54 protein-coding genes and 1 pseudogene (1 of these 55 running past the window's edge) are annotated in these 55,676 nt (G+C 70.8%); 28 read left to right on the forward strand and 27 right to left on the reverse strand.

Features of this window, described 5'->3' with window-relative positions:
• Positions 1–1,135: 1,135 nt before the first annotated feature.
• The 3 genes from ABD481_RS27750 to ABD481_RS27760 form a co-directional block, all read right to left on the reverse strand.
• Positions 1,136–1,732, reverse strand: a complete 597-nt coding sequence (locus ABD481_RS27750; protein ID WP_344668715.1) for a DUF6114 domain-containing protein — start codon at positions 1,730–1,732, stop codon at positions 1,136–1,138.
• A gap of 2 nt (positions 1,733–1,734) precedes the next feature.
• Positions 1,735–2,352 (reverse strand): DUF6230 family protein, encoded by a 618-nt coding sequence (locus ABD481_RS27755; RefSeq protein WP_344668716.1) that lies wholly within the window; start codon positions 2,350–2,352, stop codon positions 1,735–1,737.
• Between the two features lie 179 nt (positions 2,353–2,531).
• Entirely contained in the window at positions 2,532–3,407 is an 876-nt protein-coding gene (locus tag ABD481_RS27760) for a TetR/AcrR family transcriptional regulator (protein ID WP_344668717.1), read from the reverse strand.
• Between the two features lie 241 nt (positions 3,408–3,648).
• On the opposite strand from ABD481_RS27760, the gene ABD481_RS27765 reads away from it, so the two are divergent.
• Both ABD481_RS27765 and ABD481_RS27770 read left to right on the forward strand, forming a co-directional pair.
• A complete protein-coding gene (locus tag ABD481_RS27765; protein ID WP_344668718.1) occupies positions 3,649–4,581 on the forward strand; it encodes a hypothetical protein in 933 nt (310 codons plus the stop codon).
• Positions 4,582–4,592: 11 nt separating this feature from the next.
• Entirely contained in the window at positions 4,593–5,249 is a 657-nt protein-coding gene (locus tag ABD481_RS27770; protein WP_344668719.1) for a hypothetical protein, read from the forward strand.
• Between the two features lie 109 nt (positions 5,250–5,358).
• Here the strand turns inward: ABD481_RS27770 and ABD481_RS27775 are convergent, their stop codons facing one another.
• The gene (locus ABD481_RS27775; RefSeq protein WP_344668720.1) at positions 5,359–6,432 is read right to left on the reverse strand and encodes a phosphotransferase family protein; all 1,074 of its coding nucleotides are present in this window, start codon (positions 6,430–6,432) and stop codon (positions 5,359–5,361) included.
• A gap of 87 nt (positions 6,433–6,519) precedes the next feature.
• On the opposite strand from ABD481_RS27775, the gene ABD481_RS27780 reads away from it, so the two are divergent.
• Complete coding sequence (locus tag ABD481_RS27780; protein ID WP_344668721.1) at positions 6,520–7,296, forward strand: SDR family oxidoreductase; 777 nt, start codon at positions 6,520–6,522, stop codon at positions 7,294–7,296.
• 105 nt (positions 7,297–7,401) lie between these two features.
• Here the strand turns inward: ABD481_RS27780 and ABD481_RS27785 are convergent, their stop codons facing one another.
• The gene (locus tag ABD481_RS27785; protein WP_344668722.1) at positions 7,402–8,718 is read right to left on the reverse strand and encodes an adenosylmethionine--8-amino-7-oxononanoate transaminase; all 1,317 of its coding nucleotides are present in this window, start codon (positions 8,716–8,718) and stop codon (positions 7,402–7,404) included.
• A gap of 241 nt (positions 8,719–8,959) precedes the next feature.
• Between ABD481_RS27785 and ABD481_RS27790 the strand changes: the two genes are divergently transcribed.
• The 3 genes from ABD481_RS27790 to ABD481_RS27800 all read left to right on the forward strand — a co-directional run bounded on the left by ABD481_RS27790 (position 8,960) and on the right by ABD481_RS27800 (position 11,871).
• Positions 8,960–10,174, forward strand: coding sequence for a L,D-transpeptidase (locus ABD481_RS27790; protein ID WP_344668723.1), 1,215 nt, complete (start codon positions 8,960–8,962; stop codon positions 10,172–10,174).
• Between the two features lie 170 nt (positions 10,175–10,344).
• The gene (locus ABD481_RS27795; protein WP_344668818.1) at positions 10,345–11,427 is read left to right on the forward strand and encodes an aldo/keto reductase; all 1,083 of its coding nucleotides are present in this window, start codon (positions 10,345–10,347) and stop codon (positions 11,425–11,427) included.
• 147 nt (positions 11,428–11,574) lie between these two features.
• Positions 11,575–11,871 (forward strand): DUF2218 domain-containing protein, encoded by a 297-nt coding sequence (locus ABD481_RS27800; RefSeq protein WP_344668724.1) that lies wholly within the window; start codon positions 11,575–11,577, stop codon positions 11,869–11,871.
• A 22-nt stretch (positions 11,872–11,893) separates the two neighbouring features.
• On the opposite strand, the gene ABD481_RS27805 is transcribed toward ABD481_RS27800, so the two are convergent.
• Positions 11,894–12,838, reverse strand: coding sequence for an epimerase (locus ABD481_RS27805; RefSeq protein WP_344668725.1), 945 nt, complete (start codon positions 12,836–12,838; stop codon positions 11,894–11,896).
• A 63-nt stretch (positions 12,839–12,901) separates the two neighbouring features.
• Positions 12,902–13,780 carry an NAD(P)-dependent oxidoreductase gene (locus ABD481_RS27810; protein WP_344668726.1) on the reverse strand — a complete coding sequence of 293 codons (879 nt, stop codon included), beginning with the start codon at positions 13,778–13,780 and terminating at the stop codon, positions 12,902–12,904.
• Between the two features lie 58 nt (positions 13,781–13,838).
• Between ABD481_RS27810 and ABD481_RS27815 the strand changes: the two genes are divergently transcribed.
• The gene (locus ABD481_RS27815) at positions 13,839–14,204 is read left to right on the forward strand and encodes a MerR family transcriptional regulator (protein ID WP_344668727.1); all 366 of its coding nucleotides are present in this window, start codon (positions 13,839–13,841) and stop codon (positions 14,202–14,204) included.
• Positions 14,205–14,338: 134 nt separating this feature from the next.
• On the opposite strand, the gene ABD481_RS27820 is transcribed toward ABD481_RS27815, so the two are convergent.
• Positions 14,339–14,971 (reverse strand): TetR/AcrR family transcriptional regulator, encoded by a 633-nt coding sequence (locus tag ABD481_RS27820; RefSeq protein WP_344668728.1) that lies wholly within the window; start codon positions 14,969–14,971, stop codon positions 14,339–14,341.
• A 133-nt stretch (positions 14,972–15,104) separates the two neighbouring features.
• Between ABD481_RS27820 and ABD481_RS27825 the strand changes: the two genes are divergently transcribed.
• Positions 15,105–15,884 (forward strand): class II aldolase/adducin family protein, encoded by a 780-nt coding sequence (locus tag ABD481_RS27825; protein ID WP_344668819.1) that lies wholly within the window; start codon positions 15,105–15,107, stop codon positions 15,882–15,884.
• 58 nt (positions 15,885–15,942) lie between these two features.
• On the opposite strand, the gene ABD481_RS27830 is transcribed toward ABD481_RS27825, so the two are convergent.
• Positions 15,943–16,887 carry a ribokinase gene (locus tag ABD481_RS27830; RefSeq protein WP_344668729.1) on the reverse strand — a complete coding sequence of 315 codons (945 nt, stop codon included), beginning with the start codon at positions 16,885–16,887 and terminating at the stop codon, positions 15,943–15,945.
• A gap of 284 nt (positions 16,888–17,171) precedes the next feature.
• On the reverse strand, positions 17,172–19,310 hold the full coding sequence (locus ABD481_RS27835) for a fibronectin type III domain-containing protein (protein ID WP_425559305.1): 2,139 nt from the start codon (positions 19,308–19,310) through the stop codon (positions 17,172–17,174).
• A 268-nt stretch (positions 19,311–19,578) separates the two neighbouring features.
• Here ABD481_RS27835 and ABD481_RS27840 point away from each other — a divergent pair, with 268 nt between their 5' ends.
• Genes ABD481_RS27840 through ABD481_RS27850 form a run of 3 tightly spaced genes read left to right on the forward strand, consistent with a single transcriptional unit; the run spans position 19,579 to position 22,776 of the window.
• The gene (locus ABD481_RS27840) at positions 19,579–20,475 is read left to right on the forward strand and encodes a hypothetical protein (protein WP_344668731.1); all 897 of its coding nucleotides are present in this window, start codon (positions 19,579–19,581) and stop codon (positions 20,473–20,475) included.
• Positions 20,476–20,518: 43 nt separating this feature from the next.
• Positions 20,519–21,205: a response regulator transcription factor gene (locus ABD481_RS27845; RefSeq protein ID WP_344668732.1), complete on the forward strand. Its 687-nt coding sequence runs from the start codon at positions 20,519–20,521 to the stop codon at positions 21,203–21,205.
• The gene (locus ABD481_RS27850) at positions 21,202–22,776 is read left to right on the forward strand and encodes a HAMP domain-containing sensor histidine kinase (RefSeq protein WP_344668733.1); all 1,575 of its coding nucleotides are present in this window, start codon (positions 21,202–21,204) and stop codon (positions 22,774–22,776) included. The genes ABD481_RS27845 and ABD481_RS27850 overlap by 4 nt, the downstream gene beginning before the upstream one ends.
• Here the strand turns inward: ABD481_RS27850 and ABD481_RS27855 are convergent.
• From ABD481_RS27855 to ABD481_RS27875, 5 genes are all read right to left on the reverse strand, one after another.
• On the reverse strand, positions 22,748–23,173 hold the full coding sequence (locus tag ABD481_RS27855) for a barstar family protein (RefSeq protein WP_344668734.1): 426 nt from the start codon (positions 23,171–23,173) through the stop codon (positions 22,748–22,750). The genes ABD481_RS27850 and ABD481_RS27855 overlap by 29 nt on opposite strands.
• Positions 23,170–23,673, reverse strand: coding sequence for a guanyl-specific ribonuclease (locus ABD481_RS27860; RefSeq protein ID WP_344668735.1), 504 nt, complete (start codon positions 23,671–23,673; stop codon positions 23,170–23,172). Before ABD481_RS27860 ends, ABD481_RS27855 begins: the two co-directional genes overlap by 4 nt.
• An 89-nt stretch (positions 23,674–23,762) precedes the next feature.
• On the reverse strand, positions 23,763–24,398 hold the full coding sequence (gene thiE / locus ABD481_RS27865) for a thiamine phosphate synthase (protein ID WP_344668820.1): 636 nt from the start codon (positions 24,396–24,398) through the stop codon (positions 23,763–23,765).
• A 149-nt stretch (positions 24,399–24,547) separates the two neighbouring features.
• Complete coding sequence (locus ABD481_RS27870) at positions 24,548–24,961, reverse strand: Rv2175c family DNA-binding protein (RefSeq protein WP_344668736.1); 414 nt, start codon at positions 24,959–24,961, stop codon at positions 24,548–24,550.
• Between the two features lie 18 nt (positions 24,962–24,979).
• Positions 24,980–26,152: an NAD(P)/FAD-dependent oxidoreductase gene (locus tag ABD481_RS27875; protein ID WP_344668737.1), complete on the reverse strand. Its 1,173-nt coding sequence runs from the start codon at positions 26,150–26,152 to the stop codon at positions 24,980–24,982.
• Positions 26,153–26,202: 50 nt separating this feature from the next.
• On the opposite strand from ABD481_RS27875, the gene ABD481_RS27880 reads away from it, so the two are divergent.
• The 6 genes from ABD481_RS27880 to ABD481_RS27905 all read left to right on the forward strand — a co-directional run bounded on the left by ABD481_RS27880 (position 26,203) and on the right by ABD481_RS27905 (position 33,659).
• Entirely contained in the window at positions 26,203–27,432 is a 1,230-nt protein-coding gene (locus ABD481_RS27880) for a low temperature requirement protein A (RefSeq protein ID WP_344668738.1), read from the forward strand.
• A gap of 17 nt (positions 27,433–27,449) precedes the next feature.
• Positions 27,450–28,607: a glycine oxidase ThiO gene (gene thiO, locus ABD481_RS27885; protein WP_344668739.1), complete on the forward strand. Its 1,158-nt coding sequence runs from the start codon at positions 27,450–27,452 to the stop codon at positions 28,605–28,607.
• Between the two features lie 5 nt (positions 28,608–28,612).
• On the forward strand, positions 28,613–28,828 hold the full coding sequence (thiS, locus tag ABD481_RS27890) for a sulfur carrier protein ThiS (protein ID WP_344668821.1): 216 nt from the start codon (positions 28,613–28,615) through the stop codon (positions 28,826–28,828).
• A 6-nt stretch (positions 28,829–28,834) separates the two neighbouring features.
• A complete protein-coding gene (locus tag ABD481_RS27895) occupies positions 28,835–29,689 on the forward strand; it encodes a thiazole synthase (protein WP_344668740.1) in 855 nt (284 codons plus the stop codon).
• Positions 29,690–29,699: 10 nt separating this feature from the next.
• Positions 29,700–31,523 (forward strand): Stk1 family PASTA domain-containing Ser/Thr kinase, encoded by a 1,824-nt coding sequence (gene pknB, locus ABD481_RS27900; RefSeq protein ID WP_344668741.1) that lies wholly within the window; start codon positions 29,700–29,702, stop codon positions 31,521–31,523.
• Positions 31,524–31,802: 279 nt separating this feature from the next.
• Positions 31,803–33,659: an ATP-binding SpoIIE family protein phosphatase gene (locus tag ABD481_RS27905; protein ID WP_344668742.1), complete on the forward strand. Its 1,857-nt coding sequence runs from the start codon at positions 31,803–31,805 to the stop codon at positions 33,657–33,659.
• Here the strand turns inward: ABD481_RS27905 and ABD481_RS27910 are convergent.
• Together ABD481_RS27910 and ABD481_RS27915 are read right to left on the reverse strand one after the other, a co-directional pair.
• On the reverse strand, positions 33,656–34,477 hold the full coding sequence (locus tag ABD481_RS27910) for a class I SAM-dependent methyltransferase (RefSeq protein WP_344668743.1): 822 nt from the start codon (positions 34,475–34,477) through the stop codon (positions 33,656–33,658). The two genes, ABD481_RS27905 and ABD481_RS27910, sit on opposite strands and share 4 nt — an antisense overlap.
• 129 nt (positions 34,478–34,606) lie before the next feature.
• The gene (locus ABD481_RS27915; protein WP_344668744.1) at positions 34,607–35,413 is read right to left on the reverse strand and encodes a hypothetical protein; all 807 of its coding nucleotides are present in this window, start codon (positions 35,411–35,413) and stop codon (positions 34,607–34,609) included.
• 96 nt (positions 35,414–35,509) lie between these two features.
• Between ABD481_RS27915 and ABD481_RS27920 the strand changes: the two genes are divergently transcribed.
• Positions 35,510–36,463, forward strand: a complete 954-nt coding sequence (locus ABD481_RS27920; RefSeq protein WP_344668745.1) for a DMT family transporter — start codon at positions 35,510–35,512, stop codon at positions 36,461–36,463.
• A 158-nt stretch (positions 36,464–36,621) separates the two neighbouring features.
• On the forward strand, positions 36,622–37,212 hold the full coding sequence (locus ABD481_RS27925; RefSeq protein WP_344668746.1) for a hypothetical protein: 591 nt from the start codon (positions 36,622–36,624) through the stop codon (positions 37,210–37,212).
• 28 nt (positions 37,213–37,240) lie between these two features.
• Here the strand turns inward: ABD481_RS27925 and ABD481_RS27930 are convergent, their stop codons facing one another.
• Together ABD481_RS27930 and ABD481_RS27935 are read right to left on the reverse strand one after the other, a co-directional pair.
• Entirely contained in the window at positions 37,241–37,912 is a 672-nt protein-coding gene (locus ABD481_RS27930) for a type III secretion system chaperone family protein (protein ID WP_344668747.1), read from the reverse strand.
• 279 nt (positions 37,913–38,191) lie between these two features.
• The gene (locus tag ABD481_RS27935; RefSeq protein WP_344668748.1) at positions 38,192–38,722 is read right to left on the reverse strand and encodes a MarR family winged helix-turn-helix transcriptional regulator; all 531 of its coding nucleotides are present in this window, start codon (positions 38,720–38,722) and stop codon (positions 38,192–38,194) included.
• A 115-nt stretch (positions 38,723–38,837) separates the two neighbouring features.
• Here ABD481_RS27935 and ABD481_RS27940 point away from each other — a divergent pair, with 115 nt between their 5' ends.
• On the forward strand, positions 38,838–40,196 hold the full coding sequence (locus ABD481_RS27940; RefSeq protein ID WP_344668749.1) for an MFS transporter: 1,359 nt from the start codon (positions 38,838–38,840) through the stop codon (positions 40,194–40,196).
• 3 nt (positions 40,197–40,199) lie between these two features.
• On the opposite strand, the pseudogene ABD481_RS47450 reads toward ABD481_RS27940, so the two are convergent.
• From ABD481_RS47450 to ABD481_RS27950, 3 genes and pseudogenes are all read right to left on the reverse strand, one after another.
• Positions 40,200–40,523, reverse strand: a pseudogene (locus ABD481_RS47450) (class I SAM-dependent methyltransferase); the annotation flags it as partial.
• A 5-nt stretch (positions 40,524–40,528) separates the two neighbouring features.
• On the reverse strand, positions 40,529–41,341 hold the full coding sequence (locus tag ABD481_RS27945; protein WP_344668750.1) for a hypothetical protein: 813 nt from the start codon (positions 41,339–41,341) through the stop codon (positions 40,529–40,531).
• Entirely contained in the window at positions 41,338–41,919 is a 582-nt protein-coding gene (locus ABD481_RS27950) for a DUF4365 domain-containing protein (protein WP_344668751.1), read from the reverse strand. Before ABD481_RS27950 ends, ABD481_RS27945 begins: the two co-directional genes overlap by 4 nt.
• Positions 41,920–42,035: 116 nt before the next feature.
• Between ABD481_RS27950 and ABD481_RS27955 the strand changes: the two genes are divergently transcribed.
• Complete coding sequence (locus tag ABD481_RS27955) at positions 42,036–43,064, forward strand: phosphodiester glycosidase family protein (protein WP_344668752.1); 1,029 nt, start codon at positions 42,036–42,038, stop codon at positions 43,062–43,064.
• 11 nt (positions 43,065–43,075) lie between these two features.
• Here ABD481_RS27955 and ABD481_RS27960 read toward each other — a convergent pair whose 3' ends face one another.
• A complete protein-coding gene (locus tag ABD481_RS27960; protein WP_344668753.1) occupies positions 43,076–44,149 on the reverse strand; it encodes a winged helix DNA-binding domain-containing protein in 1,074 nt (357 codons plus the stop codon).
• A gap of 134 nt (positions 44,150–44,283) precedes the next feature.
• On the reverse strand, positions 44,284–45,081 hold the full coding sequence (locus tag ABD481_RS27965; RefSeq protein ID WP_344668754.1) for a DNA alkylation repair protein: 798 nt from the start codon (positions 45,079–45,081) through the stop codon (positions 44,284–44,286).
• Between the two features lie 97 nt (positions 45,082–45,178).
• Between ABD481_RS27965 and ABD481_RS27970 the strand changes: the two genes are divergently transcribed.
• From ABD481_RS27970 to ABD481_RS27990, 5 genes are all read left to right on the forward strand, one after another.
• Positions 45,179–45,982, forward strand: coding sequence for a hypothetical protein (locus tag ABD481_RS27970; RefSeq protein ID WP_344668755.1), 804 nt, complete (start codon positions 45,179–45,181; stop codon positions 45,980–45,982).
• Positions 45,983–46,001: 19 nt separating this feature from the next.
• Positions 46,002–46,343 (forward strand): hypothetical protein, encoded by a 342-nt coding sequence (locus ABD481_RS27975; RefSeq protein WP_344668756.1) that lies wholly within the window; start codon positions 46,002–46,004, stop codon positions 46,341–46,343.
• A 77-nt stretch (positions 46,344–46,420) separates the two neighbouring features.
• On the forward strand, positions 46,421–46,864 hold the full coding sequence (locus ABD481_RS27980; protein WP_344668757.1) for a MarR family winged helix-turn-helix transcriptional regulator: 444 nt from the start codon (positions 46,421–46,423) through the stop codon (positions 46,862–46,864).
• A 582-nt stretch (positions 46,865–47,446) separates the two neighbouring features.
• Positions 47,447–48,700, forward strand: coding sequence for an MFS transporter (locus ABD481_RS27985; RefSeq protein WP_344668758.1), 1,254 nt, complete (start codon positions 47,447–47,449; stop codon positions 48,698–48,700).
• 90 nt (positions 48,701–48,790) lie between these two features.
• Positions 48,791–49,828: an acetamidase/formamidase family protein gene (locus tag ABD481_RS27990; RefSeq protein WP_344668759.1), complete on the forward strand. Its 1,038-nt coding sequence runs from the start codon at positions 48,791–48,793 to the stop codon at positions 49,826–49,828.
• Positions 49,829–49,888: 60 nt separating this feature from the next.
• On the opposite strand, the gene ABD481_RS27995 is transcribed toward ABD481_RS27990, so the two are convergent.
• Positions 49,889–50,464 (reverse strand): hypothetical protein, encoded by a 576-nt coding sequence (locus tag ABD481_RS27995; protein WP_344668760.1) that lies wholly within the window; start codon positions 50,462–50,464, stop codon positions 49,889–49,891.
• 518 nt (positions 50,465–50,982) lie between these two features.
• Here ABD481_RS27995 and ABD481_RS47455 point away from each other — a divergent pair.
• Complete coding sequence (locus ABD481_RS47455) at positions 50,983–51,549, forward strand: ArsR/SmtB family transcription factor (RefSeq protein ID WP_425559306.1); 567 nt, start codon at positions 50,983–50,985, stop codon at positions 51,547–51,549.
• A 1,217-nt stretch (positions 51,550–52,766) separates the two neighbouring features.
• On the opposite strand, the gene ABD481_RS28000 is transcribed toward ABD481_RS47455, so the two are convergent.
• Both ABD481_RS28000 and ABD481_RS28005 read right to left on the reverse strand, forming a co-directional pair.
• Positions 52,767–54,281, reverse strand: a complete 1,515-nt coding sequence (locus ABD481_RS28000; protein ID WP_344668761.1) for a cobyric acid synthase — start codon at positions 54,279–54,281, stop codon at positions 52,767–52,769.
• Positions 54,278–55,174 (reverse strand): LysR family transcriptional regulator, encoded by an 897-nt coding sequence (locus ABD481_RS28005; protein ID WP_344668762.1) that lies wholly within the window; start codon positions 55,172–55,174, stop codon positions 54,278–54,280. Before ABD481_RS28005 ends, ABD481_RS28000 begins: the two co-directional genes overlap by 4 nt.
• Positions 55,175–55,264: 90 nt before the next feature.
• Here ABD481_RS28005 and ABD481_RS28010 point away from each other — a divergent pair, with 90 nt between their 5' ends.
• Positions 55,265–55,676: the 5' end (the start) of an EamA family transporter gene (locus ABD481_RS28010; protein ID WP_344668763.1), read on the forward strand. 509 nt of this gene lie beyond the right edge of the window; only the first 412 of its 921 coding nucleotides appear in the window; its start codon is at positions 55,265–55,267; its stop codon lies beyond the right edge, outside the window.

Here is a 55,676-nt window from a genome sequence, read left to right on the forward strand (position 1 = left end):
TCGTATGGCTTCGAGAACCTCGATCATCAGGGTCCGTGCCCGCTTTCATCAAGACTCTGCGAAAATCACACCGGCCACGCCCCAGGCCGACAAACTCGTACCACCAGACGAGAACGCAGAAGCCCTGTCGGCGGTACTGTAGGCAAAGCCCTGCCGACGTGACCGAGGAGAACAAACCAAAAACCCAGGCAGAGAGCTGCCAATCACGGGGTAGGGGGCTGGGCGCCTCGCTGACTACGGCCGCCGGGAAGGTTCAAAGCAAAGCAGGGGCCGAAGACCGCCAGCACCGGCGCCCCAAAGAACTGCCTCGCCGAGTGGCCGAAGACCTGCCCACCGGGTGGCCGAAGGTTTGCCTCGCCGGGTTGGCCGAAGGCATACCTCATCGGGTGGCCGAAGGTTTGCCTTACCGGCGGCCGGATGGCTGAAGTGGCCGCCCTCTGCCCCCGGATCCTTCAGTCCTCTCCCTGGGGTTTTGGTTTGTTCTCCTCGGTCACGTCGGCAGGGCTTTGCCTACAGTACCGCCGACCAGGTGTCAAGTTCATGCACACCCAACCGCAGCGCTAGAACAACAAGGTTCCGGCATGGACTTGATACCTGGGCGGCGGTGCTGTACCCGTAGGGCTGCCGACGTGAGCGAGGGGAACAAACCCCCACCCCACAAACCGCCAGCGCAGGGACTAGCAGGACCCCCCTATGGACTAGCGCCAGTTCTCCGAGGGATCAGAGGCCCTCGCCGGAGGCGCCTGCCTTACCCAGCTTTTGACTTTGATCTTGATCTTCAACCAACAACCTTCAACCGACCCAAGACAAACCCCTCACACATCCCCAGAACCAACCCCCAACGCAGCGCCCGCCCCAAGCCAACCTCCCCCCTACCCCACTCCCCACCTCACTCAGCTCCACACCACCCGGCGCGTGCCCCCAAGACTCAACCACCGCATCCACCTCTGCCTCTCCCCGCTCCGCCTCACTCCACCCCGCCTCACTCCACCCCCACCCGGCGGGTCGGCTCAGAGCCCGCTCGCTCTGAGCCGACCCAGTCCTGTGGGCGCGCGCGGAGCCACAGTCGGCGCGGAGACGCCCATGTCCAGGTGGCCCCTCCCTCAGGCGCGCGGAGTCGGGCACCGCGCCCAGGTCACACAAGCGGCAGGTGGCCGGTCATCGTGCCGTGGCCACCGGTATCTCCATTGTCTCCATTGTCTCCGTGGCCACCATGGTTGCCGTAGCCGCCGTACTCGCCATACCCGCCGTAGCCACCACGTCCGCCCCCGTCCCCCTCCCCCTCCCCCTCGTAGCGCCAAGCAGCAGGCTGCTCAGCCTCCGGGAGTTCGCTCCAGCCGAAGGCCAGGGAGGCGCCGACCATTGCGAGGATCATGCCGATCATGAAGCCGCCGAGGTTGGAGGTCATCCAGCTGGCTACTGAAAAGAGCAGTGACAGGATCGAGTAGAAGGTGCGGTGTGCGGGGTCGAAGATCAGGCTGAGGCCCAGGATGATCAGGAGGATCGGCACCAGGTAGCCGGAGATGCCGTACAGGCCCATGTGGAGGACCACTTTCCAGGGCACGTAGAACAGGGACAGCATCTCGCCGCCGCCGAGCAGGACCAGGAGGCCGCCCCAGAAGGGGCGGGTGCGGCGCCAGTGGCGGAAGGGCCGGCGCACCCCGCGCCGGCCGGGGCCCGCGGGGTACGCGGTCGCCGCGGCGCCGGGTGCGCCTTCTTCGTGCTCTGTCACGTTCAGCAGCCGTCGCTGGAGAAGGTCATGCTCAGGTTCGGCAGTTGGAACGTGGCGGCGGTGGCGGCCCAGTTGTGCTGGCGCACGTTGGTGATGTCGACGACGTCGGCCTCCTGGCCGAACACGCCGAGCGGACCGGCCAGCTTGGGTACCTGGTGCAGCTGGCTGGCGTCCTCGCCGATGTTGATGTTCTGGAAGTCGGCCTGGTCGCCGGTCAGCGAGTCCGAGTCCAGCACCAGGTTGGTGGCCTCGACCGGCTTGCTGCCGCCGCCGGCCTTGATCAGCAGGTTGGTGCCGACCAGGTTGACGCTCTGGCACAGGCTGTGGATCTCCGCCTTCCGGATGACCGACACGAACACCAGCTGCTGGCCGTTCTCGTCCTGCAGGTTCGGGCTGCCGTCAGCGGTCTGGTCCAGCCCGCCGTACTGCTGGAACCCCTCGCCGTGCAGGCTGGACGCGGTCACGTCGAACGGCATCCCGGAGATCGCGAACTGCACGCCGAGCGCGCCCTGTGCGGTGAGGAAGACCAGCGCGCCGGTGGTGCCCAGCGCGACCAGGCCCGGCACGGCGGCGCGCCGGAAGCGCACCTTGCCCTCGGCCCTTGCGGGTTTCGTCGCCATACGGCTCCTTTCGATCCTGTCACCAGGCGTTCTTCAACGCTCGGCGCCTTGGTCCACGACCGCTTCCGGCGCCGGGGCGTACGGATGGGTGGGTACTGTGAACTGGATCACACTGCATAAGGTGACCGACCGGTAACATACTCCCCGGGTTTTGAATGGGCAACTATTCGCCCCCTGATTCAGTCCTTGGCACCCGCCGCGCCGACACCGGCCTCGGCCTGCGCCGGGACACAGGGTGCGACAGAACGCTGATGATCTCCGGCCCCGGATCCGGCGGCCGCCTCGGCCGCGGCCCGGGCGGCGGCCCGCGGTCCGGCGAACGGCGCGACCACGAAGTAGACCAGCGCCGGCAGCAGCCCGGGCAGCTCGGCGATCCGGCCGTCGGCGATGTACCGGTAGAGCGTGCCGTAGGCCCCGGACACCACGCTGCCGACCAGTTCGTCCCGGTCCACCCCGGCCGGCGTGGCCGGGGCCACAGCGAAGAAGGCCTCGAAGTCGCGCAGCCGCTCGGCCCGCGCCCGCCGCCCCTCGGGGCCGACCGCGTCGATCTCCACGATCGCCGCCGTGGCGAAGGCCGGGACGCTGGCCAGCACGTCCAGCAGGACGGCCAGCACCGAGCGCGTGGCGCGGGTCCAGCCCCGCAGGCAGTCCCCCGACTCCAGGTCCCCGGCGCCGCAGCCGTCGGCTTCGCGATCCTCGACTTCGCAGCCCTCTGTCTCGCGTCCCGCGACTTCGCGCCCCTCGGCCACCGAAGCCGCGAAAGCGTTGCGCAGCATGGCGAACAGCACATCGGTCCCGTGCCGGTAGGCGGCCAGGAAGGCGCCCTGTTTGCTCTCGAAGTGCTCGTAGAACGCCGGCCGCGTCACGCCGGAGGCCCGGCAGATATCGCTGACCGAAGCGTTCGCGTAGCCGTGTTCGGCCACAGTTCGGACCAGACCGTCGTAGAGCCGGTCGCGTTGCGTCGCGGCCACCTGCTCGCGCGGCACCCGGCTCGGCCCGCGTTTGATGGCGCGCTGCGGATCACGGGCGTCACGTGCGCCGGGAAGCGTGGCCAAGGCGGTAATCAGACCAGTGACGTGCAATGTCTCCTCCATGGGTGGTGGTGGGAGACGGGCGGGCGGTACGGACATCTCCACCCCCTGAGGGTTGACTGACGAACCCTGCGGAGTTACAACTCCCACGAGTTTTGTTACCGGCCGGTATCGCTGCGTGATCACTACACCCGCACCATCACCGGCGTCCTCCTCGACGCCACCTTCGCACATCTGACATCCCCGTTGACGAGGGAGCGTGAACATGGCTGCTGCAAGCCTGTTCCACCGGCTCAAACACCGGGCCGCGGCTGCCGCCGCGGCGGCGTTCGCCCTGGTGGCGGTCGCCGCGTCGCCCGCGGCGGCGAGCACACCGCAACCATCGGGCCCGTACGCCGGCATGGGCACCTGCCCGGTCGCGAGCCCGCAGCTGCAGAACCCGAACAACGCCGTGGTGGGCTGCGTCGTGGCCACCATAGGTGGTGGAGGATTCACCGTGGGTAGCACCAAGGTGAATTTCTCCTCACCGATGACGGTGAAGTTCGGCATGTACTGGGCGGCCGACGGGCCGACGGTGACCTTCCCGGACGAGACCACCGCCGCGCTGTTCTCCACGGCGACCCCGACCGACGGCACCGAGCTGTCCGCCAGCCCGCTGAACGTGCCCATCCCGGGCCTGGCCAACTTCTGGCCCGGTGTCACCAGCGCCATCGTGCTGATCGAGCCCGCCGGGCCGGTCACCGCGTTCGCGCCGCTGTCCGCCGGCGAGAACTACCCGCTGTTCAAACTGCCGATCAAGCTGCACCTGCTCAACGCGTTCCTGGGGCTGAACTGCTACGTCGGCTCCACCAGCAGCCCGATCGTGCTCAGCCCGACGGCCGGCACCACCAGCCCGCCGCCGCCCAACCGGCCGGCCACCGGCGATCCCGGCAGCATCGCGATCACCGCCGACCCGAACGGGTACGGCGCCTCGGTCATCGACTTCGCCGGCGCGACCTTGGTCGACAACGCGCTGTCGGTACCGGGGGCGCACGGCTGCGGAATCCTGGACTCCGCCGACTGGATCGTGAACTCGCTGTTCGGCGTGCCCTCGGCACCCGGGCACAACACCGTGACGCTCACCGGCGTCGGCGCCGCCATCGCCGTCGACACCAGCGTCAGCGACCTGACCACCGCCATCAACGCCACACGGAAGTGAGTCCCGCCATCATGCGCAAGCGCACCCTCGCCGCCACCGCCGCCACCGCCGCCTGCGGCCTGGTCCTCACCGTCGCCGGGCAGGCCTCGGCCAGCACCGGCGGTGTCCTGACCGTCGGCGCCGCCGGCAGCGGCGCCACCAACGTCAACGTCGGCGACGTCCTCACCGGCCCGATCTCCAGCAACTTCGTGTTCACCACCAGCTCGGGCAAGATCACCTGCACCAGCGGGAAGTTCACCGCCACCGACTCCACCAACGGCGCGGTCGGCACCAGCGCCACCGAGAGCATCACCCAGCTGCACGCCGACGCCGCGAACTGCACCACCACCATCTCCGGCACCACCAGCGTGGTCAGCGTCGAGATCAACGGCACGGCCAACGGCAAGGTCACCGACGGCGCCAGCCCGACGCTGCACGTGACCAACCTGGACGAGAAGGTCACGATGAAGACCATCCTGCTCACCAACGTGGTCTGCGACTTCGGCGTCACCGGCACCAACGAGATCGACGGCGCGCTGTCCAACACCACCAACGGCGTCACCTTCACCTCGCAGGCCGTCTCCAAGATCAGCGGGTCCAGCCTGTGCCCGACGACCGGGACGTTCAGCGGCGGCATCGCCCCGATCACCGACACCACGCAGTCCTCCCTGAAGACGTTCGTCAACTGACGCCGGGAGAAGGTTCGGAAGCAGTAATCTGAACCGCCCCACTCCGGAGGGGCCCGGTCGGGCTCCGGGCTCCTCCGTTCCCCACAGCGTGGGGCGGTTCCCACCGCGCTCAGCGCGTCCGGTCCAGATACCGCCGCCCGCCCTCGACCAGGGCCGGGACCGCGGCTCCGGCCCGCTCGAACCCCTCCCCGAGGGTCAGCCCGTGCTCATGGCGGTAGTGGATGCCCTCCAGGACGACCGCCAGCTTGTAATGGCTGAAAGCGACATACCAGTCGAGGTCGTCGACGATCAGGCCGGTCGCGGCCTGGTACCGGTCGACGACCTCGCGGCCGGCCAGGAACCCCTCGTGGTTGGTCAGGCCGCCGCTGGCCGAAAGGATGCCCTTCGCCGGATGCCCCGGGTCCTCCCAGTACGTCAGCAGCAGCCCCAGATCGGCCAGCGGATCGCCGAGCGTGGACATCTCCCAGTCGAACACCGCGGCCACGCCGATCGCGTCCGCCCCGAACCGCATCATCACGTTGTCGAGCCGGAAGTCGCCGTGCAGGACCGCCGAGCGCTGCGTCACCGGCACCGCGGCCCGCAGGCCGTCGCCGAGCTCGAACAGCCCGCGGATCTCCCGGCTCTGGGACGCCGCGTACTGGCGGTCCCACCGATCGAGCTGCCGGTGCAGATACCCCTCGGGACGCCCGAAGTCCGCCAGCCCCACCGCCTCCGGGTCCACGCCGTGCAGCCCGGCCAGCACGTCCACCAGGCTCTCGCTCACCGCGCGCGCCTGCGCAGGCGTCAGCGCGGCGCACTGCGCCCGCGTCCGCAGCACCACCCCGTCGGCCTTCTCCATCAGGTAGAACGGCGCGCCGATCACGTCCGGGTCCTCGCACAGCAGGTAGGCGCGCGCCACCGGCACAGCCGTACCGGCGAGCGCCGAGACAACCCGGAACTCCCGCCGCATATCGTGCGCCGTCGGCAGCACATGCCCCAACGGCGGCCGCCGCAGAATCAGCGCCCGACCCTCGGCGTCGCGCAGTTCGTACGTCAGATTGGACAGGCCGCCGGCGATCAGCGTCGCCGACAGCGGTCCCCGCACCTTCAGGTCGGGCGCGTGATCGCCGAGGTGCACATCCAGGTACTCAGCGACCGCAATCAGGTCGAGGCCCACCAAAGCGGGAGCAGCAGGGTCTGTCACCCTTCGAAAGGTATGGCTTATCGTTCACTCGCGGAAGGGCGATTTTCCGCCGCTCCCCACCTTCCCCAGCCCCGAAGGAGCAAGGCAGTGGACATCCGACTGGACGGCAAGGTCGCCCTGGTCACCGGCGGCTCCCGGGGCATCGGGCAGGCGATCGCGGCGACCTACGCGGAGTGCGGGGCGCGGGTGGTGATCACGTCCCGGAAGATCGAGGGCCTGGAGCGGTCGGCGGAGGAGATCCGGAGCCGCGTGCCGGGGGCCGAGGTGGTGCCGTTCGCGGCGCACGCCGGGGACCCGCAGGCGGCGCGGGACGCGGTGGCGCTGGCCGTCGACACCTTCGGCACGCTGGACATCCTGGTGAACAACGCCGCGACGAACCCGCACTTCGGCAACGTCGTGGGCGTGGACGTGCCCCGGTTCGACAAGACCGTCGAGGTGAACCTGCGCGGCCCGCTGGTGTGGACGCAGGAGGCGTGGGGGCAGGCGATGGGGCCGGACACGGCGCACCCCGGCGGCTGCGTGATCAACCTGTCCTCGGTCAGCGGCCTCCAGTTCAACGACCCTCTGGGCGTGTACGGCATGACCAAGGCCGCGCTGATCCACCAGACCAAGCACCTGGCCGGGGAGCTGGCGCCGGCGGTGCGGGTCAACGCGATCGCGCCGGGCCTGGTCAAGACCGAGTTCGCGCGGTCGCTGTGGGAGGGCGCCGCTCCGGACGCGAAGTATCCGTGGGCCCTGGAGCGCCTCGGCGATCCGCAGGACATCGCCAACGCGGCGTTGTTCCTGGCCAGCGACCTGGCGTCGTGGATCACCGGCGAGGTGCTGGTGGTCGACGGCGGGGCGATGATCAAGGGCGGGATCTGAGGTTGGCCTGAGGTTGTTCCAGGGTTGATCCGACCCCGTTCCGGACCGTTCCGGATCGCTCCAGAACGCTCCGGACCGCTCCAGAACGCTCCGAGCCGACCCGGCCTACGGCCGCCCCGAGACCCGCGCCGCGGCGACCAACGCCTCGGCGATCCGCACGACGTCCTCCTCCGGAGTGATGTAGGGCGGCATGACGTACAGCAGCTTGCCGAAGGGCCGGATCCAGACACCGAGGTCCATGGCGGCCTTCGTGGCGGTGCGCATGTCGGTGGGCTCAGCCATCTCCACGACGCCGATGGCGCCCAGCACCCGGACGTCGGCGACGCCGGGCAGCTCCCGGGCCGGCTCCAGGTGCTCGGTGAGCAGCTTGGCGATCCCGGCGACGTTTTCCCGCCAGGCGCCGTCCAGCAGCAGGCCGGTGGAGGCATAGGCGACGGCGCAGGCCAGCGGGTTGGCCATGAACGTGGGCCCGTGCATCAGCACCGGGGCCTCGCCGCTGGAGATGCCGTGGGCGACCCGGGCCGTGCACAGCGCGGCGGCCAGGGTCAGGTAGCCGCCGGTCAGGGCTTTGCCGACGGTCATGATGTCGGGGCTGACACCGGCGTGCGCGGCGGCGAACAGCTCGCCGGTCCGGCCGAAGCCGGTGGCGATCTCGTCGAAGACCAGCAGCAGACCGTGCTCGTCGCAGACGGCGCGCAGCACCCGGAGCACTTCGGGGTCGTAGAACAGCATGCCGCCGGCGCCCTGCACCACCGGTTCGACGATCACCGCGGCCAGCGTGTCGGCATGCTCGGCGGCCAGGCGGCGCAGGTGGTCGGCGTACTCCTCGGTGCAGACGGCCGGCGGGCGGTCGGCGAACACGTGCCCGGGCAGGACGTCGGCCCACAGCTGGTGCATGCTGCCGGCCGGGTCGGTCACGGCCATCGCGCCGAAGGTGTCGCCGTGGTAGCCGCCGCGCACGGTGAGCAGGCGGGTCCGGCCGGAGTGGCCCTGCGAGCGCTGGTACTGGAGGCACATCTTGATCGCGACCTCGACCGAGACCGAGCCGGAGTCGGCGAAGAAGACATGCTCGATCCCCTCCGGCGCCATCGCGGCCAGCCGCCGCGCCAGCAGCACGCCGGGGGCGTGCGTGAGCCCGCCGAACATGACGTGCGCCATGGTGTCGAGCTGGTCGCGCACCGCCTGGTCGAGCACCGGGTTCCGGTAGCCGTGGATCGCCGACCACCACGAGGCCATGCCGTCGACGAGTTCGCGGCCGTCGGCCAGCCGGATCCGCACGCCGTCCGCCCCGACGACCGGGAACGGTTCGACCACCGAGGGCATCGGCGCGTAGGGATGCCACACGGTCTCCCGGTCGGCGGCGCTCAGATCCGGCGTCCAGGACAGGGCGCCGGGGATCGGTCCTCCCGCGAAATCACTCACCCCGGCATGAAATCACCTTCCCGCTGCCCGCCTCCAACCGGCCGCCGGACGGAGCCCGGTCCGGCCGGCGACCCGGCCGCCGATCCGCCTCCGGCCGAATCGCCGTTCAAACCAATGGGGGACAACTCAGCGCGCCTTCCATCGATCGGAGCATCGTTCCGCATATATACGGAGGAAGCAGCGCACATACACCACTATGCGACGCTCATCCGCCACCGCCACGAACCTGAGGAAGCCCAGAGTGCGCACCGGGACGCCCCCGCGCCAGCCCCGACAGTTCCGCCAACCCCGGCTGACGCTCGGCGCCGCCGCCGTCGTCACCCTGGTCGGCGGTTCCCTGACCGCGGCCGCGGGACCCGCCGGCCCGGCCCGGGCCGCCGTCGAGCCGGTGGCCACGCCGATCCCGCTGACCAGCGTGCCCAGCGACGGCTCCACCAACATCCGCACCGAGGTGCCGGTGAGCGTCACGGCGCAGTCCGGCGAGAAGCTGGCCGCCGTGCTGCTGGCCGGGCCGGACGGCGCGGCGGTGCCCGGGACGCTGAACCCCGAGGGCACCGAGTGGACCGCCGACTCGCACCTGAAGACCCGCACCCGCTACACCCTGACCGCCACCGGCGTGGCCGTCGACGGCAACCAGGTGTCGCGGACCTCCTCCTTCACCACCTTCGCGCCGACCGCCGACAAGCAGCTGAAGTTCGCCGCGACCGCGCCGCAGAACGGCGACCTGGTCGGCGTCGGCATGCCGATCCTGGTGCAGTTCACGCACCCGGTCACCGACCGCGCGGCGGTGGAGAAGTCCCTGCGCGTGGTCACCGACCCGCCGCAGCCCGGGCACTGGAGCTGGCTGTCGGACGCCCGCCTGGACTGGCGCCCGGAGAGCTACTGGAAGGCCGGCACCAAGGTCCGGGTGTCGCTGGAGCTCGACGGCGTGCCGGCCGGCGACGGCAAGTACGGCGGCGGCGACACCTCCTTCGGCTTCACCGTGGGCCGCAAGCAGCTCTCGCTGGTGGACCTGACCAAGCACCGGATGACCGTCTACCAGGACGACAAGCAGGTCAACTCCTTCCCGGTGACCGGCGGCAAGCCCGGCGCCGACACCTGGGGCGGCACCATGGCGGTGATCGACAAGGCCTCCTCGGTGCACATGCAGTCCTCCACCGTCGGCTTCGGCAACGAGTACGACATCCCCGACGTCCGCTACGCGATCCACCTGACGTATTCGGGCACGTACATCCACGCCGCCCCGTGGTCGGTGGGCTCGCAGGGCTACGCCAACGTCAGCCACGGCTGCGTCGGCCTGTCGATGGAGCGGGCCGCGTGGCTGTTCGGCAACACCCTGCCCGGCGACCTGGTGCAGGTGGTGAACTCGCCCAAGAGCGTGGCCCCGGGCAACGGCTACGGCGACTGGCAGGAGAGCTGGAACCAGTGGCTGGGCGGCAGCGCGGTCAAGTCCTGAACGCGGGCGCGCGCCGGGGTTCCGGCGCGCCGGCCCGAGGCTGACGGGGTCGGCGGGCTTGGCGGGTCGCCGAGGCTGACGCCTTGCCGAGGTCGACGACTTGCCGAGGTCGACGGTTCGCCGAGGTTGACCTGGAGTCGACTCCAGGTCGTACCGTCGCCGGTATGACGATGCACTACCGGGTTCTCGGTGCCACGGGCATCGAGGTCAGCACCTACGCACTGGGCACCATGATGTTCGGCAAGATCGGCAACCCCGACCACGCCGACAGCGAACGGATCATCCATGCCGCGCTCGACGCGGGTGTCAATTTCGTGGACACCGCCGACATGTACTCCACCGGCGAGTCCGAGGAGATCGTCGGCAAGGCGCTGAAGGGCCGGCGCGACGACATCGTGCTGGCCACTAAGGTGCACTTCGCCCTGGACGACAAACGCAACCACGGCGGCAACTCCCGCCGCTACATAGTCCGCGCGGTCGAGGACAGCCTCCGGCGCCTGCAGACCGACTGGATCGACCTCTACCAGATCCACCGCCCGGACCCGGCGACCGACATCGAGGAGACCCTCGGCGTCCTGACCGACCTGGTCCGCGCCGGCAAGATCCGCGCCTTCGGCTCCTCGACCTTCCCGGTCGAGGACGTGGTCGAGGCCTGGCACGTGGCCGAGCGCCGCGGCCTGATGAAGTTCCGCACCGAGCAGCCGCCCTATTCGATCCTGGCCCGCGGCATCGAGAAGTCGGTGCTGCCGACCGCCCAGCGGCTGAACATGGGCGTGCTGACCTGGAGCCCGCTGGCCTGGGGCTTCCTCAGCGGCAAGTTCCGCCGCGGACAGGAGGTCGACTTCTCCTCCGGCCGCGCGGCCCTGGCCCGCGAACGCTTCGACCCCGCGCTCCCCAAGCACGCCGCGAAGTACGACGCGGTGGAGGAGCTGGTGAAGCTCGCCGACGACCTGGGCGTCTCCTTGCCGCAGCTGGCCACGGCCTTCCCGCTGGCGCACCCGGCCGTGACGTCGGTGATCCTGGGCCCGCGCACCATGGACCAGCTGGAGTCCTCCCTGGCCGGCCAGGACCTGGTCCTGGACGACGCGGCGCTGGACCGCATCGACGAGATCGTGCCCCCGGGCACCGAGCTGGTGTGGGAGAACGGCGGCTGGACGCCGCCCGCGCTGAGCGACGTGACACGGCGCCGGCGCGCGGTCGACGACCGGGTGGCGGCGGCTCCCGAGGGGACGCCGGAGTCGACCGAGGAGTAGCAGGGAGCAGCGGGGAGTAGCAGGGAGCAGCGAGGAGCAGCGGGCGAGCAGCAAGGGGCAGCGGCGAGCTGCGCCAAGCAGCCACGGGTAGCGCAGACGGCTGACGCCACCAGAGCCGCGCGGCGGGACGGCCGGGATAATGGCACCATGATCGAGTCCATGGCGAACGTGAAGACCGACCGTCCCGAGCGCTATCTGAAACAGCTGGTCTCCCACCTCGGCCGCCAGGTCGACTCCGAGCAGTCCGCCGACGGCGCGTCCGGCTCGCTGACCTTCAGCTCCGGCCGCTGCGACCTGGCCACCGGGCCGGGCGTGCTGGTGCTGACGGTCCGGGCCGAGGACGAGGAGCGGCTGGCGGCGGTGCGGGACGTGGTGGCGCGGCACCTGGTGCGGTTCGCGACGCAGGACGAGCTGGTGGTGGAGTGGTCGTGGAGCGATCGGTGAGGTCCGGGGCCCGACCAGAACCTCAGGCCGCCTGAGACCTCCGCCTCGCCACCAGATCCCGCGCGGCACCGTCCCAGCCCGGGAAATCGAACCCGAACCCGGCCTCCGCCAGGCGTCCGGAAACCACTCTCCGGCTCTTGAGCAGCAGCTCGGTGTCGGACCTCAGCACGAGCGCCCCGATCGCGGCCATCCCCCGGGTCGCCGGCAACCCGAGCGGCATCCCCCACGCCCGCCGCAGTGTCCGCATGAACTCCCGCTGCGGCAGCGGTCCCGGAGCGGCGAGGTTGACCGCCCCCTCCAGATCCTCGTCGGCCGTCAAGAACTCCACGGCCCGGACGAAATCCCGGTCGTGGATCCACGAGACGTACTGCCGGCCCCCGGCCACCGGCCCGCCGAGCCCCAGCCGCGCCATCCACGCCAAGTAGTCGAAGACCCCGCCCCGGTCCGGACTCATCACCATCGCCGAGCGCATCGCGACCTTCCGCGTCCCCGGCGTCGACGCCTCGGCCTGCTCCCGCTCCCAGTTCCGGGCGATCTCGACGCTGTAGCCCCAGTAGTCGGGCACGCCGTCCTCAGTCCCGCCGATAACCCCGCGCTCGTCGTTCGCCGGGCCGTAGGTGTGGGCGTAGATGGTGGCCGTGCTCGCCTGGAGCCACACCCTCGGCGGCCGCGCAGCCGCCCCGATCGCCTGCCCGACCACCCTCGCGGACAGCACCCGCGAATCCATCATCTCCCGGAGGTTCTCCGGCGTGTACCGGCAGCTGACGCTGCGCCCCGCGAGGTTGACGACGACGTCACAGCCGTCGATCTCCTCGGCCCAGGCGCCGAGCGTGCGACCGTCCCAGGCCACCTCGCCCGGCAGCCTCGGCGTCCGGGTCAGAATCACGACCGAGTGCCCCGCAGCGCTGAAAGCGCGCCGTAGAATCGCGCCGACCTGACCGGAGCCTCCGGGGATGACGATCTTCACAGCTCTGCCCTCCGCACCGCGTTCAGCGAGTTCACCGAGTTCAGGGCCTATTTAAGCACTTGCTCAAACGGCTTCGTCCACCGGGTCGGCCCACAGCGTCGCCAGCCGCGCCAGCCCTTCCGCCCCGTGCCCCGCAGCGACCGCACGATCGATCACGCCGCGAGCCGCGTCGAGCATCCCGGTGTCCAGTCCGTGCGCCCGAGCCGTCGCCGCGACATGGCCGATGCTCGACGCCGCGGAGGCGATCGTCGAACGGTCGCCCGGGAACGAGCCGGCCTCGATCTGCGCCCCCATGCGGACAGCCATCTCCGGCAGCAGCGCACCGATGCCGCCGGCGAACGCCGCGAAGCTCGTCGGAGCGATGCCCTCGGCGGCGGCGAGCGCGAAGCCGTGCAGCAGTCCGTTGGTGGCGGTCGCGAAGATGTCGAGCAGCGCCATGTCGTAGGCGCCGGCAGTGCCAGGATCGTCGCCGAGGTGCAGGACACGGCCACCGAGCACAGCCAGCGTCGATGCCACCTGGGCATACACACTCGGGTCGCCGCTGAGCAGGACGGTCCCGGCCGGCGTACCGATCATCGGCGTCGGCGTCAGGATCGCGCCATCGAGGTAGGCGATGCCCCGCTCGGCGGCCCACGCCGCCATCTCCCGGGCCTGGCCCGGTGTGCCGCTCGTGAGGTTGACGAGCGCCTGCCGAGCACCGAACGGAACTTCGTCCAGCGTCCGCCGAACCACCTCGTTGTCGATCAGGCACGCCACCACGACGTCGGCCGCCGCCACAGCGGCACCGGGCGACCCGGCGACCGTCACGGCCAGCCCGGCAGCCTTCCCCGGCGTGCGGTTCCACACTGTGACTTCACGAGCCTCGGCCGCAAACGCCGCGGCGAGCGCCCGGCCCATGGGCCCAAGCCCCAGGACCGCAACGCGAGTTGTCTTCGCTTCCATGCCGCGAAGCTAAAGCCTCACGTTGACGTGAGGGTCAAGCCCGCGTTCTCCTGGAGCCATGAAGATCGGCGAACTCTCCCGCCGCACCGGCGCCTCGATCAGGGCTCTGCGCTACTACGAGGAACAGGGCCTGCTCTCCCCCGAGCGCCTTCCCAGCGGATATCGCGACTACGACGAACGCAGCGTGGCCACCGTGGCTAGGATCCGCGTACTGCTGTCCGCCGGCCTGAACAGCACGGCGATCGCCGAGATCCTGCCGAACGTCGTGGACGATTCCGTGGTGCTGACCGGACGCTGCCCCGAGCTGCGCGATGGGCTGGCTGTCGAGCGTGCTCGCATCACGGAACGGATCGAGGCCCTCGTGGCGGCCCGCGCCATCCTCGACTCGCTCATCGGACGCCCGCTGGTGATCGATCCCGCGTAGGCGGCGCGCGCAGCGGCGAATCAGTCCGCCTCGGGCTCGGTCACCGGCTCAACCGCGCTCGGCGGCTCCACCACCGGCTCAGCCGTGCTCGGGCTCCGCCACCGGTTCAGCCGTGCTCGGGCTCCGCCACCGGTTCAGCCGTGCTCGGGCTCCGCCACCGGCTCGGCCGCGACTTCCGTCACCGCACCCAGCAGCGCCGGCAAGAACTGGCGCTCCAATGTCCCTGGCGGCAGCGCCTCCGGCTCGACATAGCTCTGCGCCAGCGCCCCCTCCCGGATCGCGATCAGCATCCTGACCAGCGGCTCCAGCTCGACGCCCGGCCGCAGCCGGAGCCCGGCCCGGGCCAGCCGCTCCGCCAGCAACCGCATCGCCTCGCCGCGCAGCCGGGCGTCGTGTTCGGCCAGGCGGCGCGCCGCCTGCGGATCCCGGATCGCCGAGAGCGTGAACTCGGTCGTGACCAGGTACCAGGTGCGCTCGTCGTCGTCGAACTCGGCCAGTCCCGCCGCGAGGTCGGCGAGGGTCACCGCTCCCGGTCCCAACGCCGCCGCCTGCTTCTCGAACCGCTCCAGAACGCGTGCGGCATGCCGGTCGAACAGCGCGAAGAACAACTCTTCCTTGCTGGCGAAGTTGGAGTAGAACGCTCCGCGCGTGTACCCGGCGCGCTCGCACACGTCCTCGATCCGCGTTCCGCCGAAACCGTTGGCGGCGAAGGCCTCCAGGGCCGCGTCGAGGAGCCGTGCCAGCGTCTGCGGACGCCGCTTCGTCATGCCTTTGGGCACCGGCTCTTGACACCTCCTCCAGCGTGGGAAACGATCCGGGTACGTATCCGATACGTGAATGTATCCGATAACCGAAGGGCGTGCCATGACCACCACCGAACCCGGCGTCGAGCAGGTCGAAATGGCCGTCGGCAACGCGGCGCAGGAGCTGTACTTCCCCCTTCCGCCGACGTTCGACTCCGTCGAGGCCGAGCGGCAGTACCGCAAGGAGCAGCTGGCCGCCGGGTTCCGGATCTTCGGCAGGTTCGGCTTCTCCGAGGGCGTCGCCGGACACATCACCGTCCGCGACCCCGAGTTCCCGGACACCTTCTGGGTCAACGGCTTCGGCCAGTCCTTCAGCCAGATCAAGGCCTCGGACCTGATCCGCTGCGACCACGACGGCACGGTGCTGGAGGGCCGGTTCCACGTCAACCGCGCCGCCTTCGTCATCCACGCCGAGGTGCACCGGGCGCGCCCGGACGTGATCGCCGCCGCGCACTCGCACTCGCTGTACGGCAAGGCCTTCGCCGCCCTCGGCCTGCCGCTGGACCCGATCACCCAGGACGCCTGCGCCTTCTTCGAGGACCACGGCCTCTACGACGGCTACGGCGGCGTGGCCAGCGACGTCGAGGAGGGCAAGCGCATCGCCGCGGCGGTGGCCGGCCACAAGGCCGCGATCCTCCAGAACCACGGGCTGATCACGGTCGGCGAGTCGGTCGCCGAGGCGGTGTGGTGGTTCGTGACGATGGAGCGGTCCTGCCAGGCGCAGCTGCTGGCGATGGCGGCGGGCACGCCGAAGCTGATCGACCGCGAGACCGCCCTGATGGTGCGCGAGCAGATCGGCGGGCATTTCGCGGGCTGGTTCCAGGCCCGGCCGCTGTGGGACCAGATCGTGGTTTCCGACCCGGACCTGTTCGACTAGATTGACGCCCGACGGAGTCTGGACGGCGGCTGTGCCGCCGGTGCACCGTCGAGGTCGGTCAGCGGCTCAGGAGCTGATCGACCTCGGTCCGCGTGGGCAGCGCCGGTTGGGCGCCGGCCCGAGTCGTCGCCAAGGCCCCGGCAGCGCAGGCGCGGCGCAGCGCCGTCTCGATCCCGGCGCCGGAACCCAGGCCGACGGCCAACGCGGCGCAGAAGGCGTCGCCCGCGCCGACCGCGTCGACGACCTCGACCGCGAAGGCATCCGTCGACCAGGTTCCTTCGGCGGTCGCGGCGGTCGCGCCTCCCGCGCCGAGGGTCAGCACGGCGGTGCGGGGGCCGAGCGGGAGCAGCTCGCGGGGATCGCGAACCTCCCGGCCGAGCAGGGCGGCCGCCTCGGTCTCGTTCACGACGAGGACGTCCACGACCCGCAGCAGCTCGCTGATGTCCTGATCCGGAATCGGCGCGGCGTTGAGGACGCGCAGCGCCCGAGTACCGCGGGCCGCCGCGAGCACCGCCTCGAACGGCACCTCCAGGTTCATCAGCAGCACGTCGGCGGGATCGGCGGAATCTGAGAAGCCTGCGGAGTCGGCGGAATCAGCGGAACCGGCGGAACCACCGGAATCAGCGGTCCCGCCGACATCAGCGGCCGTCAGCACGGCGTTCGCCCCCGGCGAGAGCGTGATCGTGTTCTCCCCGTCCCCCTGCACGACGATCAGCGCCATCCCCGTCGTCGCCGTCGCGGCGGTCCCGACCCGGCCGACGTCGACCCCCTCCGCCTCCAGGTTCCGCCGCAGCTCCGCCCCGAAGGGATCGTCGCCCAGCATCCCGATCATCCGGGCCCGGCCCCCGAGCCGCGCCACCGCCACCGCCTGGTTCCCGCCCTTGCCCCCGGAGCCGCGGACGGCCTCGGCGCCGGTCACCGTCTCCCCCGGCGCGGGCAGCCGGGCGACCCGCACCGACAGGTCCATGTTGAGGCCGCCGATCACGGCGATGGTCGTTTCCACCCGGCCATCTTCGGCCCCTGACGGGCGTTCGGGCCACCGGCCGCGCCGCGCCGGCTCACGCTGCGCCGAGCCATGCCACGCCACGCCGAGCCGCCCTCCCCCGCACACGACGACGGGCGCCGGACCGAAGTCCGACGGCCGCCGCCAGAAGGCGGGTCGACGCTGGTGGCGGAGCCGGCACTGTCTCAGGACATCAGCGCCGACCGTCCGGGCGGTGGCCCCCGGACCCGTCCGCGCGCCGCCGCCCGATCAGGCGCCGACCCGCCGGCCGGTGTGGCCGTGCCTCACGGCATCGCCGCCAGGTGCGGGGCGATCGTGTTGACGAAGCCCCAGCCGTTGCTGGCGTCCCAGTTGATCGACCACGTCATCGCACCCCGGATGGCCGGGTAGGCGGTCGACGGCACGAAGGAGCCACAGCTGGTCTTGGCGGCCAGGCAGTCCAGCGCGTTGTTCACCAGCGACGGCGAGACGTAGCCGCCGCCGGCCGCGCCGCCCGAGGCCGGCAGGCCCAGGCCCACCTGGTCCGGGCGCAGGCCGCCCTGGAGCGCGATGCACGCCAGCGCGGTCATGAAGTTCTCCGAGCCCTCGGCGTAGACACCCTGGTCGCATCCGTTCATCGAACCCGAGTTGTAGTACTGGGTGTTGACGATGGTCAGGATGTCCTTGATGTTCAGCGCGAGCTGGAAGTACGCCATGCCCGTCGACTGCATGTCGATGGTCTGCGGCGCCATCGTGATGATCAGGCCGGAGCCCGCCTTCGACGACAGCGAGTGCAGCGCCTGCCCCATGTAGGTGGCGTTGACGCCGTTCTCCAGGTCGATGTCGACGCCGTCGAAGCCGTAGCTCTGCATCAGGCCGTAGACGCTGTTGGCGAAGTTGGTCGCGGCGCCGGAGCTGGAGACGCTGATCGCGCCGTTCTGCCCGCCGACCGAGATGATCACCTTCTGGCCGCGCGAGTGCAGGGTGCTGATGTCGGCCTTGAACTGCGCGTCGGTGTAGTTCAGCGTCGAGGCCAGCTGCGAGTCCAGGCTGAAGGTGACGCCGCCCTGGTTGGCCGGGTCGGCGTTGGCGAAGGCCACCGCGACCAGGTTGTAGCCGGCCGGGACCGCCGAGAGCTTCAGCGGGGTGGCGCTGTTCACGAAGTCCTGCCAGTAGCCGGTCAGCACGTGCTTCGGCAGCGAGCCGGTACCGCCGGTGCCGGCCGTGGTCGCGCTGACCGCGGCGGACTTCGCGGACTCGCCGGCCGAGTTGGTGGCCGACACCGCGTAGCTGTAGGTGGTGGAGGCCGTCAGACCGGAGTCGGTGTAGGAGGTGCCGGTCGCGGTGCCGACCTTGGTGCCGCCCCGGTAGACGTTGTACCCGGTCGCGCCGCTGGACGCGGTCCAGGACAGCGACACCGAGCTGGACGTGGTCCCGGTGACCGACAGGCCGGCCGGGGTCGGCGGGATGGTCGGGCCGGTGGAGCTGGTGGTGCCGGTGACCGACGCCGACTGCGCGGACTCACCGGCGCTGTTCGTCGCCGACACGGTGTAGCTGTAGCTCGTCGACGCGGTCAGGCCGGAGTCGGTGTACGAAGTGCCGGTCACGCTGGCGACCTTCGACCCGGCCCGGTAGACGTTGTACCCGGTCGCGCCGGTGGAGGCCGACCACGACAGCGCGATCGTGCTGGAGGTGGTCCCGGTCACCTTCAGCCCGGCCGGGGTCGGGGGCACGGTCGGGTTGCTGGAGCCCGTGGTGGCGGACACCGAGGCCGACTGGGCCGACTCGCCGGCGCTGTTCGTCGCCGACACGGTGTAGCTGTAGCTGGTCGACGCGGTCAGGCCGGTGTCCGTGTACGAAGTACCGGTCACGCTGGCCACCTTCGACCCGCCCCGGTAGACGTTGTACCCGGTCGCGCCGGTGGAGGCGCCCCAGGACAGCGACACCGAGCTGGACGTGGTCCCGGTGACGGACAGGCCGGTCGGGGCGGGTGGCACCTGAGCCGTGCCACCCGGCCCGACGAGCGAGACGTCGTCGGTGTAGTAGGTGCCCTGCGCGTACCAGCCGTGCACGTAGATCTGGACGCTGGTGACGCCGGCGCCGGTGGTGAAGCTGGTGGTCAGCTGCTGCCACGAGGCGGCACCCGGGGTCCAGGTGCTGCTGTAGCCGGTGGCGCCGAGGTAGACGTAGTTGCCCTCGACGTACGCCGACAGCGTGTACGCGGAGTTCGGCTGCACCGCGACGGTCTGGGTGCACTGCGCGTTGTCGGTGTTGCTCGCGGCGCCGGACAGCGCGTGCGTGCCGCTGTGCGCCGGGGTGGCGACGACGCTTCCGGTGCTGCCGGAACACGTCCAGGGGCTCAGGCTTCCGGTCTCGAAGCCGGGGTTCACCACCAGGTTGCTGTCGGCGCGGGCGTGGGTGGCGCCCGTCGCCAGCGAGACCATGGCGGCGATCAGCGTCGCGGCCAACAACGCCGCGAAAGCGCGGAGGCGCGTTCTTGCACAGGTCAAAGCACACCTCTCTCGGGGGGAGTTCGGCCAGTGGTCTAAACCACGGGGGCTGTGTTCAAAATGGTGTAGACCAGAAGGAGTGTCAAGAGTCTGAACCCGTGCCGATTGCTAAGGGAACGCAAAGGTTTCTCAGCGCTCGCCAAGAAGCCCGGGTGATTCGGTGATCCATGTCAGCACCGAACCGTTCCCGAAGGGACAACTCATGACACTCCGCAGAAGGGCACTGCCGGTCGCCGCGCTGGTGGTCGCGCTGGGCAGCTCCACCGCCGGGATGGCGCTCGCCGCCGACACCGGGGCCGGCGTCGCCGGGAAGCCCGGACCGACGGCCGGCAAGATCAAGGTCGTCGTGGTCAACGGCAAGGACACAGGGAAGGGGAACGACAAGAGCAAGGGGGGCGACAAGGGCCAGCCCACGAAGAAGCCGGTCGACTGGGCCAAGGTCGCCGCGAAGCTCGGCGTCACCGAGCAGCAGCTCCAGAACGCCTTGCGCGACACGAAGATCTGGATCGGCCAGACCGGCGTCGAGCCGACCCCCGAGGTCGTCATCAAGCACGTGGCCGCCCTGCTGCACAAGCCGGAGGCACTCGTGAAGGAGGCGCTGGCGCAGACCGGCATCCTGGACCCCGGCGGGGACAAGGGCAAGGGCGGCGACAAGGGGGGCCAGCCCGGGCAGAACGTGGACTGGGCCAAGGTCGCCGCGAAGCTCGGCGTCACCGAGCAGCAGCTCCAGAACGCCTTGCGCGACACCAAGGTCTGGATCGGCCAGACCGGCGTCGAGCCGACGCCCGAAGTCTTCATCAAGCATCTCGCCGCCCTGCTGCACAAGCCGGAGGCGCTGGTGAAGGACGCGCTGGGACCGACCGGGATCCTGGACCCGGGCGGGAGCAAGCCCGGGGACCCGAAGGGCGGGAGCCCCAAGCCCGGGGACCCGAAGCCGGGCGACCCCAAGCCGGGCGACCCGAAGGGCGGCGGCCCCAAGCCCGGCGACCCCAAGGGCGGGGACCCGAAGCCCGGCGACCCGAAGGGCGGGGACCCCAAGCCCGGGGACCCGCAGGGCGGCGGCACGGTGAAGACCCCGCCGGCGGCCCCCGGCAAGTGACGCTCTCAGCGCCGTCTCAGCAGTCGGCGTCACACTCCCAGCCATGCGCATCCTGGTAGTCGACGACGACCCGGCCGTCCGCCGCGCGCTCGAACACGCGTTGCGGCGCGACGGTTATCAGGTCTCGCAGGCCGCGTCCGGCACCGAGGCGCTCCAGGAGCACGCGCGCGCCGCTCCGGACGCGCTGGTGCTGGACGTCATGATGCCCGAGCCCAACGGGCTGGAGATCTGCCGGCGGCTGCGGGCCGCCGGCGACGGCACGCCGATCCTGCTGCTGACCGCCCGCGACCTGATCGACGACCGGGTCGCGGGCCTGGACTCCGGCGCGGACGACTATCTGGTGAAGCCGTTCGCCCTGGCCGAGCTGCGCGCCCGGCTGCGGGCGCTGCTGCGCCGGACCGGGGCCGGCGCCGGACCCGGCGGCCCGGAGACCCTGGTCTTCGCCGACATCGAACTCGACACGGCGGCCTGCCGCGCCACCCGGGCCGGCGCGGTCGTGCCGCTGACCCGGACGGAGCTGGCCCTGTTGGAGATGTTCCTGCGCAACCCGCGCCGCGTGCTGAGCCGCACGCAGATCTTCGAGACGGTCTGGGGCTACGACTTCGGCCCGGACTCCAACGCGCTGTGGGTGAGCATCAGCTGCCTGCGCTCCAAGCTGGAGGCCGGGGGCCGGCCGCGGCTGGTCCAGACCGTGCGCGGCCTGGGCTACGTGCTACGGGAGGAGCCGTGAACCTGCGGACCCGGGTCGCGGTCGGCAGCGCGGTGGCGGTGGTGGCCGCGCTGGCCGCGGTCGCCGCCGTCGTCTACCCGGCGCTGGACGCCCAGATGCGGCACAACATCGACAGCCAGCTGAGCTCGGACAGCTCCGGCCAGGACCTCAAGTACGCGCTGAAGGACCTGAGCGACGCCAAGGACGGCGGCGGCGGCGTCCCCTACCAGCCCACGATCGTCGTGCCGATCGGCAGCCGGCTGCTCGACGTGCTGCTGGAGCCGTCGGTCGGGGTCTTCGACAAGTTCGCCCCGATCACCGCCCACGACGTGGCGGTCGGCACCGGCCAGGCCCCGCCGTACTTCGAGGACCTGCGGGTGAACGACGAGCTGTACCGGGTCTACGTCGCGCCGATCCCGCTGTCGGACTACACCGGCGCGGTGATGCGGGTCGCGCAACCGGAGTCCGACCGCACCGAGGCCCTGCACCAGTTCGGATGGCTGCTGGCCGCGCTGATCCCGGCCGCCGGACTGGTGACGGCACTCGGCGCGCGCCTGCTGGCGGCCCGGGTGCTCAGCCCGGTGGCCCGCCTGACCTCGGCGGTCGAGCACGTGACCGTCACCGGCGACCTGACCAAACCGATCGCCGTGACCGGCCGCGACGAGGTGGCCCGCCTCGGGCTGGCGTTCAACGCGATGACCGGCGCCCTGGACGGCTCGGTCGGGGCGCAGCGGCGCCTGGTCGCGGACGCCTCGCACGAGCTGCGCACCCCGCTGACCTCGATGACGACCAACCTGGAGCTGCTGGCCGAGCGCCCGGACGACCCGCAGGCCCCGTGGCTGATCGACGAGGCGCTGCGCCAGGCCCGGGAACTGACGCTGCTCACCAACGGCCTGGTGGACCTGGCCCGGTACGGGGAGGCGCCGGCGCGGGACGAACTGGTGCCGGTGGACCAGATCTGCGCGGAACTGGCCGAGCGGCGGGGGGTGCAGCTGGTGGTCGAGGCAAGGCTGATACCGGTGCCGGTTTTGATGCCGGGACCGGTGTTCATGGCGGAGCCGGGGCCCGGATCACAGCCGGGGTCCGAGTCGGTGCCGGCGCTGATGGCGGAGCCGACAGTTGGCGGTCGAACCGGGGCGCAGTCCGGATCGGCGCCCGACTCCCTGTACCAATCAGCGCCCGCACCGCCCCTGCTGGTCCGCGGCGATCCGGCGGCCCTGGAGCGCGCGGTGGCGAACCTGGTCGACAACTCGCTGAAGTTCGGCACCGCGGCCTGCATCTCGGTGCGCGCCGGGTCCGGGCACGGGTTCGGGGCCGGGCCGGAGGCTCCGTTCGGCGCGGTGCCGCGGCCGGGCTCCGGGGTGGTGATCGTCGAGGTGCGCGACGACGGTCCCGGCATCCCCGCGGGCGACCTGCCCTACGTCTTCGACCGCTTCCACCGCTCCGAGGCCGCGCGGGCGCTGCCCGGCTCGGGCCTCGGGCTGGCCATCGTGAAGCAGATCGTGGAGGCGCACCACGGCCGGGTCGAGGCGGTGCCGCAGGCGGCCGGCGCGCTGCTGCGGATCACGCTCCCGGCCGCAGCAGCACCGTGAACGGCACGCCGATCCGGCGCCAGGCCTCGGCGGCCTCCTCCCAGACCTCCAGCGCGATGCCGTAGACGTCCGGGTCGGCGTCGGCGAAGGCGTTGGCGTGCTCGAAGACGGTCAGGATGCCGCCGCCGCTGCCGGCCGCGGGCGGCGGCAGCCATTGCAGGTCGGCGAGGCAGTCGGCGAGCGCGTCCCAGTTGTGGCCGAAGTAGGCGGGGAAGCGGTAGGCGCGTTCGCATTCGTTCAGGAAGGACCGTTTGTCCACCACCAGCGCGCCGTCCACGATCACGCACCGCCATCCGAGCTCGGCGGCCTCGGCGCGGATCGCCGCCGCCGACCGTTCCGAGTGCCAGGCGTGGACGCCGGGCCCGGCCTCGCCGAGGACGTGGGCCAGTGCTGTCATGTCGCATCACCTCGTACCACCCAGTAGAAGGACCGGTAGTGGTCCGGGGTGTAGTAGAGCTCGCCTTGTCGGCCCAGGATCAACCGCCGCGCACCCCGGTCCGGCGCTCCCGGGGTGGACACCGTGTACTCGCGGTAGTAGCCGCGCGGCTGCGCGGGCAGCAGGCCTTCGCGGTTCTCGAAGGTGACGCCGTCCTGCCGGTACTTGAACGGGCCACCGGCGTCGATGCGGCGGAGCACCTCGCGGGCCTCGGCGGGCAGTGCGGACACCGCGATCGTGGGCATGCCCGGCGGTTTGGCCGCCGGGTCGGCAGGGCGGACGCCGGCCGAGCTCTTGGCAGGGCTCTGGGCCGAGCTCGAACCCTGGGCCGAGCCCGGGGCCTTGGCCGAGGAGCCGCCGCAGCCGGCGAATCCGACCACGGCCACGGCCAGCACCGCGACCACCGCCACGACCAGCGCGACGATGGCCTTGGGGTTCCGCGTCGACGCCAGCGTGTTCACCTTCGAACCCTAACGCACAGTGATCATCTCAGTACGGGACGACCCGCGCCGACCCGCGCCGACCCGACCGGCCCCGCACTACCCTCGCACTACCCCCGCAGCAGCCCGGCCAGCTCGGCGGCCGCCGCCCCCGGGTCCTCGGCCTCGGTCACGGCCCGCACCACGACGACCCGCCGCGCCCCGGCCTCGACGACCTCGGGCAGGGTGCCCGCGTCGATCCCGCCGATCGCGAACCAGGGCCGGGAGCCCGGGGCGAACGGCGGTGCCAGCCGGGCGGCGTGGGCGACCAGGCCCAGGCCCGGGGCGAACCGTCCGGGCTTGGTCGGCGTCGGCCAGACCGGGCCGGTGCAGAAGTAGTCGACGCCGTCCGCCGCGGCGGCCTCGTCGACCTCGGCCTCGGCGTGGCAGGACCGGCCGACGACCGGGCCGGCGCCGACGATCGCCCTGGCCAGCGGCACCGGCAGGTCGTCCTGCCCGAGGTGCAGCACGTCCGAGGCGGCGCCGACCGCGATGTCCGCGCGGTCGTTCACGGCCAGCAGCGCGCCGTGTCGGCGGCAGGCGTCGTCGAAGACCTCCAGCGCCGCCAGCTCCTGCCGCGCCTCCATGCCCTTCTGCCGCAGCTGGACGATGTCCACGCCGTTGGCCAGCACCGCGTCCAGGAACTCCGGCAGGTCGCCCTGCCGCTCGCGGGCGTCGCAGCACAGGTAGAGCCGCGCCTCGGCCAGGCGGACCCGGGGGTCGCCGGGGCCGCCTCGGTCGACTCGCTCACCGCGTGCGCCGGAACTGCCGGAACCGCCAGCACCGCCGGAACCGCCGGAGCTGCCGGAACCGCCAAGGCCGCTGGAACCGCCGGAACCGCCCGAATCAGCAGGGCTCACAGCTCGGCCTGCGCGCGCCGCCGCACCTCGGTGCCGCGGTTCTCGCGCAGCGCGTCCACCGGGGTGCCGGGCAGCGTGTCGTCCGGCGTGAACAGCCAGCGCAGCGCTTCCTCGTCGGTGAACTTGGCGTCCCTGAGCAGGGTCAGGGTGCCGGTCAGGCCCTTGACCGTGTGGTCGCCCATGATGAAGCCGGCGGGGACGTGCAGGGCGTTGTTCTCGCCGCGCCGCACCGCGATCAGCTGGTTGTCGCGCAGCAGCTGCCGCACCCGGGTCACCTGCACGCCGAACCGCTCGGCGACGTCCGGCAGCGTGAGCCACTCCCCGACCAGAGCGTCGGTCGCGGCGTCGAGCGTTTCGCGCTGGACCTCAGTGGAGGTGTTCCCAGCAGCGGTGTTCTTATCAGTCACCATCCCAGCATGCCAGGAACCTCAGACCGCCGCCGACGTTAACGGCACCCCGACATCGGCCACCCGGTGGGCGTCCAGCACGGTCCCGGCGGCGACCAGCCGCCGGCCCTGGGCCAGGTCCCGGGGCCGGCCGACGGCCAGCACGGCGGTGGGCCGGTGCAGCGGGTCGAGCCACACCGCCGACCAGCTCGGGTCGCCCAGCGCGCCGCGCAGAACCATCCGGTCGTGGGCCGTGTGCCGGCCGACGTACTGCACCATCCGGCCGAACTGCTCGCTCCAGAAGTACGGCACCGGGTCGAACACCTCGGCGCCGACGCCTTCGAGCACGTTGGCGACCACGGTGTCCGGTCCGCGCAGGGCGTTGTCCCAGTGTTCGACGCGGACGTGCTCGCCGCCGTAGCGCAGGCTGCGGTAGGCGGCGACGTCGCCGACCGCGTAGACGCCGGGGACGTTGGTCTCCAGGTGTTCGGAGGCCAGCAGCGAGCCGTCGGAGGCGCGGTGGAACGCGGCGCCCAGCCACCGTGTGTCGGGGCGGGCGCCGACGGCCACCAGGACGTGGTCGGCATCGTCGGGGGCGCCGGTGACCGGGTCCGAGCACCGCAGCGCGACGCCGGCCTGCCGGTACCAGCCGGCCATGGCCTCGCCGATCGCGGCCGGGAACAGCGCGGCCAGCGGCCGCTCCCGGGCCTCGTGGACGGTGACCTGGCAGTCGGCGGCGCGGGCGGCGGTGGCGACCTCGGCCCCGATCCAGCCGGCGCCGACGATCGCCAGCCGCTTGCCGGCCCCGATGGTGTCCCGCAGCAGCAGCGCGTCCTCGTAGGTGCGCAGGGTGCCGCCGAAGCCGAGCGGGACCGGTTCGCTGCCGGTGGCCACGACGAGCGCGTCGTAGGGCAGCCGGTCGCCGCCGGAGGTGATGACGGTGCCGGGGGCCCAGCCCACGGCGCGCTCCCCGAAGCGCAGGGTGACGCCGGCGTCCTCGAAGTCGAAGGCGAAGGCCAGTTCGGCGACGTCGTCGACGGCGTCCTCGCCCCGGTACTTCAGCACCGCCTTGGACAGCGGCGGGCGGTCGTAGGGGGCGTGCGGCTCGGCGCCCAGAAAGGTGACGGTGCCCTGGAAGCCCTTCTCGCGGAGCAGGCGCACGGTGTGCAGGCCCGCCATTCCGCCGCCGACCACCAGAACACGTTCTAGTTTCATGGAACGTCACCGTATCCCGTGGAAAACCTGATTGCGTCATCATGGTCGCCGTGGCGACCCAGGAGTATGAGGACACCCCGATCGAGCCCGATCAAGACGACGGTACCCCGGACATCGAGGCCGACGCCGATCCGGCGCCGCGGTCGCCGCACGCCGTGCAGCGGGTGACCTGGGCCGAATTGTTCTTCGACCTGGTCTTCGTGTTCGCGGTGACGCAGGTGGCGCACGCGGTGTCGGTCGGGGACGGCTGGGCCGATCTGGGGCGTTCGCTGCTGCTGTTCGTGCCGTTCTGGTGGACCTGGGTGGGCTGCACGATCGTGTTCAACGGCCTGGTGGTCTCCGCGACGAAGCGGCACGTGCTGCTGCTGGCGGTGGCCGGGGCGGCGTTCGTGATGTCGATAGCGGTGCCGGACGCGTACGGCGACCGCGGGCTGCTGTTCGGTGCCGCGTATTGCGCCGCGCGGATCCTGCTCGGCTACGCGATGCACGTGCGCGGCGCGTTCCGGGCGCGGCTGAACCCCTACACCGTGGGTCTGGCCGCCGGTCCGGCGTGGCTGCTCGCGGGCCTGGCGCCGGAGGGGGCGCGGCAGTGGATCTGGCTGGCGCTGGCCGTGCTGGAGCTGTCGGTGCCGATCGTGCTCGGGCACCGGCTGGACTACATGCGGTTCGACGCCTCGCACCTGCCGGAGCGGTTCGGGCTGTTCGTGATCATCGCGCTGGGCGAGACCCTGGTCGGGATCGGGCAGGGCGGGACGCACGAGGCGCTGGACGGAGTGGAGGGGACAGCGTTGTTCGTCGCGTTCCTGCTGTCCTGCGGACTGTGGTGGACGTACTTCCAGTACGGCGCCTCGGCCACCGAGCACGCGCTGCGGACCGCGAGGATCCCGGCGGTGCTGGTCCGGTCCACGTTCTCCTACGGGCATCTGGCGTTCGTGATCGGCATCATCCTGGCGGCGGCCGGGATGTCGCAGGCGGTCGCCGATCCCAAGGCGCACCTGGAGGGTCTGCACGCGATGCTGCTCGGCAGCGGCGTTTCGCTCTATATCGCCACGTTTTGCTATACCCGCATCGTGATGTTCGGCGGCGCCTCCTACACGCGGGTCGTCGGCGCGCTTTTGGCGATCGTCGTCACAGTGTTCTCACCGGGCCTGCCCGCGCTGACGCCGCTGATCCTGCTGGCGGCGCTGGTCATCGCGCTGAACGCGTTCGAGCTCTACTGGGTGGACTCCGGGCGGCCGCTGCTGGTGATCAACATCGGTCAGGGCGCCGCCGGACGCTGACCGAGGGCGCATCTAGAATGATGACCATGCCAGCGCCCGCTCGTCCCGACGTCCTGATCATCGGTGGCGGGCTGATCGGGCTGGCCACCGCCTGGCGCACGGCCCGGCGCGGGCTGTCGGTCACGCTGTGCGACCCGGAGCCGGGCGCCAACGCCTCGTTCGCGGCCGCCGGGATGCTGACCCCGGTCACCGAGCTGCACTACGGCGAAGAACTATTACTCGGCCTGAACCTGGACTCCGCGCGGCGGTATCCGGACTTCGTCGCGGAGCTGCGCGAGGCCTCCGGCGGCGCCGACCCGGGCTACCGCGAGTCCGGGACCCTGGCCGTGGCCTTCGACGCCGACGACCGCGCGGTGCTGGCCGATCTGCACGAGTTCCAGCGCTCGCTGGGCCTGCGGGCCGAGTGGCTCAGCGGCGGCGAGGCCCGCCGGCTGGAGCCGATGCTGGCGCCGAGCGTGCGCGGCGGGCTGCTGGTCGAGGGCGACCACCAGGTCGACAACCGGATGCTGCTGGCCGCGCTGTTCGCGGCGCTGGAGCGGGAGCCGAGGGCGGAGCTGGTCCGGGCGCGGGCGGCCGAGCTGACGGTGGCCGGCGGGCGCGCGGTCGGCGTCGTGCTGGAGGACGGCACCGCGATCGCCGCCGGGCAGGTCGTGCTGGCCGCCGGGTGCTGGTCCGGGCAGCTGCGCGGGATCCCGCCGGAGGCGCTGCCGCCGGTGCGCCCGGTGAAGGGGCAGATCCTGCGGCTGGCGGTACCGGAGGTCTACAAGCCGTTCCTGACGCACACCGTGCGCGGCGTGGTGCGGAGCAATCACGCGTACCTCGTGCCGCGCGCGCACGGCGAACTCGTCCTCGGCGCCACCACCGAGGAGCAGGACTACGACACCTCGGTGACCGCCGGCGGCGTCTACGAACTGCTGCGCGACGCCCGCGCGCTGGTCCCGGGCATCACCGAGCTGCCGCTGCTGGAGACCCGCGCCGCGCTGCGGCCAGGTTCGCCGGACAACGCCCCGCTGATCGGCCCGACCGCGCTGCCGGGGCTGCTGGCCGCCACCGGGCACTATCGGCACGGCGTGCTGCTCACGCCGGCCACCGCCGAGGCGATGGCCGAGATCCTCGCCACCGGGTCGGTCCCCGACCTGGCGGAACCGTTCAGCCCACTGCGTTTCGGGAAATGAGCACCATGCATCTCTTTGTGAACGGCGAGCCCGCGCAGGCCGAGGACGGCTCGACGGTGGCGGACCTGGTCGGCGCGCGGGTCGCGCCGGCCCGCGACGGCGGCAGCGGCGGGATCGCCGTGGCCGTCAACGAGGCGGTGGTGCCGCGCGCCGCGTGGGACGCCACCGAGCTGGAGCCCGGGGACCGGGTCGAGATCCTGACCGCCGTGCAGGGAGGCTGAGCACCGATGACCAGCGAATCCGTTCCCGCTCCGGACGCCGACACCTTCGTCCTCGCCGGCCGGTCCTTCGGCTCCCGCCTGATCATGGGCACCGGCGGCGCGCCGTCGCTGGAGGTGCTGGGCCAGGCGCTGGCCGCCTCCGGCACCGAGCTGACCACCGTGGCGCTGCGCCGGATCTCGGCGGCCACCAGCGGCTCGATCCTGGACCTGCTCAAGGAGCACGGCATCAAGGTGCTGCCGAACACCGCCGGCTGCTTCACCGCCGGCGAGGCGGTGCTGACCGCCAAGCTGGCCCGCGAGGCGCTGGGCACCGACTGGGTGAAGCTGGAGGTGATCGCCGACGAGCACACCCTGCTGCCGGACCCGATCGAGCTGGTCGTCGCCGCCGAGACGCTGGTCGACGACGGCTTCACCGTGCTCCCCTACACCAACGACGACCCGATCCTGGCCCGCAAGCTGGAGCAGGCCGGCTGCGCGGCGGTGATGCCGCTGGGCGCGCCGATCGGCTCCGGCCTGGGCGTGCGCAACCCGCACAACATCGAGCTGATGGTGGACGCGGTCTCGGTGCCGGTGATCCTGGACGCCGGGATCGGCACCGCCTCGGACGCCGCGCTGGCCATGGAGCTGGGCTGCTCGGCCGTGCTGCTGGCGACCGCGATCACCCGCGCGCGCCAGCCGGTGGCGATGGCCGCGGCGATGCGGCACGCGGTGACCGCCGGCCGGCTGGCCCGGATCGCCGGCCGGATGCCCAAGCGCTACCACGCTCAGGCCTCTTCGACCATGGACGGACTCGCCCGCCTGCGGGAAAACGTGGCTGCTGTCGTCGAACATGAGCTGCCCGCGTTCGACCGGTCTGAATAGACTCAGGGCTGTGGACAAGACACTGGACGAATCGCTAGTCGGGCACGTGCTCGACGGGCGCTACCGGGTCGACTCCCTGATCGCTCGCGGGGGTATGGCAACGGTCTACCTGGCCACCGACCGACGGCTGGACCGGGTCGTGGCGCTGAAGGTCATGCATCCCGAGTTGGCGCGGCACGACGAGTTCGTCTCGCGCTTCATCCGGGAGGCGAAGACCGCCGCGAAGCTCACGCATCCGAACATCGTCGCGGTGTTCGACCAGTCCGCCGACGGCGGGCACGTGTATCTGGTCATGGAGTTCGTCGACGGCCAGACGCTGCGCGAGCTGCTGACCGACCGGGGACGGCTGACCCCGCGCGAGGCGCTGGAGATCCTGGGGCCGGTGCTGTCCGCCCTGGGCGCCGCGCACCGGGCCGGGATGGTGCACCGGGACGTGAAGCCGGAGAACGTGCTGATCGCCGGCTCGGGCAGCTACGCGCACGCGGTGAAGGTGGCCGATTTCGGGCTGGCCCGCTCGGCCGCTGCCGGGGCCACGGTGTCGCTGGCCGGGATGATCGTCGGCACCGCCTCGTACCTGGCGCCGGAGCAGGTGAAGTCCGGGGTCTGCGACGCCCGCTCGGACGTGTACTCGGCCGGCATCGTGCTCTACGAGCTGCTCACCGGCGACAAGCCGTTCGTCGCCGACTCCCCGATCCAGGTCGCCTACCGGCACGTGCACGACCAGGTGCCGGCGCCCTCGGCGAGCGTGCCGGGCCTGGACCCGGCGCTGGACGCGCTGGTGACCCGGGCCACCGCGAAGGACCCGGACGACCGCCCGGCCGACGCCAACCGGTTCCACGCCGAGCTGACCCGCGCCTTCGGGAACCTGCCGGACGCGGCGCTGGACTTCGGCGCGCTGCCGGAGGAGAGCGACCCGGACAACACCGCGACCGCGGAGTTCGGCGCCCTGACCGACCGGCGCACCACCAGCGCGACCCGGGTGATGCCGGTGCCGGAGGCCACGCGCGCGGTGCCGCCGCCCCCGCCGCTGCCGACCAACCCCACGCGGATCCAGCGTGCGACGATGCGCAGCGGGCCGCCGGTCAAGCAGGTCTTCAAGCCGCGCACATCGCCGAACCAGCCGCGCGAACTGGTCCCGGCCGACCAGCCGTGGCGCCCGCGCCGCGGCCACTACGCGCTGGCCGTGATCGTGGTGCTGTGCCTGATCCTGGGCGTGGCGGCCTGGTGGGTGACCAGCGGCCAGTTCCGCTCGATGCCGTCGGTGATCCGCCAGACCCAGGACGCCGCGCTGGCCGAGCTGAACCGCGACGGCCTGCACCCGGGCGTGGACCTGGCCTACGACGACACCGTCCCGGCCGGCATGGTGATCGGCTCCTCGCCGGACCCGGCGGGCAAGGTGCGCAAGGGCGGCTCGGTCCGGATCACGGTGTCCCGGGGCCCCAAGCCGGTCCCGGTCCCGGAGCAGGGCGGCCGGACGCCGGACGCCGCCACCACCGCGCTGCGGGCCGCCGGCTTCCAGGTGGCGATCGCCCCGGACCAGGTGTTCTCCGACACCGTCGAGACCGGCTCGGTGGTGTCGGTGTCGCCGCACGACGCCCAGCCCGGCGCGCTGGTGACGCTGACCCTGTCCAAGGGCCCGCAGACCTTCCCGGTACCGGACGTGACCGGACTTCCGGAGGACCAAGCGATCGCCGCGCTGGCGGCGCAGGGCTTCGACAACGTAAAAGTCAACAAGTGGTTCTTCGGCAACACCGTCCATTCGCAGCAGCCTGAGGCAGGGGCATATGCGCGGCACAAGGATCCCGTGTCGCTCGACGAGAGTCCGTTGTCCTGACCCGGCGCGGGCGGGCGCCGCGTGCGCCCCCCGCTTCTCCCCGCCGGAGGAAGAGTTCTGCGATCGCGCGCGGGGCGGGCCGCGTGGCACCCATACTCGGAGTGTCCGTTCGGTGACTGCCTGTCAGGAGGGTCCCGGACGGTCAGCTCGCACCGGGGGCGGGTATGGGGATGGGAAGACGGACGTCGAAGGGCCGCCGATGGGGACCGCGCGATGAAGGGGACCGCGCGGGAGGCGACCGCACGACGGCGACGGTCAGGCGAGAGGGCGGGAACAGCGGTGGAGCACACGGTGGCGGGGCAGGCCGTCACTTCCCTTTCCGGAACGCCGGACGCCCCGGAGGGGGCGGCCGCGAGCCCGGGCGGCGACAAACGGGCCCCGCGGCACGCCGCGCCGCCGCACGACTGGCACGACACCGCCGACTCCGTACGGCTGCGGCTGGCGCTGCTCAACCGGGCCAGCGAGGAGATCGGCACCACTCTGGACCTGGTCCGCACCGCCGAGGAGCTGGTCGGCATCGCCATCCCGGACTTCGCCGACACCACCTGGGTGCTGCTCCAGGAGCGGGTGGTGACGCACCACGAGATCCCGGCGCAGTCCAAGGACGGCGCCGCCCGGGTCCGCCGGCTGGCGCTGGGGGTGTCGGACAAGGACCCGCTGCCGGTCGAGTTCTGGCTGTCCACCCTGCCGATCGGCGAGACCGCGGTCTGCCCGCCGGCCTCGCCCTTCGCCCGCTGCATGGCCGAGCGCCGGTCGCTGTTCTTCCCGATCGTCCCGGACGAGCTGGCCCGCCGCACCGCCGAGGACTTCGGCCGCCCGGACTTCCTGCGCGCGATGGCCGGACGCTCGCTGCTCCTGAGCCCGCTGATGGCACGGGGACGGGTCCTGGGCGTCCTGGCGTTCAATAGGGATCCGGCCACCCGGGCCGAATTCTGCGGAAGGGATGTGGAACTCGCGGACAACCTGGCCCGCCGCACGGCACTGTGCATCGACAACGCCCGCCTCTACAACCTGGAGAAGTCGCAGGCGCTGACGCTTCAGAGTTCCCTGCTGCCCAAACGCGTCCAGCCGCCGCCCGGGATGGAGGTGGCGCACCGCTACGTGCCCGGCAGCGACGTCGCCGAGGTCGGCGGCGACTGGTTCGACGTGATCCCGCTGTCCGGCGGCCGGGTGGCGCTGGTGGTGGGCGACGTGATGGGGCACGGCATGCAGGCCGCGACCGTGATGGGCCAGCTGCGCACCGCGGTCCGCACCCTGGCGCGCCTGAACCTGCCGGTCACCGAGCTGATGGGGCACCTCGACGCGCTGGTGCCGGACATGGCCGACAGCTACCTGTTCGCCACCTGCATCATCGCCGTCCACGACCCGGAGGCCCGGACCTGCGAGATCGTCCGCGCCGGCCACGTGCCCCCGGTGATCGTGCACCCGGACCCGTCGGTGAAGCCGCGGATCGAGGACGTTCCCCCGAACCGCCCGCTGGGCCTGGGCTTCGTGTCCGGCCCGTTCGAGTCCTGGACGCTGGACCTGCCCGAGGGCAGCCTCCTGGTGCTGTGCACCGACGGCCTGGTGGAATCCAAGAACCGCGACATCGGAGACGGGCTGCATCTGTTGCTGGAGAACCTCTGCGACCCCGAGGCCGGCCTGGAAGAGATCTGCGACACCCTGACCAGCACCTTGGTCCTGGAGGGCGACCGCGACGACCTGGCCCTGCTGATCGCCCGCATCGGCCGCGCCCCGTCCCGCTCGGCGTCCTGGGAACTCCCGGCGGAGACCTACGCGGTCCGCGAAGCGCGCCACTTCGTCCGGCAGCAGGCGGGATCCTGGGGCCTGCCCGCGGACACCGTGGAGACGGCCGAGCTGCTGGTCAGCGAACTGGCGACGAACGCGGTCCGGCACGCCGCCGGACCCGGCCCGATAGAGATCCGCCTGTCCTACGACGACCGCCTGACCTGCGAAGTCGCCGACCAGGTGGGGGCCGAGCCGCGGCCGGCGGCGCTGCCGGACGAGCTGGAGGAGAGCGGCCGGGGCCTGTTCCTGGTCAGCGAACTGTCGGCGGAGTGGGGATCGCGGCGGACGTCGACGGGGAAGGTCGTGTGGTTCGCGCTGGAGGGGCTGGGAGTCGGGGTCGCGGCTTAGGGCTTGTGCTGCCGGTGTTCCAACGCCGAGCGTCGAGCGGTGTAGACAGCCGTCAGGCACGGGTCTTCGACCCGGCCGCCGAACTCGTCGACGAGCGAACCGAGGCGAGTGAGGAACTCTTCGCGGTCCGGTGGGGAGAGTTCTGCGATGTTCGGGAACGTGGACCACTGGTCCCGCGCGCTCTGCGCGGTCAGGATCTGATTCCATTCGATGATCTCGACGGAGACGTCGCCGAAGTAGCCGCCCGCGGTCAACTGCCCGCGCCACCGATCGGTGTCGAGGATGTGGGAGCGGCTGTCCCGATAGCCGGTCCCGCCGGGCAGCAGATCGTGGTAGACCTCATCGAGCCGGTCGCGGAAGAGAGTCGGCCGCTTGGGGTCGCCGAACTCGTTCCACCACGCCGCCAGCCAGCCGCCCGGACGCACCAGCCCGGCGATCTTCGCGGTCGACGTGGCCGGGTCGACCCAGTGCAGCGCTGTCGCCGCCACAGCCAGGTCGAACCCTCCTGGCAGATCCGCGGACTCGAAGTCGCTGACCAAGATCTCCAGCCGATCGCACGCGTGCTCGGCGGCGAGAATCGCGGCCAGGTTCTCGCCGGGCTCGACCGCGACCACGTGCGCCCCGGCCGCCAACAACGGCTCGGTCGCCAGGCCCGTTCCGGCACCGATCTCCAGCACCCGAGCACCGGGCCGTAGTCCGCATCGTTCTGCCAGCAACTCGAAGACCACGTCCGGGTAGCGCGGCCTGCCCCGTTGGTAGGTCAGCGCGTCGGCGTTGAACGACATCCGGCGAGCCGCACGCACTGTGTCAGACATCATGGATCCCGCAGCCACGGCGCCGTCCTGGACAGCGCCGGGGTCAGATTCTTGGTCGTGCACCCCGACAGTCTGCCCAACTCGGCCTTGCGAGGCCACAGGAATACTCGCCCTGTCGACGTGGCCGGGCGGTCACCGCGGGCTCCATGCGAAGTCCTCCCGCCACGCGACCTCGGAGGCCGACCATTCCAGCAGCGCGGCAACGACGTCCGCCAAGGACGGCGTGACAGTCACGAGGGGCTCGGCCGGCGCCCCGTCGCGGTATTCGATCTCGTAGTCGCCACCAGGACGCATCAGCACCTTCACATAGCAAGCTTCGTGCTCCACACACTCCAGCGCTCGGCGCACGCCCGGCTTCATGGCCGTGATCGAGGCCTCCAGCTTCGCCGGATCGAGCCAGCCGTCCGCCAGCGTGTGGTCCTCGCGGTCGGCCTCCGCCTTCGCCTCGGCCACGGGATCTCCGAGACCGGCCGCGCCAAGGAGCCTGAAGAAGACGCTCTCCATGAAGTAGTCGGGCTTGCCCGCCAAGACCGCGCCGATCCGATCGCGATCCGGTTCCAACCCCGCGGCAGTCGACCATGCGACGACGGCCTCGACAGCCTCCGCCCCAAAGAAATGCGGCTCCGCCTCACCAGTCCGCGGCTCCGCGGGCAACCGCACCGACCAAGCCTGCCCGCTCCCGGCCCCCAGCCCTCGCACCACGCATGAGCGCTCCGGCGAGACCGACGCGATCATCACCGGCCTGCGCGTCGCCTCGACCATGGCACGCAGCCAGTCGCGGCCGTCCGCCTCCGGCAGGCCGCCGTCCTCGACCGAGAGCACCTGCCAGCCCGCAGGCCGTCGCTCGCACATGCGCAGCGCGCCCTCTTCCACGTACTCCGCGATCCCCCGCACCAACGGCAGCGCGAACAGCGAAGTCCTCCGCCGCGCCACGATCAAGTCCCCCTCGAATCCCATAGCACCCACCCTGCGCTCGAAACCAGCTCGCTCGAATATAAATCCATCATTCAGCAAACTTATGAGACACTCGCTCCCGTGATCACCGAGGCCCCCGCTCCCGCCCCCGAATCGGCGCTCGCCGCGCCACCCCCGCCGCTCGCCCATCCTCACAGCACCACCCGCCGGACCGCACTCCTCCCCACCGCCGGCCTCGTCTTCACCACCGCGATATGGGGCTCCACCTTCGTCGTCGTCAAGGACGCGATCGCCTCGGTCCCCGTCCTCGACTTCCTGACGCTCCGCTTCGCGCTCGCCTTCGCGGTCCTGGTCGCCGCGCGTCCCCGGGCCCTCGCCTCCCTCAGCCGCGACGGCTGGCGCCACGGCCTCCTCCTCGGTCTGGTCCTGGCGGCCGGCTACGGGACGCAGACCTTCGACCTCCAGACCGCCTCGGCCTCGGTCTCCGGCTTCGTCACCGGCTTGTTCGTCGTCTTCACCCCGCTCATCGCGGCCGTGCTGCTCCGGCGCCGCGTCCCGTCCGCCGTCCGGGCGGCCGTGGTCCTCGCCACCGTCGGGCTCGGCCTGATCTCGCTGCACGGCATGTCCGTCGGCCGGGGCGAACTGCTGACCGTCGCCGGCGCGTTCTTCTTCGCGCTGCACATCGTCGGGCTCGGCGAGTGGTCGCACCGCAACGACGCCTACGCGCTGGCGGTCGTGCAGATCGGCACGGTCGCGGCCGTCTCCCTGGTCCTCGCCCTGGCCACCGGGCACAACCCCGGCATCGCCCTTCCCGGGAGCCCCTCCACCTGGGCCGCGGTGGCGGTGACGGCCCTGCTCGGCACGGCCGCCGGCTTCTATCTCCAGACCTGGTCCCAGGCCCGCATGCCGGCCACGCGCGCCGCCGTCGTCCTCACCATGGAGCCGGTCTTCGCCGGCGTCACCGGGGTCTTGTCCGGCGAGACCCTGGCGCTGCGCGGCTGGTTCGGCGCCGCGCTGGTGCTCGGGGCGATGTATCTCGTGGAACTGTCACCTCGCCGTCGCTGGAAAGGGTGACACTCAGCGGACCTGCACCGGACTTGTCGACTCAGAAGACCGCCGTCCGCCGATCCCCGGTGGCACGCTCACCCGAAATCCCTCTTCACCTCGGGAGAGCTCCAGTGGAAACCTGCCCCCTGACCTGGGTCTTGGCCTGCCATCCGCGCGGTTTCGGCATGCAGACGACGCTTTCCGTCGCGCTCGACCTCCTGGCCGCCGCCGCTGCCCCCGACGGCACCCGCCGCGCCTTCCACCTCGACACGATCGCGGTGTCGGCCACCGGCACCGCGCATCCGGGCAACGGCCCGCGCAGCCCCGAGAACGCGGCCGTCCCGCAGATCCTGGAACTGCTCAGCCACTGCCTCAGCCCGACGACGCCCGGGAGCGGGAGCCCGACGCTCGCCGCCGAACTCCCCCACCTCGTCACCGGCATGTTCCGCACCGTCTTCGAGTTCGCCTCGCCCGACTCCGACCAGCCGTATCCGACCGCCGCGCTGCTCTATGAACGCATCACCCGCGCCGGCGACCGCTCCCTCGAACCCGGCTGGCGCGCCCGCGCCAAGGAACGATTAGCCAAGGACGTGGAGCGGTGCCGCGGCGAAGCGCCGGCCCCGACAAAACGCCAGGCGATGCCGACTTCGGCATCGCCTGGCGCTCCAGCATCGTCCGCCCCGAGCCACCAAGACCCGAGCCGCTCCAGAGCGGTGTTCAAGAGCTCGTTCCGGCGCCGGTCCCGGATCGGGTGGTCCCGATCAGGACGCCCCTGATCCGGACGCCCTGCTCCCGACCTCGCGATCAGTCCAGGTCGTCGGTGCTGTCGAAGTCGGATTCGTCGCTGTCCACGTCGCCGCCCTTGGCGCCGCCCTTGCCCGCGTCACCCTTGCCCGCGTCGCCCTTGACGTCCTTGACGATCCCGCTGCCGCCGTCCAGGTCCTCGCCCGCATCCGGCCGGCCGTTCTGCCCCACCGACTGCACCTCGGCCTCCAGGCCCAGCCGCTCGGCCAGCCACCCGTGGAAGCCGACCGAGGCCTGCACCCAGTTCACGGTGGTGCCGACGAAGTAGTCGATGTTCACACCCTGCGGCACGACCATCTGGGCCTCGCCGACGAGCCGCAGCACACCGTCCTCGTTGGTGTGCGTGTACACCTTCGGCCACAGCGTGTCGCGGTTCCACTCGTCGATGACGTCGAGCAGCTCCTGCTTCTCCTCCAGCGGATACGCCCGCTCGTAGAACGACCGGATCGCGAACAGCTCCTTCTGGTCGCCGCGGAACATCGCGTAGACGCGGAAGCCCGGCCACGAGGCGACGATGTCGCCCTCCGGGTCGGTCGTGTGTTTGATCCCGAGCTGCTCGAACAGGTCGCCGACCAGGTTGTTGTCCGGCTTGATGATCGGCGGCGGACCCTGCGGCGGTTCCTGCGGCCCCTGCGGTCCGAAGTTCGGGATGGCTCCGGGGTCGATGGTCATACGGCGTCCTCAACTGAGCTCGGTGGCATATCGGGTCGATGGTTCTTCCATCCTGTCATCCCCCGGAGCCGGGACTGAACTCGCGTCCCGGGCAGCCCGCCGCCGAGAACGCGTCGGCGACCGTCGGAGCTTCGACGACGAACGGCGCTTCGGGCCCGGTTTTCCCGGGCGCCACCGTCCGTTCCGCGAACGTCGGCACAACGGCGACATCCGGGGGATCCGCACACCAGGGCGACCGCGACCCGCGGAGCCTGGAGGCTGGAACCTGGAACCTGGAACCTAGGCTCCGGCCTTCTCCCCCGCGCCCGGCTCCTCCTCGTCCGCACCCGACCCGGCGAATAAATGCTCCACCAGCTTCGCCAGCGCCGGCAGCGCCGCCGCCACCGCCTCCTGCTCCTGCGCCGACAGCCGCTCCAGCGCGGCCCCTATCCGCCGCTGGTGCGCCGCCTGCCAGTCGGCCAGCTGGCGGCGCCCGGCCGCGGTCAGCTCAACCACCGCGACGCGGCGGTCCTCCGCGTGCGTGCCCCGCACCACCAGGCCGGCGGTCATCAGCTGGCCGATCAGGCCGCTGACGGTGCTGGCGGACAGCCGCTGCCGGGCCGCGAGGTCGCCGACGCGCGCCGGGGACTGGTCGCTGAGCGCCTGCATCAGCTCGATCTGCGCCATCGGCAGCGCTTCCCACGGGTACTCGGTCCGGATCGAGGTGCGCAGCGCGCGCCGCAGCCGGGTCACGACGTCGGTCAGCTGGTGCGCGGTGGCTTCCGAGAGGTCGCCGGCAGCGGGCGTGGAGGAGGGGACGGGCGATGCCATGCCCAGACTTTATGAGACCGGACCCACGTTGCGTCCAGCCTTCCGCCGGGTTGAGATGGTATGTCGGCGGGCCGAATATTTCGGTGTCCGAAACTTTCGGCGTACGCTGGATCGCGTGAACGTCCTCCTGCGCGAGCGCCCCCGCCCGGACCGCGTCCGCGAACTGCCCGCGGCCTGGCGCCTGGCCGTGCTGACAGTCTGCTTCGGTGCCTTCATGGGCCAGCTCGACGCCTCGATCACGACCCTGGCCTATCCGGCCCTGCGCTCGGAGTTCCACGCCTCGCTGGCGGCCGTCTCCTGGGTGTCGCTGTCCTACCTGCTCACGCTGACCCTGCTGCTGGTCCCGGTCGGCCGGCTGTCCGACGCCCACGGCCGCAAGCTGTTCTACGTCTACGGCTTCGCCGTCTTCACCGCCGCCTCGGCCGCCTGCGCGCTGGCCCCCAGCCTGGAGACGCTGATCGCCTTCCGCGTGGCGCAGGCCGTCGGCGCCGCCATGCTCCAGGCGAACAGCATCGCGCTGATCTCCAACGCCGTCCCGCGCGCCAAGCTGCGCACCGGCCTGGGCGTCCAGGCCGCCGCCCAGGCACTGGGCCTGGGTCTGGGCCCGGCGGTCGGCGGGCTGCTGGTGGACACCCTGGGCTGGCGCTGGGTATTCGGCGTGAACGTCCCGGTCGGGATGGTCGCGCTGGCCGGCGGAATACTCCTGCTCCCCCGCACCCGCGAGCGCGATCCCGGCCTGCGCCCGGACCTGACGCCGCTGAAGCGGCCCGAGGTCCGGTGGGGGCTGCTCGGCGCGGCCGGCGGCTACCTGGTGCTGTTCGGCCCGCTGGTGCTGGTCCCGGTGCTGATGGTGGCGCGCGGCAGCAGCGCCCTGACCTCCGGGCTGGTGCTGACCACGCTGCCGGTCGGGTTCGCGGTCGGGGCGTCGTTCCTGAAGCTGCGGACGGCGGTCGCACTGGGCCTGGCCACCGCCGCGCTGACCGCGCTGCTGGTCCTGCCGTTCCAGCCGGCGGTGCTGGTGCCGCTGCTCGGCCTGCTCGGCGTGGGCCTGGGCTCCTACGCCCCGGCGAACAACGCGCGGGTGATGGCGGCGGTTCCGCAGCGGGCGTCGGGGGTGGTCAGCGGCCTGTTGAACACGGCGCGCAGCCTGGGAACGTCGGGCGGCGTGTATCTGGTGACGTCGGCGATCGCGCTGGCCGGCCACGACGACGGCCTGGGTGCCCGCTATGCGTTCGCCGGGCTATTGGCCGTCTGCCTGGTCACCGTCGGCGCGGCGGCCGCTATACGTTCGCGCGCGCACGCGGTCGAGAACGAACTCGTCAACGAGCTCCCAGCCCCATTCGGGCCGCAGGTCGGGCCGCTTGTGCGGGGTGACGATCAGCAGCGCCGCGCTGACCTGCGCCAGCTGCCAGGCCAGCAGCGGCAGCCGGGACGGGTCCGCCAGATGGAGCGCGAAGCTGCACACAGTCAGTGAGTAGTCCCGGCCGGCCAGCGCGCCGGCCGCGACGTCTTCGAAGGTGAACTCCTCGGCGTCGAGCCCTGTGGCCGCGCTATACGCGGCGGCCGTATAGGGATCGACGCCGTCGACCTCTTTAGCGCCGAGCTCCAGAAGCGCGCGCGTCGCCTCTCCGCTGCCGCAAGCAAGGTCCAATACGTGGTGCAGCTCTAGAGCGTTCCGCTCCACGCTCTGCCGGATCACCGCGCGCACCGCCGTCTCATGGGGATTGCGGTACTCGGCTCCAAAGCGTTTGTAGTACTCCTCCGGTCCGTACTCTTCGTAGGCGCCACGGATGGAGGACATAACGATCACCTTATGTCGCGCAGCTCCCTAGCCGCTCGTGCTACCTCCCCAAGCACGTGCGGGGTGAACTCGAACACCGCCTGGTCGCCCTTGAACGGCACGTCGGGCGACCAGGTGAAGCGCAGCTCGTAGCCGGCTCTGGAACGGCCGCCGATCCGCGCCAGCGCCGCGCACACCTCTCTGGCCAGTGCGGGGCGGGTGGCGCGGTAGCCGTTCACTATAGGGAAATACGCCTGAGACTCGTTGTCCCCTATAGCGGCCCGGAATGCGCCCAGCACGCCCTCGTACATGGTGCGTGTCACCTTCCGCTCCACCGGCTCCCCCAATTCCGGAGTCAGAGCGGTCCGCACTGTCAGCACCGGCACGCCGGTGCGCGAGGCCCCCACCTCCGCGCCGCGCACGAAGTCCCACGCGTGCCGGGTGTCGACGGCGCGCGCCGCCGCCAGTGCCAGGTCCCGGAGCCCGGTGAGCGCCGGGGCCAGGTCCGCCAGGGAGAACTCGTTGAGGCGCAGGTACAGGACGTCGGCCCAGCGCAGGTCGAGGTCCCCCAGCACGGCGTCGGCGTCGCGCTGTTCGGCGTTGGCCACGGTTTCCAGCAGGTCGGACATCCGGAGCGGATAGTCGCGCAGCCGCTGGTCCAGCGGCACGAGGACTTCGAACGGGTGCGGGTTCGTGGTCCCGCTGGGCGGGTCCAGCTCCCAGATCTGGCCGCGGCCGTAGTCGCGGCCCCGGCGCCAACCCGTCGCGGCAAGATAGCGGAGTACGTCATCCGGCCGGAGCCTTGCGGCCCGGCCGGATGCGGAGGTCTGGGCGGTCATCGCGCGAGCATCTCCCGGAACTCGTCGCCGAACAGCCCGTGGAGGGCCCTTATAGAAAGCAGATTGGCACGAGGGACGCGCACTGTATATGTAGATGACCGATTTCGTCCCGGGAGCGGGAGCGCGTCGTGGAAACACGCCCAGTAGGCGGCGTGGCGGAGCAGCAGGCGGTCGGCGTCGATGTCCGTCCACTCCGCGGCCGCGCGCGGCACCACGACCAGGAACAGGAAGCGGGGCACCAGGTAGTCGCGTCCGGCGAGCCAGTTGAAGTTCTTCACCTCCAGCGGGTAACGCCAGGCGACGTCGTTCCCCCGCGGGTCGGACCAGGACTTGACCTGGACGTCTATGAGCGGGAAGCCGCGGCGGCCGGCGGTGGCGGGATAGCGGAGCGTCCAGTCGACGCCGACCCGGTCGCGGTCGGCGCGCAGGGCGTCGAGGTTGGCGGCGGCGGCCAGGGCCCGGATGAAGGTCTCACCGAAGTCGCCCTGGTGGCCGGAGTCGCCGAGAGTCAGGGGGCGTCCGGCACCCCCGGTCTTGTTCGAGTCGGTCTGGAACCCTTGATCGATCGTCCCCGTCATCGTTTCCCTACGCGCTCTAGTCAGGGGTCGGGTCCTGATATCAGGTTATCTCCGACGATCCGTCGCCGAAAGGTCACTTAGCGTTGACTCTCGGTGAACATCTAAAGTGATGCGCCATGGGCAGCGGCGCGGGCAGCACAGTCATGTCAGGTGTTTTTCTCGCCTCCGCGGTGATGGTGGTGGGAGCGCTGGCCGCTTGCGGGTCGCCGAGCGACGGTGAAGCAGCCGCCGCGCAGCGGCACGGCGCCAATTCCGGGGCGGGTTCCACGGCTGATTCCCGGGGGTCGTCGGGGGCGGTGGTCTCTTTGCCTTCCGGGTCGGGTTCATTGAGTTCTTCGGGTTCTTCGAGTCCTTCAGGCGCTTCGGGCCCTTCGGATCCTTCGAGTTCTCCGGCCGAGCCGTCCCCCGACCTGCTGGACTGGAAGGCGTCCGCCCGCTCCGGCGTGGAGGTCACCGGGGACGAGGCCGCGTTCGCCGCCCGCTTCGACCCGACCGCCGTGCGGTTCGTGCTCCACGCCGGTTCGCAGGTGCCCGGCGGGTCCGGCTGGCTGGACGCGAACGCGGCCTCGACCGAGCAGCTCGTCGCCGGCTGGAACGGCGGCTTCCTGATGGCCAACAACGCCTCGCAGGGCGGTTTCTACTTAGGCGGACGGACCGCGTTCGGGCCGCTGCGCGCGGGGACCGCGTCCGAAGTCTTCTATAAGAACGGGTCCATGGACATCGTCGCGTGGCCGGGCGGAGCACCGGGCCCGGACGTGGCCGGGGTCCGGCAGAACCTGGGCCTGATGATCGACGGCGGCGAGTTGGCCGGGAACCTGGACCAGGGCACCGCCGCGGACGAGCGCACGTGGGGTTTCACCAACGACTCCTCCAACGTGCACGGGAACCGCTCGGGCGTCGGGATCCGGGCCGACGGCAAGATCGTCTACGCGGCGGTGCGCGGGGCCTCGCCGCTCCAGCTCGCGCAGTACCTCCGGAAGGCCGGCGCGGTGCGGGCGATGGAGCTGGACATCAACTTCTCGCGGCCGATCTTCGGGACGTATGCGGAAGGGCGGTGGACACAGCCCGCGCCGTGGCTCGGACCGGCGGTGCGGTTCACGTCCGGGAACGAGCGGGATTTCGTAGTGGTCTATCAACGCCAATAACAGGATGCCCGTTAAATACCAGATTTACTCCACATGAGGTAATCATCCGCCTCTTTGCGAAAGGCTTCGGACGCTTTCGCCGGAAGGTCGGCGAACGGTTCCAGACCCTGGGCATTCCACGTTCCGACGATCCTCCCCTCGGAGATCAGGGTCTGCGCGATCATCCCGCCGCCGGAATTGACGCGTTTGGCGAATGCGGGATCGAGGATCAAAGCGCGGGACCGGTGGCCGAGCAGGTAGGGGTCGAAGCGGCCGAGCAGCCGGTGAGGGCGCTCCGGCGGGGCGGGTTCGGCGGTGCCGCGCGACAGGAGGAGGCGGGCGCCGTCGTGGTCGACTTCTTCGAGGTCGTCGCGGATCAGCTCGACGGCTTTCCTGGCTTCGGCGGCGGGCAGGCCGGACCAGGCGACGAGATCCACGGTGGTGGCGGGGCCGTAGGCGGCGAAATAGCGCCGGGCGAGAAACCCGAGGGCGTCGTGGTGATCCGAGATTTTCTCCGGACGGTCCAGCCATTCGTCGATCAGGACATAGGTGGGCTCGTCGCGGCCGGCATCGGGGCCTCGGCAGATCAGGGCACTGTTGGCGGCGAAGGCCAGGAGATGCGGCGGCTGCTGGGTCTTGAGGTCGAGGGCGACGCCGTGCCCGGCCAGCTGGCGCACGAGCTCGGCCCGGGTCAGGGCCCGGCCGCCGCCGAGGATCCCGGGCAGCGCCGCCAGCGCCCGGGCGCACAGCTCGTCGGTGAGGCCGAGCTGGTCCCGCCGCCGCTGCCCGGCGCGCAGGTTCACCGGCCCCAGCACGGCCAGCAGCGGGCGGAGGTCTTCGGCGAGGACCGCGTGCAGCGTGCCGCGCATCAGCCAACTGCGAACCGCCGACGGGGACGGACCGGCGAAGGCGGCGTCGACGTCGGCCGGACGGAGGCCGTCAGAGCGCGACCAGACCTGGGCGCGCACCGGCGCGGGCGCCTGGGCCTGGAGGGCCGCAGCGACGCGCACAGCCCCGGCCGTGCTCGCCGCCGTCTCCGGGCCGCCGGCCAATCCTTGGGCGCGGACCCGCAGCCATCGGATCTGGTTCGCGTTGAGCTTTCGCATGGGGTGAATCTAGGGCTCGGGTGGGACTGGATCGTGGTTCGGGTGGGACTGAATCGCGGTTCGGCGGGAGGGGATTCAGGGGTCTGAGGTGGTCGAGGCGGTGTTTTCAGGGCGCCGCGCTCAAGGCAGCGCTCTCAGGCCATTGCGCGGACCAAGGCCTTTCCGCTGTTGCGGCCCGCGCCCGCCGCCTTGTACTCGGCCGTCAGCCGCTCGGCCGTCTCGGCCGGCAGCCTCCGCACCGCCTCCCGGAACGTCACACCGGCCATCCGGTCCAGCCGCGCCGTCACCCACGCCGCGACCCAGGTCGGGTCCTTGTAGGCGATTTCCCGCAGCACCCAGCCGATCGCCTTGCGGATGAAGAACTCGCGCTCCTCCACCATCGGGTCGGCGTATCGGGTGAAGCGCACCAGGTCCGGGCGGCCTTCGCGGATGCCGGGGATCAGGGCCAGCAGGGAGGCGCGGCGCAGCCAGAAGTCGCCGTCGTCGGCCCACAGGTCCAGGGTCCGGCCGCTGCCCTCGCGGTCGCGCAGCGCCACCTTGCCGGCCACGTCGCCGGACAGCGGGTCGACCAGGGACCACATCGGCGCGTCGCGGAGCATCAGGGTGACGTCCTGCAGGTCCGGCGCGCCGAGCAGCCGCACGCCCTGGGCCAGCACGAACACCGCCGCCAGCCGCCGCTCGTAGACGTCGCTGTCCCACAGGGCGGCGGCCAGGCCGGTCACCTCGTCGTGGCCGGCGCGGCGGCCCCCCAGGTCCTTGTAGAGGCCCTTGACCAGCTTGCGGAGCTCCGGGACCGGGACTCCCATGTGCGCGAACTCGCTCTTGTGGTACTGCTGGTCGTAGGTCGCGCGGGCCGCGGTGCCGAGGCCGTCCAAATCCTTGTCGAAGCCGGACACGAGGGTGGGGATCGGGGTGGTCGTCACATCTGTCACGCCGTGAGCCTAACGATCCGTGGCACGGTTTCGGCGGCAGCCGCTGCGCCGTTCGGGCAGGATGGATGATCAGTGTTCACCGTCAGGAGGGACGACCATGCGGATGAGGGCACGGACGGTCACGCGCAAAGCGTCCGCGACGGCGGTGGCCGGACTGGCGGCCGTCGCGCTGGCGGCGTGCGGCGGGTCCGACAAGGCGGCTAAGAGCACTGATGCGGGCGCGGCGACGTCGAGCGGGTCCGCGGCGGGTGGGGCGGTGGCGACCGGATCGGCGGCGGGCGGATCGGCGTCCGGGTCCGCCGGATCGGCGTCGGCCTCGGCGTCGACCGGTCCGACGGCGGCGGCCACCGGCCCGTCGACCTCCAGCGCCCGCCTCGCGCCGGCGCTGCTGCACCTGGAAGACCTGCCCTCGGGCTTCCACGCCGAGCCGCTGACCGAGCGCAACCTGCCGTCGCTGATCAAGGGCTGCGCGGGCCTGGAGATCCTCCAGCAGGGCAACATCGCCGACCAGGCGCAGGCCGAATGGACCAAGGGCGCGCTCGACGACTACGTCGACGAGGCGATCATCCAGCCGCAGGGCGAGACCGCCGCGACGCTGGTGTCCAAGGCGGCGAAGGCGCTGAACGACTGCGGCTCGGTGAAGGTGACCGAGGAGGGGCTGTCCGTCACCCTGCACGCCACGCCGCTGGACCTGCCGCAGATCGGCACCGCCTCGCACGCCTGGCACACGTCCGCCAAGTACGGGTTCGGGTCGATGGAGATGAACGTCGTGCTGATCCAGCAGAACGACCTGGCGGTGCTGATCGCCCAGACCCGGATCAACGGCCAGGCCAACCCGGATCTCACACTCTCCGCGGCCAAGGCCGCCGCCCAGCGCGCTGCGGACTTCCAAAAGAAGTGAGTAGTCCTACGATCAAGACATGCCTTCCACGCCCGAGCCCAAGAAGCGGCCGCTGCACCTGATCGGCGAACTGCCCGCGGCCCTGCCCGCCGACAACGACACGTTCTTCGGCCTGGAAGCCATCGAGGACCCGCTGCGACTGCTGTCCCGAAGCACGGAACTGGCCGACGCGTTCCGCGCCTCCGCGACGCGCGCGGAGAATTACCAGGCCGTGGCCGCGGCCAGGCTCACCGACCCGCGCCGGTTCGACCGGATGCCGATGGCCGACCTGGCGCTGCTCACGGGCTGGACCGAGGAGTACGCGACGAAAATGGCCGAGTACGGACGGACGTTACTGGCCAAGGGCGCGCCCTGGGAGTGAGGCCGGCATGGGGAGCGACGCCGGTGTGAGCCGAATTACATAGGCAAACTATATAGGTGGACGATACAATTATGGGCGTGGACCAGAACCCGGCCGCGGTGGGCGAGCTGTTCGAGACCGTCACAGTGCTGATGATGCGGCACGTGCCGGCCCCCGACGGCCTCAGCCTCACCGCCGCCGCCACGCTCGGCTCCCTGCAACGACGCGGACCGCGCCGCATCACCGAACTGGCGACCGCCCAAGGCGTGACCCAACCCTCGATGACACAGCTGCTCCGCCGACTGGAGGACGCCGGCCTGGTGGGCCGAGTCCCCGATCCGACCGACGGCCGCGTCGTGCTCATCGAGCTCACCGAAGCCGGCGACCGGACCCTGCGCAACCGCTGGAGCACCCGCCTGGCCCGCCTCGACACCCTGCTCGCCACCCTGAGCGACGAGGAGCGGGCGGTGCTGGAGCGGGCAGCCGAGGCTGCTTTGCCGGTGGCGCAGAAGCTGGTTCACACCCTTGCCGCGCGGGATTAGCGGTGGAGTGGTGGCGGTGGAGTGGTGGAGTGGTTAAAACTCGGTAGATGGCCGGGTCGAGGCCGGTCTCTGCTTCCACTTGGGGTGGGCTGGTGCTGGTCGGTGTCGGTCAGCGCCCTGGTCAGTGCTGGTAGAGGCTGGTCGAGGGTGGTCGGCGGCCGGTGTGGCTTCGGGCTGAGTTTTGGTCCGAGGCGGACTGGTCGTGGTCGACGCTGGTAACTGCTGGTCTGGGCTCCGGCACGAGGCGGACTGGTGCTGCTAGAGCGGTGTGACTTCGGACTGAGTTTTCGGCGCCGCCGGTTGGTGCTGGTCGACTGCCGGCCTGGGCTTCGGCCTAGGGCGGACTAGAGCTGGTCGGTGCTGGTCAATGTGCCGATTGGCGGCCGACCCGGATTAGCCCGGCGCTGATGCCAGCTGGCCCACCACCGCACCGAGGCCGAGCAGGCCGTCCGCTTCGAGCCAAGCGGGTTCCGCGCGACAAGGGACAGTTTCCCAGCTGTTCGATGCGTGGAAGGAAGAACATTGTCGTCCACCCTGCGCTCCGACGCCGCGGCTGCCGCCGCCCCCGCCGGATCCGTTCCCGTGAGTACCTCGCGCCACGCGGCGCCGCCGAGTCTGTTGCACCAGCCGAAGGCGGTGTGGGCGGTGGCGTTCGCGTGTGTCATCTCGTTCATGGGCATCGGCCTGGTCGATCCGATCCTGCCGGCGCTGGCCTCGCAGCTGAGCGCCACCCCGAGCCAGGTCACCATGCTGTTCACCAGCTACCTCGTGGTCACCGCAGTCGCGATGCTGCTCACCGGGTTCGTCTCCAGCCGGATCGGCGCGAAGCGGACGCTGGTCGCCGGGCTGGCGGTGATCGTGGTGTTCGCGGCGTTGGCGGGGGCGTCCGGCACCGTCGGGCAGATCGTGGGCCTGCGGGCCGGCTGGGGTGTGGGCAACGCGCTGTTCATCGCCACGTCGCTGGCCGTCATCGTGGGCTCGGCGAGCGGCGGATTCGCCGGGGCGATCATCCTCTACGAGTCGGCGCTGGGCGTCGGCATCGCGCTCGGGCCGCTGGTCGGCGGCGAGCTCGGAGGGATCAGCTGGCGGGGGCCGTTCTTCGGGGTGGCGGTGCTGATGCTGATCGCGCTGGTCGCGACCATCGTGCTGGTGGAGCCGACGCCGGTTCCGGCGCGGAAGGTCTCCATCGTGGAGCCCATCAAGGCCCTGCGGCACCGCGGTCTGCTCACGCTCGCGCTGACGGCGCTCTGCTACAACTGGGGCTTCTTCACTCTGTTGGGCTACGCGCCGTTCCCGATGGAGCTGGGGACGCATCAGCTCGGCTACGTGTTCACGGCGTGGGGCGTGCTGGTCGCGGTGTTCGCCGTGTTCGCCGCGCCGCGCTTGCAGGCCCGGTTCGGGATCGCTCGGACGCTGTATGTCAATCTGGCGCTGTTCGCCGTCAACATCCTGGTCGTGGGGTTGTGCGTGGAGAACAAGGCGGCGTTGATCACGGCGGTGATCGTCGCGGGGGTGTTCATTGGTGTGAACAACACGATCACCACGCAGGCGGTGATGACGGTTTCGCCGGTGGAGCGGCCGATCGCTTCGGCGTCGTACGGGTTCGTGCGGTTTATTGGCGGAGGGCTGGCGCCGTACTTCGCGGGGCGGCTGGCTGAGCACTACAACATTCACGTCGCGTTTTATGTCGGTGCCGCGGTGGTGGCGGTGGGGATCGTGATTCTGGCGTCCGGGCACAAGCTGTTGGCTGAGGCTGAGCGGAATCAGACTGCTGATGGGCATGGGGTGGCGGCGGCGGACGAAGCGTTGGCGGAGGAGCTTGGGTCGGCCTCGTGATGGGAGGGCCGGTGGGTTGTTGGGCGGCGCCTGCGTAGCCACGTGAGCAGCCTCATTCCCGGGAGCGAGTCCGTATGTCACAGTGCTGTCATGGCGAACTCGCTCTCGGTCCACACCTTTACCCCGTCCCCCGACCAGTACGTCTGGACCTTCGGCGGCGCCCCGCCGCTGGCTCGGGTGAAACCGGGCGACGTCCTTGAGGTGTTCACCGAGGACTGCTTCGCCGGCCGGGTACGTTCGGAGAAGGACCTGGTCACGGAGGTCTGCGAGTTCCCCTTCCTGAACCCGCAGACCGGCCCGTTCTACATCGAGGGCGCCGAGCCCGGCGACACCCTGGCGGTGCACTTCGTGTCGATCGAGCCGGCGCGCGACTGGGCCGCGTCCACCACGGTGCCGCTGTTCGGCGCGCTGACGTCGACGCACACCACTGCGACGCTTCAGCCGCCGCTGCCCGAGCGGGTGTGGATCTGGCAGCTCGACCGGGAGCGGCGGACGTGTCTGTTCCGGGCGCGGGACAGCGACGTCGAGGTCGAGCTGCCGATGGATCCGATGCACGGGACGGTGGGGGTGGCGCCGGCGAACTTGGAGGTTCGGTCGGCGCTGGTTCCGGACGCGCATGGCGGGAACATGGACACGCCCGAGATGCGTGCTGGGGTGACTTGCTACCTCGGCGTGAACGTGGAAGGGGCGATGTTCAGCCTGGGGGACGGTCATGCGCGGCAGGGGGAGGGTGAGACGTGCGGGGTGGCGGTGGAGACGGCGATGAATTCGGTGGTTGTTGTCGAGTTGGTGAAGGGGATTCCGACGCCGTGGCCGCGGTTGGAGTCGGATGAGTACATCATGACTGCTGGGTCGGCGCGGCCGTTGGAGGACGCCTTCCGGATCGCGCAGCTCGACTTGGTGCAGTGGGTTGCTCGGGATTATGGGTTGTCGGAGTTGGATGCTTATCAGTTGGTGACGCAGGCTGTGGAGTCGCCGTTGGCGAATGTCTGCGATACCAATTACACGTCGGTGGCGAAGATCCGGAAGGCGTATTTGCCGGTGGGGGTGGCGGGGCGGTCGGGGGCGTCTGCCTATGGAGTGCATGAGGAGTTGCGGCGGCGGGGTGGGGAGTACCTCGGTCGGTAGGGGTGGGAGTGGGGGTGGGAGTGGAGTGGGAGTGGGAGTGGGAGGGCTGTTGAGGCGTGTTTAGGACAGTTCGGCGCAGACGTCGGTCACGGTGGTCTGGTGGAGGATCGCGTCCTGGTGGGTGGGTGAGACGGCGATGACCGAGCCGCCGGAGAGGATGAACTCGCCCTGGGCGTGGTACGGGTTGCCGGCGTGGATGGTGACGCCGATGTTGTCGGGGACGTTCCACAGGCTCCAGCCGGTGGGGAGGTTCCACAGGGTGGCGGCGCCGCTGAGGTCGCCGAGGTACTGGGCGCCGGTGGCGGCGTTGGTGAAGCGGGCGGTGAGGGGACCGCGGAAGTCGGTTTGGAAGGGGGTGCCGTCGGGGTTGGTGATGGATACGCGGTCTTCGACGGCTTGGGTGGGGAAGTCGACCTTGAGTTCGAAGGTGCAGACGTCGCCGGCGGGGTAGTCGCGGGGGGAGTAGGTGACGGGGGTCCAGGCGGGGGTGGGTCCGCTTGCGGTGGGAGTGGAGCCGGCAGCGGTGGATCCGCTTGCGGTGGGGGTGAGGGTGGGAGTTGCGGCGGAGGCTGCTGGGAGCCCGGTGGCCAGGAGGCCGGCGGCGGCGATCGATGATCCGAGGATGCGAGTGCGCATCTGCATCGTAGTTATCCCTTCGAGACAGTCGGATCCGCGTCCTGACACGTCGCGGATCTCGTCTTAACTCTGGGAGCCGCGCTCCGGCGAGGCGATCACTTCAGCCACCGCTGAAACGTGAGGACGACATGCGCATTCACTTCACTGCGGAAGACCTGCTCCGGGTTCGGTATGCGGAGGAGCCGGCGCCGCTTCTTGAGTTGACGCTGGTTTTGGCGTCGTTGCATCGGCCGAGTGCTGATCCGGTTTTCGGGCGGTGGCGGCGGGAGCAGGCGCGGGTTGTGGGGGCGGCGGGGAGGGGGTTGTTGGAGCTGGTGCCGCCGTGCGGGCGGGGGCCGTTGTTCTTGGATCCGGTGGTGGGGGATGTGGAGGAGGCGTTCGACGAGGTGGCGCATTCGTCGCGCGAGTATGTGCGGAAGGAGGTCGCGCGGGTTGCTGGGCTGGGGAGGCCGGTTACGGCTTGGACGCGTGGGATTGCTGAGCAGGACAGGGATTGTTGGCGGGAGTTGCTTGGTGCGATGCAGGGTGCGTATAGCGGGATATTGAGTCGGTCGTGGCGGCGGATCCGCGCGGGGTTTCATGCGGAGGTGGCTTGGCGGACGAGTCGGTGGGGGCGGTTGGGGGTGGGGGCTGGGTTGGAGGCGGTGTGGCCGGGGTCGCGGTTCGAGGGGACGGTGTGGCATTTGGCGCCGGAGAAGGATGCGGATGTGTATTTGGGTGGGGTGGGGTTGACGTTGTATCCGACGGCGGTGTGGTCGGGTCCGCCTTTGGTGGGGCCGTATCCGGATGGGACGAAGTATTTGGTCTATCCGGCGTTGACGCCGTTGCCGTTGTTGGCGGAGGTGCAGGGGGTCGATCCGCTGGGGACGTTGTTGGGGCGGACGCGGGCGCAGGTGTTGGAGGCTTTGGCGGAGGAGCGGACTACGGGGAGGTTGGCGGTGGATTTGGGGATTAGTGCTGCTTCGGTTTCGCAGCATACGGCTGCTTTGAGGGGGGCGGGGTTGGTTGCTACGCGGAGGGAGGGGAAGGCGGCTTGGCATGAGTGCACGGCTTTGGGGGTGGAGTTGTTGAGGACGGGGCGGTGAGGGGGTGGTGGTGAGGAGTGAGTGCGGTTTTGTGGTGGGTTTTAAGGCTTTTTTGACGACCTTCGGCCATGGTGCTGACTGGTCGGTGGCGGTCGTTGGGTGGGGGTGCTGTCGATCTCCGAGGACTGTCGCACTGTTGATAAAAAGCCAGATCAAAAGCCAGTCAAGGTCAACTGCGCCTCCGGCGGCCCCTCCGGGGAGGGCCTCGCTCTGGAAAGAGTGGGCCAGGCGGGCTGGCGCGGCCTGGTCGGTGGTTCCGGTTTCGGTTCCGGTCTTTCCGTCGCATCGTCGCCTGAAGGAATCACACCGCCCAGGCGGTATCAAGGCGACCCTTCAGGTGCCGTGCCCCAGCTCATGCGAGCCTTGACACCGCCTGGGCGGCGCGATTGGCTACGCCCGCCGAAGCGACGGAAAGACCGGAACCGAAGACCTAACTTTGGCAAAAAGCGAGGCGACTAGTCGCGATGACCACCGGTTTCGCTGGCCGCCGCCGGTAGTGATGGTGGCAGGGCGGCCGAAACCGGCAATACCGCAGGCACTTCGCCATAGCGATGCCGCGCCTGGATGTTTTCGAAGCCATCTGCCGTGACGATATCGGATAGGCACGATCGCAGAGCTCTTGCTTAGCGACTGACTCTGCCACGTAGCTGCCCGATCGCTCGGTCACTTGGTCACTTGGTCGCCCGGCTGCCCGGCTACCTGAAGGCCCAGTTGCCCGGCCACTTGGCCACTTGGTCCGCTAGCAAGTTCTGCTTCCAGCTCACCTTTAAACCTTTGGGGCCTGTTATCTATACGCGCCTATCACTACCTCAAGCAGAGCAGGACTGCCCCAGAACCAGATCCCCTTGCCCTACCAGCTTCCTCGGCCGCCACACCCTTCTGAGCCTTCCGACTCCTCGGCCGCCATACCCTTCTTGGCCTTCCAGCCCTTCCCCCGCGTTACCCTTCTTGACCTTCCGGTCCTTCCGCCGCCTTCCCCCGCTTGCCCTCCGGCCCCTTGGCTTGCTTGGCCCGTCGACCTTCGTGGCCTGTTAGCCCCCTGGGCCCTCTCGCCCTTCCAGCCTCCTGCGCCCTCTCGCCCTTCCGGCATCTCGATCTTCCGGCCCCCGGCCTTCCCAACCTTCGCGACCTTCTCAGGCTTCTCAATCCCCGTCAGCCAACCCCGTCAGCCAACTCCCCTCAGCCAACTTCGCGCCAGCCGCTCCCCCGCCCCGCCCTCAAGCCCCCGGCGCCAGCAACCGCAGTCCCTGCGGAGCTCCGCGTTCGATCAGCTCCAGCAGGTGTTTCGTGTCGAGGTGTTCCTCGATTGCGTCGCCGAGGCGGTTGAGTTGGTTCTCGCGTTCGGTGGCGAAGGAGGTGGTGGGGTCGGGGGTGAAGGGAATGTCGCAGGCTTCTGCGATGTAGGTCAGGTAGGCGCGGCGGAAGGTGTCGCTTTCTAGGGCTCCGTGCCAGATGGTGCCCCAGGTTGTGCCTTGGCGGCAGCCTTCTAGGGGGGTGCCGTTGGGGGTGGTGAATACTGGGTCGCCGCCGTGGGGGGTTACTTGGCCGTTGTGGATTTCGTAGGCGTGGACTTCTGTGCCGAGGGCGTGGCCGGTGGGGAGGGTCAGGGTTTTGGTGGGGTGGAAGGTGGTGCGGGTGGGGAGGAGGGCGAGGCCTGGGGTGGTGCCTTGGTGGGATTCGATGGTGTCGGTGATCTCGGTGCCGAGCATTTGGTAGCCGCCGCAGATGCCGAGGATGGGGCGGTTGGCGGTGGCGCGTTTTTTCAGGGCTTTGTCGAGGTGGCGGGTGCGGAGCCAGGTGAGGTCGGCGACTGTGGATTTGGTGCCGGGGATTACTACCAGGTCGGCGGATTCGATGGTGGCGGGGCTGGTTGTGTATTCGACTTCTACGCCGGGTTCTATGGACAGGGCGTCGAGGTCGGTGAAGTTGGAGATGCGGGGGAGGCGGATTACGGCTACGTGCAGGGTGGGGGTTTCGGGGGGTGTTTTGCGGGTCTCGATCGGGAGGGCGTCCTCGGCGTCGAGGCGGAGGGAGGGGAGCCAGGGGAGCACGCCGAGGACGGGGCGGCCGGTGAAGTGCTCGATCTGGCGCAGGCCCGGGGTCAGGAGGGTGGGGTCGCCGCGGAACTTGTTGATGATGAACCCCGCGATCAGGCTTTGGTCCTGGGCGTCGAGGAGGGCGACGGTGCCGTGGAAGGCTGCGAAGACGCCGCCGCGGTCGATGTCGCCGACGACGACGGTGGGGATGCCCAGGGGTTGGGCCAGGCCCATGTTGACCAGGTCGCCGTCGCGGAGGTTGATCTCGGTCGGGGAGCCGGCGCCTTCGCAGATCACGACGTCAAAGCGGGATTTGAGGTCGCGGTAGGCGTCCAGGACGGCGGCGCGGAGGGTGGGCTTGAGGTCCTGGTAGGTGGTGGCGGAGGCCTCGGCGTAGACCTGGCCCATGAGGACGACCTGGCTGGTGCGGTCGCTGCCGGGCTTGAGCAGGATGGGGTTCATGGCGACCTCGGGGGGCACGCCGGCGGCTTGGGCCTGCATCACCTGGGCGCGGCCGATCTCGGCGCCGGGGCCGACCACCATGGAGTTGTTGGACATGTTCTGGGCCTTGAAGGGCGCGACCGAGACGCCGCGGCGGGCCAGCCAGCGGCAGATGCCCGCGGTGATCAGGCTCTTGCCGGCGTCGGAGGTGGTGCCGGCGACGAGCAGGGAGCCCGATGCGGGGGGAACGATCATCGAACCAGCTTAGCGGCGGCGTCGCGCAGGGCTGCGACGATCTCGGGGTGCTCGGCGCCGGCGCGCATGGCGATCAGGGAGACGCGGCGGGGCCAGTCCTCCTTCAACGGCACCAGGACGACACCGTCCGGGACCTGGGAGGGCACGCCGAGGGTGGGCAGGAGGGAGACGCCGAAACCGTTGGCGATCAGGGCCAGCGCGGCGCTGAAGTCGGTGGCGCGGTACCGGCCGCGGGGCTGGAAGCCGGCGTCGGCGCAGATCGCGGTCACCTGGTCGTGGCAGGACAGCCCCTCGGCGGCCAGGACGAAGGGTTCCTCGACGAGGTCGGTGAGGGAGACCGCGGGCTCGCCGGCGAAGGGGTGGTCGGCGGGCAGCGCCGCCATGTAGATCTCCTCCAGCAGCGGCATCACCTTCAGGCGCGGATCGCCGAGCAGAGGGCGGTTCGGCGCGGCCATCACGACGGCGACGTCGATCGATCCCTCGATGAGGCGGGCGACCGATTCCTCGCTCTCGGTGTCGGCGATCTCGAAGCCCCACTCGGGGTGGCGGATGCGCAGAGCCTTCATGGCGGGCGCGACCACGGCCATCACGGCGGTGGGGAAGCCCCCGATGCGCACGGTGGCGGGGGCCGGCGAGAGCGCCCGGAGGTCGGACTGGGCCCGCTCCAACTGGGCGAACACCGCGTCGGCGTGGGACACCAGGACCCGCGCCGCCTCGGTCAGGACCACGTTGCGCCCACGTCGTTCGAGCAGCTCACACCCGGTACTCTTGCTGAGTACCGACAGCTGCTGCGAGACCGCGGACGGGGTCAGATACAGGGCCTCGGCGGCGGCCACGACCGTTCCGTGGTCGGCCAGGGCACGCAGGGTGCGCAACTGCCGCACATCGATCATCGGGTCACCTCGACCATTAAGCAGAGCTTAACGAATTCGCGAAAAATCATTCGCTGGTGCTGAACGATACCCCGCGCTGATAGTGGTGTCATGCGTAATCCCCGCCACATCGCCTTGGCATTGGCGATCGTCGTCATCTGGGGCGTGAACTTCGTCGCCATCGGCTACGCGCTCGACGGCTTTCCTCCGATCCTGCTCGCCGCCCTGCGCTTCGCCCTCACCGGGCTCGCCGCCTTTTTCATACCCCGCCCGAAGGAAGTCCGCTGGTACTGGGCCGCGGGTATCAGTGCCTTCATGTTCTTCGGCCAGTACGTCCTGCTGTTCACCGGCATGGCGCACGGCATGCCCGAGGGCCTGTCCTCGCTGGTCCTGCAATGCCAGGCGCCGTTCACCGTGCTGGCCGCGGCGCTGCTGCTCGGGGAGCGGACGGCGGTCCGCCAGCTGCTCGGCATCGCCGCCGCGGTCGCGGGGCTGGTCGTCATCGGCGCCGGCCGCGGCGGGA

Source organism: Catenulispora yoronensis, assembly GCF_039531695.1.
GTDB lineage: Bacteria > Actinomycetota > Actinomycetes > Streptomycetales > Catenulisporaceae > Catenulispora > Catenulispora yoronensis.

What these genes read in the sequence shown, in the direction of transcription:
- ABD481_RS27795 (WP_344668818.1), top strand. Translation starts at nt 10,345, where the DNA reads ATGCACTACCGGGTTCTCGGTGCCACGGGCATCGAGGTCAGCACCTAC.
- ABD481_RS27810 (WP_344668726.1), bottom strand. Translation starts at nt 13,780, where the DNA reads ATGGAAGCGAAGACAACTCGCGTTGCGGTCCTGGGGCTTGGGCCCATG.
- ABD481_RS27995 (WP_344668760.1), bottom strand. Translation starts at nt 50,464, where the DNA reads ATGCGCACTCGCATCCTCGGATCATCGATCGCCGCCGCCGGCCTCCTG.
- ABD481_RS27845 (WP_344668732.1), top strand. Translation starts at nt 20,519, where the DNA reads ATGCGCATCCTGGTAGTCGACGACGACCCGGCCGTCCGCCGCGCGCTC.
- ABD481_RS27765 (WP_344668718.1), top strand. Translation starts at nt 3,649, where the DNA reads ATGGCTGCTGCAAGCCTGTTCCACCGGCTCAAACACCGGGCCGCGGCT.
- ABD481_RS27800 (WP_344668724.1), top strand. Translation starts at nt 11,575, where the DNA reads ATGATCGAGTCCATGGCGAACGTGAAGACCGACCGTCCCGAGCGCTAT.
- ABD481_RS27825 (WP_344668819.1), top strand. Translation starts at nt 15,105, where the DNA reads ATGGCCGTCGGCAACGCGGCGCAGGAGCTGTACTTCCCCCTTCCGCCG.
- ABD481_RS27835 (WP_425559305.1), bottom strand. Translation starts at nt 19,310, where the DNA reads ATGGTCTCGCTGGCGACGGGCGCCACCCACGCCCGCGCCGACAGCAAC.
- thiO (WP_344668739.1), top strand. Translation starts at nt 27,450, where the DNA reads ATGATGACCATGCCAGCGCCCGCTCGTCCCGACGTCCTGATCATCGGT.
- ABD481_RS27945 (WP_344668750.1), bottom strand. Translation starts at nt 41,341, where the DNA reads ATGACCGCCCAGACCTCCGCATCCGGCCGGGCCGCAAGGCTCCGGCCG.
- ABD481_RS27855 (WP_344668734.1), bottom strand. Translation starts at nt 23,173, where the DNA reads ATGACAGCACTGGCCCACGTCCTCGGCGAGGCCGGGCCCGGCGTCCAC.
- ABD481_RS28000 (WP_344668761.1), bottom strand. Translation starts at nt 54,281, where the DNA reads ATGATCGTTCCCCCCGCATCGGGCTCCCTGCTCGTCGCCGGCACCACC.
- ABD481_RS27925 (WP_344668746.1), top strand. Translation starts at nt 36,622, where the DNA reads ATGCAGACGACGCTTTCCGTCGCGCTCGACCTCCTGGCCGCCGCCGCT.
- ABD481_RS27960 (WP_344668753.1), bottom strand. Translation starts at nt 44,149, where the DNA reads ATGCGAAAGCTCAACGCGAACCAGATCCGATGGCTGCGGGTCCGCGCC.
- ABD481_RS27975 (WP_344668756.1), top strand. Translation starts at nt 46,002, where the DNA reads ATGCCTTCCACGCCCGAGCCCAAGAAGCGGCCGCTGCACCTGATCGGC.
- ABD481_RS27820 (WP_344668728.1), bottom strand. Translation starts at nt 14,971, where the DNA reads ATGACGAAGCGGCGTCCGCAGACGCTGGCACGGCTCCTCGACGCGGCC.
- ABD481_RS27930 (WP_344668747.1), bottom strand. Translation starts at nt 37,912, where the DNA reads ATGACCATCGACCCCGGAGCCATCCCGAACTTCGGACCGCAGGGGCCG.
- ABD481_RS27815 (WP_344668727.1), top strand. Translation starts at nt 13,839, where the DNA reads ATGAAGATCGGCGAACTCTCCCGCCGCACCGGCGCCTCGATCAGGGCT.
- ABD481_RS27935 (WP_344668748.1), bottom strand. Translation starts at nt 38,722, where the DNA reads ATGGCATCGCCCGTCCCCTCCTCCACGCCCGCTGCCGGCGACCTCTCG.
- ABD481_RS27955 (WP_344668752.1), top strand. Translation starts at nt 42,036, where the DNA reads ATGGGCAGCGGCGCGGGCAGCACAGTCATGTCAGGTGTTTTTCTCGCC.
- ABD481_RS27840 (WP_344668731.1), top strand. Translation starts at nt 19,579, where the DNA reads ATGACACTCCGCAGAAGGGCACTGCCGGTCGCCGCGCTGGTGGTCGCG.
- ABD481_RS27950 (WP_344668751.1), bottom strand. Translation starts at nt 41,919, where the DNA reads ATGACGGGGACGATCGATCAAGGGTTCCAGACCGACTCGAACAAGACC.
- ABD481_RS28005 (WP_344668762.1), bottom strand. Translation starts at nt 55,174, where the DNA reads ATGATCGATGTGCGGCAGTTGCGCACCCTGCGTGCCCTGGCCGACCAC.
- ABD481_RS27870 (WP_344668736.1), bottom strand. Translation starts at nt 24,961, where the DNA reads ATGGTGACTGATAAGAACACCGCTGCTGGGAACACCTCCACTGAGGTC.
- ABD481_RS27770 (WP_344668719.1), top strand. Translation starts at nt 4,593, where the DNA reads ATGCGCAAGCGCACCCTCGCCGCCACCGCCGCCACCGCCGCCTGCGGC.
- ABD481_RS27895 (WP_344668740.1), top strand. Translation starts at nt 28,835, where the DNA reads ATGACCAGCGAATCCGTTCCCGCTCCGGACGCCGACACCTTCGTCCTC.
- thiS (WP_344668821.1), top strand. Translation starts at nt 28,613, where the DNA reads ATGCATCTCTTTGTGAACGGCGAGCCCGCGCAGGCCGAGGACGGCTCG.
- ABD481_RS27875 (WP_344668737.1), bottom strand. Translation starts at nt 26,152, where the DNA reads ATGAAACTAGAACGTGTTCTGGTGGTCGGCGGCGGAATGGCGGGCCTG.
- ABD481_RS27910 (WP_344668743.1), bottom strand. Translation starts at nt 34,477, where the DNA reads ATGATGTCTGACACAGTGCGTGCGGCTCGCCGGATGTCGTTCAACGCC.
- ABD481_RS47455 (WP_425559306.1), top strand. Translation starts at nt 50,983, where the DNA reads ATGCAGGGTGCGTATAGCGGGATATTGAGTCGGTCGTGGCGGCGGATC.
- ABD481_RS27755 (WP_344668716.1), bottom strand. Translation starts at nt 2,352, where the DNA reads ATGGCGACGAAACCCGCAAGGGCCGAGGGCAAGGTGCGCTTCCGGCGC.
- ABD481_RS27970 (WP_344668755.1), top strand. Translation starts at nt 45,179, where the DNA reads ATGCGGATGAGGGCACGGACGGTCACGCGCAAAGCGTCCGCGACGGCG.
- ABD481_RS27990 (WP_344668759.1), top strand. Translation starts at nt 48,791, where the DNA reads ATGGCGAACTCGCTCTCGGTCCACACCTTTACCCCGTCCCCCGACCAG.